This is a genomic window from Luteibacter yeojuensis (assembly GCF_011742875.1).
Lineage (GTDB): Bacteria > Pseudomonadota > Gammaproteobacteria > Xanthomonadales > Rhodanobacteraceae > Luteibacter > Luteibacter yeojuensis.
On the sequence record NZ_JAAQTL010000003.1, the window covers coordinates 169576 to 226351 of the forward strand.

Below are 56776 nucleotides of genomic sequence, written 5' to 3' on the forward strand. Positions count from 1 at the left end.
ACGCGGTCATCGGCATCTACGACTGGGAGCGTCGCATCCGGCAGACGTTGTCGTTCGACCTCGAGATGGCCTTCGACAACCGTCGCCCCGCGGCCAGCGACGACATCGCCGACACGCTCAACTACAAGTCGATCTCCAGGCGCCTCCAGGCCTACGTCGAAGGCTCCAGCTTCGGTCTTGTCGAAACGCTCGCCGAACGCTGCGCGGATATCGTGCGCGAGGAATTCGGCGTGGCCTGGGTGCGACTGAAGCTGTCCAAGCCCGGCGCGGTACGCGGCGCGAAGGCGGTCGGCGTGCGCATCGAACGAGGCACGCGCCCGGCATGATCGAACCGCAGCACATCCAGACCTTCCTCGACGAACTCATTCCCTCGCCCGTGTGGCGGCGGGTGGTGCTGGTGGCCGGACTGGTCGTCCTGGCCTGGCTCGTGGATCTGCTCGGTCGCCTCTTCCTGCACCGCGTCGTGCGCGCCGCCACGCGGCACACGCACTGGCGCTGGGACGACGCGCTCTACGAATTCGGGAGTTTCCGCTGGCTGGCACGGATGCTGCCGGGCATCGTCGTGTACTACGGCATCGAATTGCTGCTGCCCGTGAGCGATGGCGTGGGTGCCTTCGTGCGCAACCTCGCCGTGTGCTGGATCATCGTCTGCGTCATCTCGGCCATGGGCCGTGCGCTGCTCGCCTTCGAATCGCTCTACAGCGCGACACCGGCCGGCAAACGCTCCATCAAGGGCATCGTGCAGCTCTTGCAGCTGGCGTTGTGGATCGTGGCGCTGGTGCTGGTGATCACCAAGCTCACCCACCAGAGCCTCGGCCTGCTGCTTTCCGGCATCGGCGCCATGTCGGCGGTCCTGCTGCTGGTATTCAAGGACACGATCCTCGGTTTCGTCGCGGGCATCCAGCTCAGCACCAACGACATGCTGCACGTGGGCGACTGGATCACGATGCCTTCCGCCGGTGTCGACGGCGACGTCATCGACATCACGCTGCATACGGTCAAGGTGCGCAATTTCGACCGCACGATCGTCACCGTGCCGACCTGGAAGCTGATCTCCGAATCGTTCCAGAACTGGCGCGGCATGGCCGAGTCCGGCGGGCGCCGCATCAAGCGCGAGCTGTTCGTGGACGCGGCGTGCGTGCGTTTCCTCGAAGACGAGGAGATCGAACGGTTCGGCCGCGTGCACTTGCTGAAGGCGTACCTCGAACGCAAGCGCGAGGACATCCGGCGCTGGAACGAGGCGCTGGGCGAACCCGGCAAGCTGCCGGTGAACCGGCGCCGGCAGACCAATATCGGCGCGTTCCGCGCTTACGCCGAGGCCTACCTCGCGGCGCATCCCGACGTGCACGAGCGGATGACCCGCATGGTGCGCATGCGCGATCCCGGGGCGCAGGGCATTCCGCTGGAAGTCTATTGCTTCACGAACACGGTGGTCTGGCTCGATTACGAGCGCATCCAGGCCGACATCTTCGATCACCTCATCGCCATCCTCCCCGAGTTCGGTCTGCGTCCGTTCCAGCAGCCGTCGGGCGGCGACGTGCGCGACGTTCTCGCCGGTGTCCGCCCCGCCGTGCCGGAGGGTGCCTGAGGTGGGACGTGCCTACCTGAGTCTCGGTTCCAACATCGACGCCGAGCGTTGGCTCGGCCTCGCCGTCGCCGAACTGCGCGCCCGCTTCGGGGCGCTGGACGTATCGCCCGTGTATCGCAGCGCGGCCGTGGGGTTCGACGGTCCGGATTTCCTCAACCTGGCCGTCGGCCTCGACAGCGACCTGGCGCCCGAAGCGCTCAACGACTGGCTGCATGCGCTGGAGGACCGCCACGGTCGTATCCGCGGCGGCGAGCGCTACGCCAGCCGGACGCTGGATATCGACATCGTCCTCTATGACGACCTCGTGCTGAGCGGCGAGGGCAACCTGCAGATACCGCGCGGCGAACTGCGCCACGCGTTCGTGCTGAAGCCGATGGCCGATATCGCTCCCGGGGTGCGTCATCCGGTCAGCGGAACGACCATGGCGGAACTGTGGTCGGCGTTTCCTGCCGAAACGGAGCCGCTGGGACTGGCCGAGCTGCGGGAGCCGCCATAGCGGCGAGAAGCCCACGAGGCGCTGACCCCACTGAGGCAGGCTCCCTCCCCGCTGTGCGGCTCCTACAGGGCGAGCGGCAGGGAACTGGCGGGGCTCCCGGCAAGATGCTACAACGCCTTCCACATCGGACCACGGGGACACAAGGAAATGGGTAAGTTCGCTCGTAGTTGGGCGCTGATGAAGGCCAGCGCCACCATCCTTCGCCAGGACAAGGAGCTGATGCTCTTTCCGTTGCTGGCCGGCCTGGCATCGCTGGTGGTGGTGGCCACCTTCGCATGGCCGGTATACACGCTGTTCGCCCATCACCACGCGGACTTCGAGGGCCAGCGCCAGCACGTCTCGCCGCTCTTCATGCTGGTGAGCTTCCTGTTCTATTTCGTGCAGTACGGTGTGGTGATCTTCTTCAACGTCGCGCTCGCGTCGGCCGCGCTCATCCGTCTCGACGGCGGCAACCCGACCCTCGGCGACGGCATCCGCACCGCCATGGGCAAGCTGCCGAACATCATCGGTTACGCCCTCATCGCCGCCACGGTGGGCATGATCCTGCGCGCGCTGCAGGAGCGCCTCGGTTTCGTCGGCCGCATCGTGGCCGGCCTGCTCGGCCTCGGCTGGACGGTGGCCACCTTCCTCGTCGTGCCGGTGCTCGCCGCCCAGGACGTGGGTCCGGTCGACGCGGTGAAACGCAGCACCTCGCTGCTGAAGCAGACCTGGGGCGAAAACCTGATCGGCAACGCCGGCATCGGCGTGGCGGGCGGCATCCTCACCTTCTGCCTCATCTTCGTCAGCGGCGTCCTGTTCTTCGCGGCGGCGGCCACGAAGTCGATCGCCCTGATGGTCGCCGTGGGCGTGGTCGCGGTGATCGCGCTCATCGCCCTCAGCCTGTTCCAGACGGCGATGCATGGCGTGTACTCCGCCGCGCTTTACCGTTACGCGGACCAGGGCGATCCGGGCCAGGGCTTCGACCGCGCGCTGCTCGAATCGGCGTTCCGCCAGAAGAACTGATTTACCTGTCTTCGCAGGAACGACGGTTCGTCAGATTGTCAGGGCGCGGCCGCCATCCACGCGTATGACCTGCCCGGTCGTGTAATGCGCATCGAGAAGCAGCCAGCGCACCGCTTCCGCGACATCCTCTGGCTCGCCCTTGCGGGCCAGAGGCGTTTTTGCGATCAGCACTTCGGCGGCTTCTTCCGGCTTTCCCGACGATGGCCAGAGGATGGCGCCGGGAGCGACGGCGTTGACGCGCACTTCGGGCGCCAACTCCTTCGCGAGGGACAAGGTCAGCATCTCGAGCGCGGCTTTCGCCATCGAATACACGGTATGCCCCGCCAGCGGACGTTCCGCGTAGATGTCGACGATGCTGACGATCGCGCCCCGCGCTTCGCGCAGCGCGGGCGCGGCGGCCTGGGCGAGGAAGAAGGGCGCGCGGGCATTGGCCGCGAACAGGTCGTCCCAGTGGGCCGCGGTGGTTTCGCCGATCGGGGTCGGATAGAAGGCCGAGGCGTTGTTGACCAGGCCGTCGAGCCGGCCGAACCGGTTCGTCACCGACTCGACGAGCGGGTGCAGGGCGGCATCGTCCTCGAGCGCGGCGGCAAACGTGGCGACGCTGCCGTCCCGCACGGCGTTGAGTTCCCGCGCGAGCGCATCGGCTTCGGCGCTGGAATGGCGGTAGTGGACGGCGACGGAGCAACCCGCGGCGTGCAGCCGCCGCGCGATGGCTGCACCCACGCGGCGTGCGCCGCCGGTGACGAGGACGACCGGGGAGGGATTCACGACTGGCTCCTTTTCGCGACGCGCACGAGCTTGCCGTAAACGGTGGCCCGCGTCACGTCGCGGGCTTGCGTCTTGCGGCGGTTTTCTTCGCCGCCGGAGCACGCGTGACCGGCTTCTTCGCGGTCTTGCGGGTCGCGGCTTTCTTGGTCATGGCCTTTTTCGCCGCCTTGCGGGCGGAAGCCTTCGGCATCGGCTCGCCGGCATCGGCGCCACCCTTGCCGTTGGCGGCCCGGGACATCCTGGATGCACCGCGCTTTCCCGTCGCCGGAGGCGCGTCGCCGTCGTCGATGTGCACGTCGCCGCTGAAGAGGTCGATGGCGGTCTTCGCCACCTGGCCGGTGTCGTAGTAGGCATAGGCCCCCACGCCCAGCGCACCGACGACCGGCAGCCAGCGCGAGATGCCCTTGCCGACGGCGCGCTTCGACACGCCGACGCCGATCCGGCCGGCGAGGCGTTGCAGGACGCTCGTGGCGGCGGTACGGAACACCAGGCGGTCGCCCACGCGGATGGCCACGTCGCGGAAGGCCTGCGCGGCGGTGTGGCGGAACAGGCACCACAGCATCTGCTCGCGGCCCAGTTTGGCCGTCTTCCCATACGCGGAGGCGATGTCGCTGACCAGCTGGCCCTGGATGCGCCAGATGGCGACCAGTTCGGGCAGCACCGTGAGCCAGCCGAGCGGCCCCGGCGGAAGCGCCAGCGAACCCGCGGTGATCGCGGCCTTGTTCGCGGCGGCGCTGGCCAGGCGGCGGCATTCCTCCGCGGCGCCGCCTTTGCTGGCGCGAGGGATGTCGCTGTCCGGGATGCGGCTGACGAACTCGAGGATCGCCTTCGCCACGGGACTGTCGCCACGGTCGACGGCGACGGGAACGATCTCCTTCGACGTCGGGGCCGGTTCGCGTTTTGTCATCGTCTTCAACTCCGGGTGCGGATGCGCGGGCCATCGTCGCCGCCGGGGCGTGATTCGTCCATGAAGCGCCGGGCGGCCGCCGCGAAAGCGGCATGAAAGCTACGGACCTCACACTTGTTGATACGTTATAACATTTTACGAAGTGAGCCCATGACTCCTGTTCGTCTCGCCTCCTGCATCGCATTGGCCCTCGCGGCCGCCACCGCCCACGCCGGCGACGTCTCCCCGCAAAAAGCCACGAACCTGGGGGCCGTCGACGTCACCGCGAAGCTGGACGAGGCGCGCAACAGCCTTTCGCCGGATACGGGCAGCAGCCAGTACGTGATGGACCGGCAGACCATCCAGGCCCTGCCGCTGGGCGACTCCACGCCGCTGAACCAGGTGATCCTGCAGGCGCCGGGCGTGGTGCAGGATTCTTACGGACAGCTCCATGTGCGCGGCGACCACGCCAACTTGCAGTACCGGATCGACGGCGTGCTCATCCCCGAAAGCATCGGCGGTTTCGGCCAGACGCTGGATGCGCGGATGATCCAGAACGTGAAGCTGCTCACGGGCGCGCTGCCGGCCCAGTACGGCGAGCGCACGGCCGCGATCGTCGACATCGCCACCCGCACGCCGTCGAAGGACGGCCTGGGCGGCAGCGTAGGCATCACCGGCGGGCAGTTCGGCACGGTGAATCCGAACGCGACGCTGTTCGGGCGCAGCGGCGCCTGGAGCTGGTTCCTCACCGCGAACTATCTCGAGAACGATGTCGGTATCGAGAATCCCACGGCCAGCCGCAAACCGATCCACGACCACACGAACCAGGTCAAGGCGTTCGGCGACGTGTCCTACCTGATCGACGACGACACGCGCCTCAGCTTCCTGTTCGGCGCCACGAACAACCGCTTCGAGATTCCAGACAATCCCGGGCAGTCGCCGGAGTTCGGCTACCTGGATGTCACGAACTTCGACTCGGCGCGACTGGACGAACGTCAGCGCGAGAAGACGCGCTTCGGCATCCTCAGCCTGCAGGGCAAGCTCGGCGGCACCGCCTACCAGGTGTCGGCGGGACAGCGCTACAGCGGTCTCGATTTCACACCGGACGATATCGGCGACCTCATGTTCAATGGCGTGGCCTCCAACGTGCGCCGGGCCAATCGCGCGAGCACGTTGCAGGCGGATTTCTCGACGCCGCTGGGCGACAGCCACACCTTGCGCTACGGCCTGTACACCTCGTTCGAACGGGCGACGGCGACCAACGACGCGCTGGTCTTCCCCGCGGACGCCGAAGGCAGGCAGACCTCGACCGTGCCGCTCGACATCGTGGACGCCAGCCGCCTCATCGCCCGCACTTACGCGCTCTATCTCCAGGACGAATGGAGTATCGGCGAGAAATGGACGGTGAACTACGGCGCGCGTGCCGATCGTTACGATGCCTTCCGCCCGGAAAGCCAGCTGAGCCCGCGGGTGGGCGTGGTCTACCAGCCTGACGACGGCACCACGATCCACGCGGGCTACTCGCGCTATTTCACGCCGCCGGCATCGGAAATGATCAGCCCGACCTCGATCGCCAAGTTCCAAGGCACCACCAATGCCTTGCCGAACGACGGCAACGACACGCCGCTGGCCGAGCGCTCCAGCTATTACGACATCGGCATCTCGCAGAAGCTCGGTAACGCATGGACGGTGGGGCTCGACAGCTACTATCGCCACGTGTCGCGCATCCAGGACGAAGGCCAGTTCGGCACGGCGCTGGTCTATTCCACCTTCAACTACGACCAGGGCAAGGTGAAAGGCGACGAATTCACGTTGAACTACGACGGTGGCGCACTGACCGCCTATTTCAACTTCGCGTACAACCGTTCGGTGGGCAAGCGCATCATCACCGGCCAGTACAACTTCGATCCGGACGACCTGGCCTATATCCACGACCACTTCATCCACCTGGATCACGACCAGAAATACACCTCGTCGGGCGGCATCAGCTACGCCATCGACGATGCGACGCGCGTCGGCGCGGATTATCTGTTCGGCTCCGGCCTGCGCCGGGACGGCCTGGTACCCAATGGCGACACGATGCCCGGCTACTTCCAGTTGAACCTCAGCGTGTCGCACGACTTCCACCTGATGCCGGAAGGCGCCACCCACGCGCAGCTGGCACTGGTGAACGCGCTCGACCGCACCTACGAGATCCGCGACGGCTCGGGCATCGGCGTGGGTGCACCCCAGTTCGGACCCCGCCGGGGTGTGTTCCTGTCCCTCCAGCAGGATTTCTGACCGCCCACCCAGACAGGCGTACGGGGAAGAAGCGGCTTGACCCCGCGGGCGGCGCTATCCGTTATCCTGCGTGTTCGATCCCGACCACGCACGGCATGAACGCGAAACTCCCCGAACCCGCCGCCGAAGAGCGCGCTCACTCCGATCATCTCGCCGGACTGCTGCGCGAGGAGATCGCCGCGCACGGGCCGATACCGTTCTCCCGCTTCATGGAACGCTGCCTTTATACCCCCGGCCTCGGCTACTACAGCGCGGGGAAGGCCAAGTTCGGTGCCGAGGGAGATTTCGTCACGGCGCCCGAACTGGGTACGCTGTTCGCCCGTTGCGTGGCGCGTGCCTTCGAGCCGGTGCTGGCGTCGCTGGGGCCGGATGCGGATTTCCTCGAACTCGGCGGCGGCACCGGTGCCTTTGCCGAAGCCGCGCTGCTGGCGCTGGATGCCGCGGGCAGGGCACCGCGCCGCTTCATGATCCTGGAGCCGAGCGCCGATTTGCGCGAGCGTCAGCGCGAACGCCTGCGCGCGGCCTTGCCTGCGGAACTGTTCGCGCGCATGGTGTGGCTCGACGGCCCGCTGGAAACCGAATGGGATGGCGTGCTGTTCGCCAACGAGGTGATCGACGCGCTGCCGACCACGCGCTTCACGACGCGCGACGGTGAAGTCTACGAGGAATACGTGATCCTCGATGGCGAGGGACGCTTCGCGCGCAGCGATCGTCCCGCCGATACCCTGGTGGGCGGCGCCGTGCGCCATGTCGAACGCGACCTGGGCCGGGACTTCGAGGCGGGTTACCGCAGCGAGATCCTGCCGCAGCTGCCGTACTGGATGCAGGCCGTGGCCGGCACCTTGCGCCGCGGCGCGATGATCTTCGCCGACTACGGCTACACGCGCGGCGAGTTCTACCTGCCGGAACGCACCGACGGCACGCTGCGCGCCTTCTACCGGCATCGTACGCACGGGGACGCTCTCCGTCTCCCCGGTCTGCAGGACCTCACCGCCTCGGTGGACTTCACCGCGCTGGCGGAAGCGGGTAACAGCGCGGGCTTCGGCGTGGCCGCGTACATGCCGCAGGCGCAGTTCCTGCTCGCCACCGGCATGCAGGAATTCTTCGAGAAGGACTACCTCGAACGCGAGGACGAAGCGGCACGCTATCGCCTTGCGCAGGAAGTGAAGAAGCTGACCCTTCCCGAGCAGATGGGCGAGCGCTTCCAGGTCATGATGTTCGCCAAGGGCATCGACCCGGCGGCACTGCCGGCGGACGTCATGGCGGCCGACCAGGGCTCGCGCCTGTAAAGCACGTCCCTGTAGGGACAACCGTCTTGTGCGAGCCTGCTCTTCTTTCTGTAGGAGGCGCTATAGCGGCGAGAAGCCAACGGAGCGACGAAGCCGTGAGACAGCTTATCCCCGCCGCTATGGCGGCTCCTACAGCGCCGCGCGCGGCACGCCGGCGATGGCGTTCACCTGCGCCTTCTTCATGGCCTCGCCGATCGCCGGCCCCGTCAGACCCTTCGCCACGAACGGCTGCGACGTGATCGACGCGGCGGCCTCGCGGCATGCCCGCAGGAAATCCGCCTGCGGATAAGCCGCGTCCTCGCCGCCCAGGCGCCCGCGCTTGTCGGCCATGCACGCGAGCAGGAAGGTTTCCAGCCGCGCGGGACGGCGCAGCGAGCCTAGGCCTTCGAGCAGGCGGAAGATGGTCGCGGGTTTCAGCTCGAGCGCCATATGGGCGTTGAGATGGTGTTTGCACACCATCTCCGCCATGAACGCGTATTCCGCCGGCACCTTCAATCGCGCCGAGATGGCCCGCACCGGTTCGATGCCGCGTTGCTCGTGCATGATGTGCCGGGGCAGCACGTCGGCCGGTGTCAGCGCCTTGCCGAGGTCGTGGGTGAGCGCGCACCAACCGACCAGCGCGTCGCCGGGAGCGAGCCTGGCGGCGGCATCGAGGACCAGCTCCATGTGGATGCCGGTGTCGACCTCGGGGTGGAATTCCGGGCGCTGCGGCACGCCGTAGAGCGCGTCGACCTCGGGGAACAGGACGCGCAGCGCGCCGCTCTCGCGCAGCACGCGGAGAAAGGCCGACGGCATCGGTTCCGAAAGTGCCTTGCGCGTTTCCGCCCATACCCGCTCGGGTACGAGGTGATCGACCTCGCCGTCGTCCACCATGCGTCGCATGAGCGTCATCGTTTCGTCCGCCACGGTGAAGCCGAGCGGCGCGTAGCGCGCGGCGAAGCGGGCGACGCGAAGCAGCCGCACGGGATCTTCGGCGAAGGCGGCGGACACATGCCGCAGCGTGCGCGTGCCGATATCGCTCACGCCGCCGAAAGGATCGACGAGCGTTCCGTCCTCCCGCTCCGCGATGGCGTTGATGGTGAGGTCGCGCCGCTCGAGGTCCTGCTCCACGGTGACCGAGGGGTCGGCGTGGAACGCGAAGCCGTGGTAGCCGCGGCCCGTCTTGCGCTCGGTACGCGCGAGTGCGTATTCCTCCTTGGTCTGCCCGTGCAGGAAGACCGGGAAGTCCTTGCCCACCGGGCGGTAGCCTGCGGCGAGCATGTCTTCGGGTGTGGCGCCCACCACCACCCAGTCGCGGTCGGTCACGGGGCGGCCGAGCAGCTTGTCGCGGACGGCGCCGCCGACGAGGTAGATGTCCATGCGTCGGTTCAGGGGCGCCGCCGCGAGCGCGCTTCGTCGAGGCGCCGCTGGCGCACGGAAGGGCCGAGGAGGCGGGGTAGCCAGGCGGAGAGACGCTGTGGATGGATGCCAAGCTGGGCGAGGCCGTCGACCTCGCCCACCGAGTCCGTCAGCAACGAGCGGAAGTTGTCCGGGGTGAACGGCTTGCCCGGTGCGAACTGCGCGACCAGGGCCTGCAGGCGGCCGAGTGCGTCGGGCATGGGCAGCACGGCGCGGTGGCGCCCGCGCGCATCGCGGATGGCCCGCACGATGTCGATCAACGTCCAGGTCTCCGGTCCATACAGTTCGTAGGTGCGCAGCACGGACGACGGATCGGCGACGGCACGCGCGATCGCCTCCGCGACATCGCCGACGTAGACCGGCGCCATCTTCGCCCGCGGGCGCGGGAGCGGCACGATGGGCGCGATGCCCAGCAGGCCGTCGAACCGCGAGACGAGGCCGTCGCCGGGGCCGAAGATCGTGCTCGCTTCATAGATGGTCCAGTCCAGCGTAGAGGCTTTCACCAAGGCTTCCGCCTCGCCGCGCGAGCGCAGGTAGGCGGACGTTCCCTGACCGGCCTTCAGCGAACTCATGAGGTGCAGGCGATGCACACCGGTGTCGCGGCAGGCCTCCACGACGAGGCGCACGAGGTCGACGTGCACGCGCTGGAAGGTATGCCGGCCGCTTTCGTTGAGGATGCCCACGAGGTGGACGACGGCGTCTGCGCCCGCGATGTGCCGGCGCAGCGTCGGGGGGTCGTACACGTCGGCGCTGACGACGGTGACGTTACGGCCGACGGTACTCTGCCGATGCGCTTCGCGGTTGCGCGAAAGCAGCAGCAGGCGGTGCCCGTCGGCGGCCAGCCGGGGCACGAGGGTTCCCCCGAGGAATCCGGTGCCGCCGAGGATGACGATGCGCATGGCGTTCATGTGAGCAGCGTAGGCCGCTTCCGCGCTGCCGCCAAGCGGGTCACTGCCTGGGTTCCTGTGCGGCCGGTGCGGACGACGCCTCGGCCGGCTCGGGCTCCATGACGGCAGGCGGCGTGGGCGGCGCTGGCTTCGCCACCGCAGGCGCCGGACAGGTCACCGGCTTGCGCACCGCGCCGTTGCCCGGCAAGGCGTAGGTGCTGCCGAAAGGGGTCATGCGACTGGCGATGGAGAGCGCGTTGCCCGTGAGGCGCCAGTCGTAGATGACGGCGAAAGCCATCACGCGGGCGACGTATTCGCGGGTTTCCTTGTAAGGGATGCTGGCGACGAAGAGGTCGGGCTCCAGCGTGCCGCGCGCTTCCACCCACTGGTCGACCCTGTTCGGCCCGGCGTTGTAGGCTGCGCTGGCGAGCCAGGGGGCGCCGTTGTAACGGGCGGCCATCTGCGCGAGGTAGCGCGTACCGAGGACGATGTTGGTCGCCGGCTCGTAAAGGCTTCCGCCGCCGGCCCACGCCAGGCCATTGCGTTTCGCCACCAGTGCCGCCGTGCCCGGCAGGAGCTGCATGAGCCCGCGCGCGTCGGCGGCCGACCGCGCATCGCTCATCCACGCGCTCTCCGCACGGATGATCGCGTAGGCCCACGGTGCCTCGATGCCGGCCTGGCTCGACTGTTCGACGACGCCATCCTGGCGCGCGAGCGGAAAGCGCTGCTCGTAGAGGCGCAGCGCGTCGCCGGACGACAGTCCGAACACGGCGCGGTCGTACCAGCCCTTGCGGAAGGCGAGATCGGCGGCGAGGCGCTTCGTATCCGCGTCCCGACCGGCGAGCGCCGCCGTCCATTCGCGCCGCGCGAGCTTCTGCAGGCCCACGGCGTACAGTTCGAAGGCGCGGTCCAGGCCGGGGTCCGAAAGCAGCGCCGCTTCCCGGGCTTCGTCGGTCGCCATGGTCGAGGGGCAGATGGCGTAGGCGGCGTCGATCCGGTCGGCTGCGAGGAAGCCGAAGTACGTGGCCTCCTGGGCGACCGCGCGATAAAGAGCCTGTGCCTCGGCCTGCCGCCCCAGTTTCGCGAGGACGAGCGCATGGAAGTAACGCCATTCGCCGTCGTCCTTCTGCGATTCGCCGAGCGCTTCGATCGCCGTCAGGGCCGCCTTCCAGTCCTGCCGGGCGAGCGCCACGCGCACGCGCCATTCGCGGGTGGCGTCGGTCTGCGCCCCGGGCGGAAGGGCGGCGAGGCGCTCCAGGGCCGACTCGTCGAAGTCGGTGGCGTGGAACAGCGCCAGCGCATTTTCCACGGCGTCGCGCTGCTGTTCGGTAAGGGTGAAGCGCGAGCGCAGCGACTGCCATGCGGCGTCGGCGGCAGTGGATTGCCTGCGCGCCATGCGTTGCAGCGCCAGGGTCAGCGCCTGCCGGTGGCGGGGCGTGTCCGGCCAGTCGGAGGCGTCGCGCAGGGCGCCTGCGGGGTCGTTCAATGCCTGTCCGATGCGCTGTGCGGCGGGGGCGTCCGTCGGCGGCAGCCACGGCGCCAGCGATGCGACGGTGCCGCCCCTGCCGGCGCTGGCGGCCACGTCGATGCGCGACCACAGGCGATCGGCCGTGAGCAGCCCCTGGTCGTGCGCGGCGGCGATGACGGGATCGCAGGCGTTGGGCAGGCTCGGCTTCTTCCACAAGGCCGCCATGTCGCTCTCGAAAACCAGCGGTTCGTTGCGCGCGAGCTTCGCCTGCAATGCGAAACAGCTCAAATTGTCGCCCAACCCCGGCTGGTACATGGCGCTGAACGTCGTCCAGTCCTTGCGCCGGGCGAGCTCGCCGAGGAAATCGCGACGCAGGTCGGCGGCGGGAATCAGCCCAGGGTAACGCGCGAGGTAGGCGTCCGCGCGCGCGCGGTCGAGGGTGCGCAGGTCGTGTTCCAGCGCCGCCGCTTCCAGGTAGGGAAAGAGCACGTAGCTCTCCAGCCCCTTCGCCTCCGCGCGCCACGTGTCGCCGCCCTGCTGCTGCGCCGTGGCGTAGGCCTGGCGGAAGCGGGCGCGCTCGGCATCCGTTCCCGCGGCTGTCGCGGCCGTGGCCGCAACGAGGCCGCAGATGGCGAGGGCGAGGGTGGCGAGGGCGCGTCGAGCCATCATCGGTCTTCCTTACGTGAGACGTATCCGGCAATTGTAGGGAATACCGTGCGCAGGCCGGATGAATGGCCCGCACGACGGCATTCGCCCTTGTGCGCGGGGCCCGCTAAGCTTGCAGCGCTCACTTTACGCACCCGACTGGAACGGCATGACGCCCCACACCTCCTATGCGCGGCTTGCGCGCCCGCTCGCATGGATCGTCCTCGTCCTCGCCGCTGCCTTCGGCGCGGCGTACTGGTGGCTGCTGGGCCGTCCGGTGGACCTGCCGGATTCGCCCACGGCGAAGATCGCCTGCGTCTCCTACGCACCCTTTCGCTTCGACGGTGAAACCCCGTTCGACCCGCATGCATTCGTGTCGCCGGAGCGGATCGACGCCGACCTCAAGGACCTTTCCACCCGCTTCGATTGCGTGCGCACGTACTCGATGAGCCAGGGCCTTGGCGCCGTGCCGGAGATCGCCGGCCGTTACGGCATGAAGGTGCTGATGGGCGTCTGGTTGGGCCGCGACCTGGCCGCCAACGAGCGCGAGATGGAACAGGCCCTCTCGGCCGCGAAGCGCGATGCGCGCAACCTGCGCGGCATCGTCGTCGGCAACGAGGTGCTCCTGCGCCGCGAACTGAGCGAGAAGGCCCTCGCCGGCTACATCGAACGCATGAACGCGGCGACCGACGTCCCGGTCACCTATGCCGATGTGTGGGAGTTCTGGCAGCAGCACCCGGCCCTGGCCAAGGTCACGGACTACGTCACGATCCATATCCTGCCTTACTGGGAAGACGAACCCGTGGCGCCGCAGAAGGCGATCCGTCACGTCGCCGACGTCTACCAGCGCATGAAAGCCGAATTTCCCGGCAAGCAGGTGATGATCGGCGAGACGGGCTGGCCCAGCGAAGGGCGCACGCGCCGCGACGCGAGCGCCAGCCTGGTGAACGAAGCGCGCTACCTGCGCGAATTCCTCAACTACGCCGCCACCGTCGACATGCCGTACAACGTGATCGAGGCATTCGACCAGCCCTGGAAGCGCGACCTCGAAGGCACGGTCGGCGGATTCTGGGGCATCTTCGACGTGCAGGGCCGGCCCAAGTTCGCGATGAGCGGACCAGTGGTCGAAGAGCCTCGCTGGACGTGGGCCATCGGGGCCGGCGGTATCGGCGCGGTGCTCTTCCTCGCGGGCGGCATCCTCCGGCGCCGCTGGCATGGCGTCGGGGGCGCGGTCTCGCTGGCGCTGTCCGGCTTCGCCACGGGCACCGCACTCGCGGCGCATGCGCGCCTGCTGGTCTTCGCCTGCCGCGATGCGCTCGAGTGGACCGTCGGTATCGCGGCAGGCGCCGTGGCCGCCGTGACGGCATTCACGCTGGCCCGCGCGATCGCCGCGCGTCTCGCGGCGCCGATGAATTCCGCCGACATCGCGCCGCCGCCAGCCCAGCGGCAGTTCTGGGGCATCGCCTGGACCGACGCATTTACGCCGCAGCGCTTCCTCTGGATGTTCGTCCTCGCGCTGTACGGCATCCTCATGGTCTTCAACGGACGCTACCGCGATTTCCCGATCGGGCTGTTCGCCGTGCCGTCCATCGGCTTCCTCATGCTCGCCATGCTGCGCACGCGCGAACGCCCATCGATGCCGCTCCTGGAGGAGCGCCTGCTGGCGATCTGGCTCGTGATGCTGGGCGCCGCGGTGGTGGCGCAGGAACTCGGCGCCAACGCGGTCGCATGGGGCTGGCTGGCGCTCAACCTCGCCCTGGCCCTGCCGGTGCTGCTGGCGTGGCGCAAGGCGGCGACATAGCTTTCCCACCATACTGCACGCGCACGAGGCGAAGCGTGCCGATCAGGACGGCCAGTGCGCCGCCTTCGTAGCAATACAGCTGCAGCGCGATCGCGCCGAGGCACACGGCGAGCGCGGCGGCAAAGGTATGCCGCCAGAACACCGCAAGCAACGCTGCCAGCACAGCCGCGTAGCCGTAAGCGTTATGGAGGAAGCCCTGCACGACGGCCTCGCGCACGCCGCACCACCATGGGCCGCCTTGAGCCTCGCACGCATGCGCCATCGGCGGCGGTTCGATGAAGGCATAACGCGTGAGCGCGGCCACGGCGGCGACGGCGACGATGACGGCCCAGGGCAGGGCGGTGCGGACGACGGATTTCATATCGGTATACCTATTCCATGGTGGCCGCGCCGGCGGCCTGCGCGAGCGACAGCGGGAGGCGGATCTCCGCTGCCAGGGGCAGATGATCGGAGAAGGCGCGGGGCAAGGTCCACGTCCTGTCGAGCTTGATGTCGGTGGACGTGAGGATGTGGTCCAGCGCGCGTCGCGGTTTCCAGCTCGGGAAGGTCGGTGTCGCCACCGTGGGCGGCTCCAGGGACGTCCTGTCGAAGAGGTGGCGCATCTCCGCGCTGGCAGGCTCGGTGTTGAGGTCGCCCATCAGCACGGCGTGCGGATACGGCGCGAGCAGTTCGGCGATGAAGGCAAGCTGGCCCATGCGCGCGGCGGCGCCCAGGGACAGGTGGGCGATCACGACCACCAGTGCCTCCGTGCCTTCGCCGAAACGGACGAACAGCGCGCCGCGGCCCTTGATCCGGCCGGGCAACGGATAGTCGATGACTTCGCTGGGTTCGATACGGCTCAGCAGGCCGTTGGCAGAGTGCGCCACCCGCGCCATCGGCCGGTTGGGCTGGTGGCTCCAGAACGGCATGCCCGCGGCCTCGGCGATGTAGCGGGTCTGGTTGAGGAAACCGGAGCGCAGGCTTCCGGCATCCGCTTCCTGCAGGCCGACCACGTCGAACTCGTGGAGCAGTTCGGCCAGGGAGTCGAGGTTCGCGAGTTTCGACCGGCCGGGCAGCACCGCGTTGACGCTGCGGGTCAGGTAATCGCTGTAACGCTGGACGCTCGCGCCGGCGAGGATGTTGCAGCTCAGGAGGCGCAGCGTGCGCTCCGGAGCGGTCGAAGTGATCGGCGTGGCGCGGGTCATGAGTGCTGCATCGGTCTCGGCTGGCCTCTGAGGGCCAGAGGATGCCCCCCGTCACGTGAACGGAGGGCATCGATGGGCTTACTTGTGGCCGCCCTTCAGTTCGCGGTCCACGAGGTATTTCGTGACATCGTTGAGCTGGTCGAAGTCCTTGATGTCCTTGCTGCGGTACTTGCCGTCGACCACCACGGTGGGCGTGCCTTCGACGCCCCAGGCCTGGATCAGCTTCGTATCGCTTTCGATCTGCTTCTTGACCTCGGGGCCCCGTGCCGTCGCCATGAACTTCGCGCTGTCGATGCCGTAGTGCTGTTTGTACCAGGCGGCCATTTCCTCGAGCGCGTTGAGCGGCATGTGCTGGTTCCATTTGGCGTCGAACAGCTCGCCGGTGGACTTGTCAGGCGCGCCGAGCTCCTTCGCCGCGTAATAGGCCTGGGCGAACGGCAGCCATGCGTCGTTGAATGCCGCCGGCACGCGGTGGAACGCGACGCCCTTCGGCAGTTCCTTCTGCAAGGCCTCGACCTTGGGCTCGTAATGCGCGCAGTGGATGCAGCCGAACGAGAAGACCTCGACCACCTCGACCTTGCCCTTGCCGTCGAGGCGCTTCGGCGTGGCGATGGAGGCGTACTCGGCGCCGTCGGTAAAGCTGGGCGCGGCGCCTTCGGCGGGGCGGGCGCTGCATGCGGCGGTCAGCGCGAGGCCGACGAAGAGGAGCGAAAGGCGCTTGAACATGGAGGTCTCCGGACTAGGGGCGAATCGCGGTCACTTGCCCGCGGCTTCCTTGGTGACGAGCCACTGGGTGAGCTCCACCGCCTGCGGGTAGCCGCCGGCGGTGATCGGGGTGAGACGGTACTTGCCGTTCACGACGATCGTGGGCGTGCTATCGACCTCGTAGGCGCGGATCAGTTCATCGGCGCGCTTCATCTTGGTGTTGATGGTGAAAGAGTTGGCCGTCGCCACGAATTCTTCCGGCTTCACGCCGAATTTCGCGTAGAACTTGGCGACATCGTCGATGGTCGGCCAGGCGGAAGGCGCCTTCGGCTTGCCCGCCTTCTGGTCCATGATGCCCAGTTCGCCGCTCTTGAACACCGCGTCGAACATCGCGTCGTGGCTCTTCCCGTCCACGCCGAAGGCCTGGGCCGTGAGGTAGGCGCGCTGCAGCAGCGGCCAGTTCTCGTCGGGGCGGAACGAGGCCGGTGTGTAGGTCATGACCGTGCCCCTGGGCAGGTCCTTCGCCAGCTGGTCGACGATGCCGTGGAACTGGAAGCATGCCGGGCAGCCGTACGAGAACACCTCGGTGACCTCGATCTTGCCCGGGGTGCTCGTCGGCTGGGCCGGATCGATACGGAAGTAATGCTTGCCTTCCACCCACTTGCCCTCGTCGACGAACGGCTTCGGCGGCGGGCGGTTGTCGGCGGCATCGGCGGCGGCCGGGGCAGGCGGCGTGGCGTCGGTGGCCGGCGTGGTCGTGGCCGCGGTCGAAGCGGCGGCGGGCGCGGGGGCCGTCGTCGCCGGCGCGGCCGGCGTGGTGGCCGGAGCGGTGCTGGCGGCCGCGGCCGGGGCGCTGGCGGCGGTGTCGTTGTTGCCGCCGCTGCAGGCGGCGAGGCCGATCAGGGCCACGCAGAGGAGGGGAAGGCGCATACGCATGGGGATCCTTTTCTTACCTTCTTAAACAGGAACGGGCCCAAAGGCCCGTTCGGAGTACCCCTAACTTTAACGCGTCAGGGCGTCGCCGGCGTGGCAGCGGCCGGTTCGTTCGTATGCAGGCCCTCGAGATAGCTGGCCACCGCGGCGATGTCCTTCTCGTCGAGCTTCTGCGCGATGCCGGCCATGATCCTGGCGTGGGCGTCGTCGCTCTGCGCGCCGTTGTCGTGCCATGCCTTCAGGCGGGCCTCGACGTATTTGGCGTGCTGGCTGCCGATCTGGGGGTAATGCGCGCCCGGGTTGCCGCGGCCGTCCGGCCCGTGGCAGGCCATGCAGGCGGGGATGCCGCGGTCGACATCGCCCTGGCGATAGATCGTCTGGCCCTGCTCGACGAGCGCCTGGTCGGCAACGCCCGGGAGCGAGGCCTTGGTGGCGAAATAAGCGCCGATGTCGTGCATGTCCTGCTCGGAGAGCGGCTGCGCGAAACCCACCATGATGGGATTCATGCGCTTGCCCGACTTGAATGCGGCGAGCTGAGCGGCGATGTACTGCTCGCTCTGCCCGGCGAGGCGCGGGTACTGGGCGTCGGTGGAATTGCCATCCATGCCGTGGCAGGCGCCGCACACGGCGGCCTTGCCCTGTCCGGTGGTGGCGTCGCCGGGCTTCAGCGCCGCGGTGGCTTCGGCACCGGCGGGCGCGGCGGCCTGCGGCATACCCGGCGTGGCCGGATCGGTCGCGGGATTCGCGCCGGGTTTCGCGGCGGCGGTGGCGGCCGTAGCGGGCGCGGAGGCCGGCTTGGCGGGGGCGGCGGTCTGGGCCGCGGCTGCATTCATGACGAGCAACGCGGTGATGGCAGCGGCGGCGTGCCGAAACTTCATAAGTCTCTCCAAAGGGGAACCTTCCGGACCGTGGGCGCGCTCCCTGCCGCGCCTCAACCAAAAGATTATGGCGGGCGCGGGAGAGCCCGGTCAAACCACGCGGCGCGCGCGGCGCGACCCGATCGCCTACACTTCCGGATCTTCGATTTCCTCGCCCCCGTATCCATGTCTTCCAATCCCCTCAACGGCGCGCGCTTCGTCCTGGCCGCCCATGAAATCACCCAGCTCCCCTACGACCAGGGTGCGGAGGTGGCTTTCGCCGGGCGGTCCAACGCAGGCAAGTCCAGCGCGTTGAACGCGCTCACCGGGCACAACGGCCTGGCGCGCACCTCCAAGACGCCCGGGCGCACGCAGCTGATGGTGGTCTTCGACCTGCCGCCGTTGAAGGGGGAGGGGGCGACGCCCATCGACACCCGCCTGGTCGACCTGCCCGGTTACGGGTACGCCAAGGTGCCCGAGGCGATGCGGCAGCACTGGCGCGGCGAGATCGACGCTTATCTCAAGATGCGCCGCAGCCTGCGCGGCATCGTGCTCATCGTGGACATCCGCCACGAACTGAAGGACTTCGATCGCACGATGCTGGAATTCTGCGCGGCCACGGAGCTGCCCTGCCATGTGCTGATGACCAAGGCGGACAAGGTTTCGCGGGGCCAGGCCTCGGCGGCGCTCGAAGCGCTTCGCAAGGATTTTCGAAAGAACGGCGTGCCCGGCACGGCGCAGATCTTTTCCTCCACGGCGAAAACCGGTGTGGAAGAGGCGCGCGCCCGGATCCTGGAACTGCTGGCGACACCGCGGCCGCACGAATTGTAACGGGCGAGAGCCTTACGCCAGGGTCGCCATGAACACGCGGCACAACGCTTCCATGCCCTCGCGGTCCTCGTCGTCGAAACGCGCCACGGACGGGCTGTCCACGTCCCATACGCCGAACAGGCTCCCGTCGGCCTTCACCAGCGGCACCACGATTTCGGAATTGGACGCTGAGTCGCAGGCGATGTGGCCGGCGAACTCGTGCACGTCGCGCACCACCTGGGTCTCGCGTCTCTGCGCCGCCGTGCCGCACACGCCGCGGCCGAGGGCGATGCGGATGCAGGCCGGCTTGCCCTGGAACGGGCCCACGACGAGCTCGGTGCCGTCGAAAAGGTAGAAACCGGCCCAGTTGAGGTCCGGCACGGCGTCGTAGACGAGCGCGGCGAAGTTGGCGGCGTTCGCGACGACGTTCGTCTCGCCGTGCATGAGGCCCTCGGCCTGCCGGACCAGTTCGGCGTAGAGGGTGGCCTTGTCGTCGGTGGCGATGGCCTTGGCTTCGAACATGGCGGTTCCGATGCGATTCTTGGACAGAAGGCGTGTATGGTGCCACGTCCCCGCTTCCGCAAGGCCGCGACACCATGGCGAAACATCTCTTCGTGGCCGGTACCGATACCGGTATCGGCAAGACGCACGGCGCGCAGGCGCTGGTCCACGCGTTCCGCCAGGCGGGTGAGCGCGTGGCGGGCATGAAGCCCATCGCCAGCGGGTCGGCGCGCAGCCGCGGCGGCATGCGCAACCAGGACGCACTCGACCTGCAGGCGGCCAGTTCGCCCTCGCCGGCCTACGAACAGGTCAACCCGATCGCCCTGGAGGAGGCCGTGGCGCCGCATCTCGCCGCGGCCCGTTCCGGCGTGGCCATCGCCTGGCCGCCGCTCGACGCCGCGTTCGAGGCGCTTGCCCGCGACTATGGGCGTGTGGTGGTGGAAGGCGTCGGCGGCTGGATGGTGCCGCTCGGAGAGGGCATGTCGATGGAGGACATGCCCCGGCGCTGGGATCTCGACGTCGTGCTTGTCGTCGGCATCCGCCTCGGCTGCATCAGCCACGCGCGCCTCACCGCGCGGGCGATCGAGGCCGACGGTTGCCGCTTCGCCGGATGGATCGCGAACATCCTCGAGCCGACCATGCCGCTGCTCGAGGAAAACATCGCCACGCTTCGCGGCTGCCTGCCGGCGCCCTGCCTTGGCGTGCTGCCGCACCGCGTGGCGCCGGCCTCCGCGGCCGTGTTGCTCGATCTCGCGCCGCTTGCCTGACGGCGCGTTCACCCGCACTGATTTAACTAGGACCCATGACGACCTACTACTTATCCGTTAAGGACCTGAGCAGGGCGAGGGGGCCGGACAAGGAGCTGTCCTTCGAGGGACTGGATCCCGTGAGCCTCGCCTCGGCCATCGCCGATGCCATGCGCGGCGACGGTCTCTTCCAGCGCTGGCGCGCGAAACAGCCCGAGCCCGACGAGGTGGATCCGTCGCTTGGCGTCGTGGACGAGGCGGCCGCGGCAGAGGGCGAGCTTTCGACGAATCGTACGGACGTGCGGCTGACCACCTCGCTGCCCATGCGTATCGTGAAGCACCGGCTGAATCTCCTGATCGGCTCCAGCTGGCAACTCCGCGACACCCGCTGAACGGGCACGCCTGACCTGTGGCGGTTGTTCCCGGTGGCCCCGCACGGCTAGAGTCGGTGCCTTTCACCGCCAGGGGACAACCCGTGCCGAAGCTCCGCATGCTCGCGATTGCGACATCGATCGCCCTCACCGCCGCCTGCTCATCGTCCAACGACGCCGACAAGGCCGCTCCGGCCGCCGCCGGGAGCGCTCCCACCACGTCTTCCACCGCCGCCACGGCACAGGCACCCCACGTGAATCCGTTACTCACCCAAAGCACGCTGCCGTTCCAGGCGCCGCCCTTCGACAAGATCGTGGACGCCGATTTCCAGCCGGCGCTGGAAGAGGGCATGAAGCAGCAGATCGCCGAGATCGAGGCGATCGCCAATGCACCCGATGAGCCGACCTTCGAGAACACGATCGTCGCGATGGAGAAGTCGGGCGTGCTGCTGAAGCGTGCGGAGGCGGTGTTCAGCGCGCTCACCGGCGCCAACACGAACGACACGCTGCAAAAGGTCGAGGAAGAGGAATCGCCGAAGCTCGCCGCGCATAGCGACGCGATCTATCTCAACGACAAGCTCTTCAAGCGTGTCGAGACGCTGTACGACAAGCGCGATTCGCTGAACCTCGATCCGGAATCCGCGCGTCTGCTCGAAGTCACCTATAAAGACTTCGTCCACGAAGGTGCCAAGCTCTCCCAGGCCGACAAGGACAAGCTGAAGGCGATCAACAAGGAAGAGTCGACGCTGAGCACCAGGTTCACCAACCAGCTGCTCGCCGCGACCAAGGCCGGCGCGCTGGTGGTCGACGACCCGAAGGCGCTCGACGGCATGTCGGAAGGCGACATCGAGGCCGCCGCGCTGGCCGCGAAGGACCGCAAGCTCGACGGCAAGTACGTCGTCACCCTGCAGAACACCACCCAGCAGCCGGCCCTGCAGGCGCTGAACGACCGCGCCACGCGCGAGAAGCTGTTCAAGGCCTCGTGGGAGCGCGCCGAGCACGGCGACGCGAACGACACCCGCGACATCGTCGCCCGCATCGCCCAGCTGCGCGCCGACCGCGCGAAACTGCTCGGCTTCCCGAACTACGCCGCCTGGAAGCTCGACGACCAGATGGCCAAGACGCCGGATGCCGCGGAGAAGTTCATGGAGCGTCTCGTTCCCGCGGCCGTCGCGCGTGCCAAGGCCGAGTCGGCCGACATCCAGAAGGCGATCGACGCCGAGCACGGCGGCTTCCAGGTCCAGGCCTGGGATTGGGACCACTACGCCGAGAAGGTGCGCAAGGCGAAGTACGACCTCGACGAGGCGCAGATCAAGCCGTACTTCGAACTGGACAACGTGCTGCAGAACGGCGTGTTCTACGCCGCCAACCAGCTCTACGGGATCACCTTCAAGGAGCGCAAGGACATCCCGACGTGGCAGCCGGACATGCGTGTGTTCGAGGTGTTCGACAAGGACGGAACCTCGATGGCGCTGTTCTATTGCGACTACTTCAAGCGCGACAACAAGGGCGGCGGCGCGTGGATGAGCAACCTCGTCGACCAGTCGAAGCTCTTCGGCACGAAGCCGGTGGTGTACAACGTCACCAACTTCACCAAGCCGGCGGCGGGCCAGCCCGCGTTGCTCTCGTTCGACGACGTGACCACGATGTTCCATGAGTTCGGCCACGCGCTGCACGGCATGTTCGCGGACTCCCGGTATCCGTCGCTCTCGGGTGCCAACACCGCACGCGACTTCGTCGAGTTCCCGTCGCAGTTCAACGAGCAGTGGGCCACCGATCCCAAGGTGTTCGCGAACTACGCGAAGCACTACCAGACCGGCGCGCCGATGCCGGCCGAGCTGGTCGCGAAGATCAAGAAGGCCAAGAGCTTCAACCAGGGCTACGCCATGAGCGAGCTGATCTCGGCCGCGTTGCTGGACATGCGCTGGCACATGCTCCCGGCAGGCGGTCCGAAGCAGGATGTCGACGCCTTCGAAGCCAATGCGCTGAAGCAGGCCGGTTTCACCCTGCCGCAGGTGCCGCCGCGCTACCGCTCCAGCTACTTCCAGCACATCTGGGGTAACGGCTACGCCGCCGGTTATTACGCCTACCTGTGGACGCAGATGCTCGATTCCGACGCGTTCGAATGGTTCAAGGAGCACGGCGGGCTGACCCGCGAGAACGGCCAGATCTTCCGCGACAAGATCCTCTCGCGCGGCAACACCGAGGAGCTCGGCAAGCTGTACCGCGACTTCCGCGGCAAGGATCCGAGCATCGAGCCGATGCTGAAGGACCGCGGCCTCAAGTAAGCCTGGCGAAGGGCCCCGCGAGGGGCCCTTCCCACCTCACTCGAACGGGGGATCCGGGCGGGGCACGTGCGGGTTGCACAGGTCCCTCCGGGTCTGCGCATAGCCGACGTAGGGACGGTCGGGCTCGAGGTCCCATTCCCTCTGCGAGTGGGGCACGTTGAAGAGGTGGCAATCCAGCTGGTTGATCATGCCGCGCGTGTTGCGCCAGTTGATATTGCCGCTGAATCGCTCGATGACTTCCATGACCAGGCTGTCGCGCTTGAGCAAGCCCGCGTCCCGGCCGCAGCGAGTCGGCGTGATCGACAGGCGCGGCCCGAATTCGTCCAGGCTCCATACGCCCGATTCGATGAATTTCTCGCCCGTGACGTCGTTGCAAGGTTTCGCCGATATGGCGCCTGGCGCGTGGGCCGGTTCCGATACGGCCATGGGAGGAGGCTCGCGCAGCCGGTAAGCCATCCAGCCGGCGCCGCCGACGATGCACAGTACCGCGATTCCAGCGAGAGCGAATGCCGACGATTTCATGGCGCCTCTCCTTGGTGTGAGAGTGGAACTCCGTTGCCTCAGGGTGCCAGTTCGAGATGGCTGAGCTTGAGGTTGCCGCCACGCCATACGATGCCCTGGACCTCTTCCAGCGGCGGCGCGCGGTAGTCGATGGTGTGGCGGAGGCGGCTCCCTTCCTGCGTGCGCAGGGGCCTGGGCCTGTGCAATGTGAATGCCTGTATTTCGGCCAGGGTCGTGTGCCTCAGCAGCCCGATGTGCGCGTCGGAGGTCCTGCTGTCGACTTCGACGTGGAACGACACGTACTGGTACGCATGGCGGAACAGGATCTGGCAGGCATTGCGCAGCCGCGGCTTGCCTTCGTTCACCGCCGTGAGCGCAAAGCCCTCGTCGGTGTCGACGATCAGGAGCGGTTCTTCGCCGGTGATCACCAGGACCTCGCCCAGATCGTGCGTGCTGTTCGCGGCGAGCGTGCGCGACGCCGAATGGTCGAAATGTTCCGAGTGCGGCGCCGTTGCCGTGGCGCCCTTGCCCACGGAAAGCGCGGAAAGAATGTCCTTGTGAGGTGGCGATGGCAACGTCATGTCGTCTCCCTCCCTCACTCCGGATTGCAGCCGGCTTGCTCCGTGGCCTCGTCGCCGACCCACGGGCGATAAGGTTCCAGGTTCCACTGCGGCTTGTTGCTGGCAATGCGCAGGTGGCAGGTCAGCTGGTTGATCATGCCCCTGACGTTCTTCCAACGGTCGCCCGGGCTGGGAGCCGCGCCAAGCTGTTCCGGATCGCCGTAGGTCTTCACGATCTCGTAGAACATGTACGGCGTATCGGCAGGGCCGATATCGCGCCCGCATGCCGTGGGCACGAGCCGAAGGCTTTGATGGCCCCGCTCGTCGACGAACCAGCCGGACAGGGCCCTGTCGATGTACTGCGAGCACGCTCCATCGAGTGGCCGCGACGCCACGTCCGGACGTTGGAAGGGAGCATGCCTCGCGAGACAGAAGCCGGCGGCCGCGCCGGCAGCAAGCAAGAGCAGGGAAATCGAGATCTGTCGCATCCTTGCGCGCACGGCGGTTCTCCTTGTAGCCCGCCCGCCGAAACAAGCGGCGGGCGGGCGGATGAAGTGTCCTTCCATGGATCGGCTTCAGCAGACTGCGCCCTTCGCAGGCTGCGTCTCCAGCATAAGCGAGGCCGCGGCGTCCGCCAGGAATATGGAAAAGCCCCTTCCCGTTGAATGAAAGGGGCTTGGCGCAAGGTTGCCGGAAAAGCGTCGTACTTGCCGGTTGTATCTATCGATGGGCCGTGTGCCGGCGATAACGCATGTACAGGCGCTTCAACAGGTAAAGCACGTGGCCGGCGAAGCCTTTGTCCTGCGCCTGGAGGAGACGGCTGTTCTCTTCATAGAGCATCTTCATCTGTCCGTCGCGCGCGCCGATGAGGTCGTGCAGGGTCGAGACGTCGGCGGCCGTCAGCGTGTGGCCGGCGGCGAAGTGCGCCGGGAGTTGCCGGTTTACGTAATGCGTGGTGTGCCGCCCTGCCGTTTCCTCCGCCGCGCGGTCCTTCGTATAGAAGTACAAGGCGATGGACTTCCGCGAGAGGCCGGGGCGATCCGGGGGAAGACAAATCTGCCGGAACCCGTGCCAGCTATGCTCGGTCGTTTCGAAGATGACGCAGCGGTTGAAGAGCGGCACGATGCTTTTCGCCGGCTCCGGGTCGGCATATGGGTCGCGATAGAGATCGAGCAGTCCGCCCCAGCGCTCTTCCCACTCGTGGTTGAGGTACACGATGAGGTTCAGGCGGCGATGCCAGCGCTCGCTGGGGTGGTAGTTGAAATCGATGTGCGCGCTGAGCGGCTGCCCGTCGCGGTTCTCGTGGGTGCCGCCGCCGAGGTAGAACGGATCGTAGAGCAGGCCTTCGATGCCGGTGATGCGCCCGATGTAGTCGAGGAAGGCAGGTTTCTGGATGACTTCGTCGAGCCGTCGGTAGGCGGGGCCGAGCCGCGCCATGGCATCGACCGTGGACTTGCCTCCGGCGTGGCCGTCGTCGCCGATGAAATTGCCGCGCTCGAAGGCGGGGAATTCCTGGAGCAGCTGGTCGACGTAGGCGCGGTCGAAGAAATCGTCGATGACGACGTGGCGGAACGGCTGCGCATCGGCGAAAGCACGCGCGTGGTCATCTTCGTTCTCGCGGACCACGGGATTGACGATGGTTTCGTGACTCACTTTGAAAGTTCCGGTCCTGGATTCCCTCTGCATTGTAGAGCTTGGAAAAGGCTCTTCGCGGAATTCGTTGCAGGCTCGGCTTCGCCATCGCGCCGGTGCTTGGGCGCTTGGGCGTGGCGGCGGGAGCCCTCGGCCGTCCCCCTCGGCGCTACGCTGCGGTGTCGCTTGGGAAAGGAGAGCCGCTGCGCGGCCAGTGTCTGATGGCTTGCGCCCCGGCGCGCACGGACGGTCGGCGGGGTTTTCCGACTCGACATCCCTGTCTCGGCGGAAAAGGCCGGCCATCCTGGCCGGCCCCCTTCGGGCCTTATCCGCCGACCGTCCTCACCTCCGCTACCCGCGCCGAGGGGGACGGCCGAGGGCTCCCGCCGCCACGGTCAAGCGCCCAAGCGCTCAGCGCTCAAGCACCGTCGCGATGGCGAAGCCGAGCCACAAAGGGACTCCAACAAAAAAGGCCACGCCCTCGCGGGCGTGGCCTTTGCTGTCCAGCGGTGAGTACCTACTCGCCGATCGTCAGCAGCGAAGCGTTGCCGCCCGCGGCCGTGGTGTTGATCGTGAGCGTGCGCTCGCCGGCGAAGCGGAGCAGGTAGTGCGGGCCGCCGGCCTTCGGGCCGGTGCCCGAGAGGCCTTCGCCGCCGAACGGCTGCACGCCGACCACCGCGCCGATCTGGTTGCGGTTGACGTAGCAGTTGCCGACGCGCGCGCGGCTCTGGATGAACTCGATGGTGTCGTCGATGCGGCTGTGCACACCCAGCGTGAGGCCGAAGCCCGTGCCGTTGATCTGGTCGACCACCTTTTCCAGGTCCGAGCCCTTCCAGCGGATCACGTGCAGCACCGGGCCGAAGATCTCGCGGGTGAGTGTTTCCAGCGAGGGGATCTCGTAAGCGCGCGGTGCGAAGAACGTGCCGTTGGCGGTGCTCTCCGGCAGCGGCACTTCGGCGATCTTCTTCGCTTCGCGGTCCATGCGTTCGGCATGGTCCACCAGGATCTTGCGTGCGTCTTCGTCGATCACCGGGCCCACGTCGGTGGAGAGCAGGCCGGGATCGCCCACCTTCAGCTCGGCCATGGCGCCGGCGAGCATGTCGATGACCTTGTCGGCGATGTCTTCCTGGACGAACAGCACGCGCGCGGCGGAGCAGCGCTGGCCAGCGGACTGGAAGGCGGAGGCGATCACGTCCTTCACGATCTGCTCGGGCAGGGCGGAGGAGTCGGCGATCATCGCGTTCTGGCCGCCGGTCTCGGCGACCAGGGCGGCGATCGGCGCGTTGCGTGCGGCGAGGGCGCGGTTGATCGCCCAGGCGGTCTCGGTGGAGCCGGTGAAGGCCACGCCGGACACGCGCGGGTCGCGGGTGAGGGCCGCGCCGACCGTCGCGCCGTCGCCCGGCAGGTATTGCAGCACGTCGGTCGGGATGCCGGCCGCGTGCAGCAGCTTCACGGCTTCGTAGCCGATCAGCGAGGTCTGTTCGGCGGGCTTCGCGATCACGGCGTTGCCGGCCGCGAGCGCAGCGGCTACCTGGCCGAGGAAGATCGCCAGCGGGAAGTTCCAGGGGCTGATGCAGACGAAAACGCCGCGGCCGTTGAGGAACAGCTGGTTGCTTTCGCCGGTCGGGCCCGGGAGCTGCTCGGGCTGGCCGAACAGGCGGCGGGCCATCGTCGCGTAGTAACGCAGGAAGTCGGCGGCCTCGCGGATCTCGGCAATGGCGTCGGGCAGGCTCTTGCCCGCCTCGCGCACGCACAGCGCGATGAATTCGGCGCGGTTGTGTTCCAACTGCTCGGCGGCGTGCTCGAGGATCGCGGCGCGGCTGGCCGCCGGAAGGCGATCCCAGCCCGGCTGCGCCTTCACGGCGGCGGCCAGCGCCTTGTCGACCATGCCGGCGTCGGCGTTCTCCACCGTGCCGACGATGCGGCGGCGGTCGGAGGGATCGGTGACCTCGACCTTCGCGCCGCCGGCGGCGCCGCCGGCGACCAGCGGAACCGCATTCCACGGGCCGCTGTGACGGTTCACGGCGTCGGCGAGTTCGTTCAGTTCGTTGTCGTTAGCGAAGTTCATGCCCATGGAGTTCTTCCGGAGTTCGCCGTAGAGATTGACCGGCAGGGGGATGCGGGGATGGGGGATCGAGGCGAACGAGCGCACGATCTCGCACGGATCGGCGACCAGGTCGCGCACCGGGACGCTCTCGTCGACCACGCGGTTGACGAAGCTGGTGTTCGCGCCGTTCTCGAGCAGGCGGCGCACCAGGTAGGGCAGCAGGTCTTCATGGCTGCCCACCGGTGCGTAGACGCGGCAGGGCACGTTGAGCTTGTCCTTGCCGATCACCTCCGCGTAGAGGTCGGCGCCCATGCCGTGCAGGCGCTGGTTCTCGTACGGGCGACCCTGTGCGATGTGGTGGATCGCGGCGATGGTGTGCGCGTTGTGCGTGGCGAACTGCGGATAGACGGCATCCTGGCCCGCGGCGAACAGGCGGCGCGCGCAGGCGAGGTAGGAGACGTCGGTGTTCGGCTTGCGCGTGTAGACCGGATAGCCGGGCAGGCCGCCTTCCTGGGCGCGCTTGACCTCGGCGTCCCAGTAGGCGCCCTTCACCAGGCGCACGAACCAGCGGCGGCCGGTGGCGCGGGCCTTCTCGGTCACCCAGTCGATGACGAAGGGTGCGCGCTTCTGGTACGCCTGGATGACGATGCCGAGGCCGTTCCAGCCTTCCAGCGAGGGATGCTCGAAGACGTCGCCGATGATGTCGAGCGACAGCTCGAGGCGGTCCGCCTCCTCGGCGTCCACCGAGAGCGCGATGCCGTTCTTGAACGCGAGCTGCGAGAGCTCGAGCAGCTTCGCGCCGAGTTCCGCGCGGGCGCGGGCGCGGTTGCCCACCTCGTAGCGCGGGTGCAGCGCGGAGAGCTTCACCGAGATCGACGGGGCTTCCAGGTTGTTCGGGAACGGCCCGCGCGCGCCGAGGGCGTTGATGGCGTCGCGATAGTCCTGCTGGTAGCGCTCGGCCGTGGCCTGGGTGAGCGCGGACTCGCCGAGCATGTCGTAGGAGTAGCGATAGACCGCGTGCTCCTTCTCGTTGGAGCGGTCCAGCGCCTCCTTGATGGTGCGGCCCATGACGAACTGGTGGCCCATGATCCGCATGGCCTGGCGCACGGCCAGGCGCACCACCGGCTCGCCCGCGCGGCCGACGAGGCGGCGCAGGGCGGACGTGAAGTCGTGGCGGGTTTCCTCGGCCAGGTTCACCAGGTGGCCGGTGAGCATGAGGCCCCAGGTGGAGGCATTGACGAACAGCGACTCGCTCTGGCCCAGGTGCTTCTTCCAGTCGGCCTCGCCCAGCTTGTCGCGGATGAGCTTGTCCGCCGTGGCCTTGTCGGGAATGCGCAGCAGGGCCTCGGCAACGCACATCAGCAGCACGCCTTCCTCGGAGGAAAGGTCGTACTGGCGCATGAAGGATTCCACCGCGCTCTGGTCCTTGGCCCGCGCGCGGACGCGCGTGACCAGCCCGGCGGCGACGTCGATGACGTGCTCGCGTTCGGTGGGGGGCAGGGTGGCCTGGGCCAGCAGGTCGTTGACGGCCTCGGTTTCGTCGCGCAGCCAGGCGGCCGTGATACGCGCGCGCGCCGGTTCGGCGCCGGTCGGGAGTTCGGGACGGAGGATGGTCGGGTTCACTTGGGCGTGTGGGGGCGAGGAAGACCGCCCATTGTAGGGGAGCACGGCCCTTCGTGTGTTATTGCGACGCCGCGCGGGCCTGGCCTCCGCCCCGCTGCGACAACGCGCCGCTTCCAACCTTGCCGCTTCCTGACTAGCGCCCTATCATCCCAATGTTCCAGGCACGCTTAGGCTCCCATGATCGTGCTTCGACCGACCGTCGCTGGTCACCCGCGCGTGTTGTGGCTACGGCCCAACCGTGCGCTGGACAAGCGCGGTCTGCGTCGACTGATCATCGGTCTTGCGGCGATGGCCCTGGCGACGGCGTCACTCGGTGCGTGGCAGGGGAATGTGTTCGCCCCCTTCTTCGCGCTGATCGAGGCCTTCGTCGTGGGGTTCGCGCTTGGCGCGGCCTGGCGGGCTGGCGACAGGGGTGAGCGCATCGCGATCGGGCCGGATACGCTGGAGGTACGCGCCGTGCCGGGTCACCGGAGGGTCCGCTTCCAGACGTATTGGGTGCGGGTCGGACTGGCGCAGGGGGACGGACGACAGCGTCTGTTGCTCAAGTCGCACGGCAACGAGCTCGAAATCGGCGCCTTCCTTGGGGAAGAGGAAAGGACCGAGGTGTCAAGGAAACTCATGGTGCTGCTGTCCGAAGTCTCAGGCCAGACGCGCAGGTAGGTTCAACAAAGGTGCAAGACATGACATCTGGCGGCATCGGACGATCTGTATCGGCGTGGGCGGCGGGCGCCTTCGCGCTGTTCGGAGGGGCGGCGTGGGCCAACCCGGAACCGAACCAGCTGAACATGACGAAGGGCGCGGCCGAATGGTCCCCCTACGCCATGCACATGGTGGCCCTGTGGGTCTGCGTGGTGATCGGCATCGTCGTCTTCGGCGCCATGTTCGTGGCCATGTTCCGCTTCCGTAAGTCGCGCGGCGCCGTGGCCGAGAAGTGGTCGCACAGCACGAAGCTCGAGGTGGTCTGGACGGTCATCCCCGTCATCATCCTCATCTTCCTCGCCCACCTCGCCACGGGCGGCCTCACCAGTTTCGCCGACACCACGAACTCCGAGATGACCATCAAGGTCACCGGCTACCAGTGGAAGTGGCGCTACGACTACGTCGATTACAAGGGCAAGAGCGTCGACAAGGTCGGCTTCATGTCGAAGCTGGAGGAAACCTCCAATCGCACCCGCCAGCTGAAGTCGAACCTCGACCCGGCGAAGATCCAGGTCGACGGTTATCAGACCTACCTGCTGGACGTGGACAAGCCGCTGGTCGTGCCGACCGACACCAAGATCCGCTTCGTGATCGTCGGCGGCGACGTCATCCACTCCTGGTGGGTGCCGGCGCTGGGCTGGAAGATGGACGCGATCCCGGGCATCGCCAACTCGGCCTGGACGAAGATCAAGGAGCCCGGCGTGTACCGCGGCCAGTGCGCCGAACTCTGCGGCCAGGACCACGGCTTCATGCCGATCGTGGTCAAGGCCGTGCCCAAGGCCGAATTCGAACAGTGGCTGGCCGGCCAGGAAGACGAGGCCAAGTTGCAGAAGGCCGCGCAGACCGCCCAGGTCGCTCCCGCCCCGGCCCCCCAGGGTTAACCCTTCGAACGTTTAGGTAGAGGTAAGGCCATGGCGCACGCAGCCACCCACGACCACCACGATCACCACGGGGCCCCGAAGGGGTTCTTCCAGCGCTGGGTGATGTCCACGAACCACAAGGACATCGGCACGCTGTACCTGATCTTCTCGCTGACGATGTTCTTCATCGGCGGCGCCTTCGCGATGGTCATCCGCGCGGAGTTGTTCAAACCGGGCATGCAGCTCGTGCAGCCGTATTTCTTCAATGAAATGACGACCATGCACGCGCTGGTGATGATCTTCGGCGCGATCATGCCCTCCTTCGTGGGTCTCGCGAACTGGATGATCCCGCTCATGGTCGGCGCGCCGGACATGGCGCTCCCGCGCATGAACAACCTGTCGTTCTGGATCCTCCCGTTCGCCTTCTTCATGCTGCTGTCCACCCTGTTCATGCCGGGCGGCGGCCCCGCCGGCGGCTGGACGATGTACCCGCCGCTGTCGCTGCAGGGCGAGTCGGTGGCCTATGTGATCTTCGCGATCCACCTGATGGGCATCAGCTCGATCATGGGCGCGATCAACATCATCGCCACCATCCTCAACATGCGCGCGCCGGGCATGGACCTGCTGAAGATGCCGGTCTTCGTGTGGAGCTGGCTGATCACGGCCTTCCTGCTGATCGCGGTCATGCCGGTACTCGCCGGCGCGGTCACCATGCTGCTGACCGACAAGTACTTCGGCACCAACTTCTTCAACGCCGCCGGCGGCGGCGACCCGGTGCTGTTCCAGCACATCTTCTGGTTCTTCGGGCATCCCGAGGTCTACATCATGATCCTGCCGGCATTCGGGATCATCTCGGAGATCATCCCCACCTTCGCCCGCAAGCCGATCTTCGGCTACCGCGCGATGGTGTTCGCCATCGCCTCCATCGCCTTCCTCTCGTTCATCGTCTGGGCCCACCACATGTTCGCCGTGGGCCTGCCGATGGGCGCCGAGATCTTCTTCATGTACGCCACGATGCTGATCGCGGTGCCCACGGGCGTGAAGGTGTTCAACTGGGTGTCCACGATGTGGGGCGGCTCGATGACCTTCGAGACCCCGATGCTGTTCTCGATCGCCTTCGTGATCCTGTTCACCATCGGCGGCTTCTCGGGCCTCATGCTCGCCCTGGCCCCGGCCGACTTCCAGTACCACGACACGTATTTCGTCGTGGCGCACTTCCACTACGTGCTGGTGACCGGCGCGGCGTTCTCGATCATGGCCGCCACGTACTACTGGCTGCCGAAGTGGTCGGGCAACATGTACAGCGAGACCTGGGGCAAGATCCACTTCTGGTCGAGCGTCATCTCGGTCAACGTGCTGTTCTTCCCGCAGCACTTCCTCGGCCTTGCCGGCATGCCCCGCCGCATCCCGGATTACAACGTGGCCTTCGCCAACTTCAACATGATCAGCTCCATCGGCGGCTTCTGGTTCGGCGCCTCGCAGCTGATCTTCCTGGGCGTGATCGTGCATTGCGTGTACTTCTCGAAGAAGAAGGCCGCGGATCGCTCGTGGGAAGGCGCCAAGGGCCTGGAGTGGACCGTGCCTTCGCCGGCGCCGTTCCACACCTTCGACGTGCCGCCGGTCATCCATGACGACGAGCTCGCCCACGGCAACACGGAACACTGACCGATGCAGGGCACGACCGACGTCGAATTCGAGGCGCGCCGCAAGCGCGCCCGCCGTACCGCCCTCTACGCGGGTGTCTTCGCGGTGGCCGTGTTCGTGCTCTCGATCGTGCAGATGCTGAAGGTCTGACCGGTTAAAACAGATATCCACGGGAAACCACCATGGGTCACCAGCAACAAGACATCTACTTCGTACCGAGCAAGAGCTACTGGCCGATCGTGGCCGCGATCTCGATGTTCGTCACCGTATACGGCGCCGCGCACTGGCTGAACGCGCAGCCGGGCGAGGGCGGCATCGGCAAGCCGCTCTTCTGGGTCGGCATCGCCATGATCCTCGGCATGTTCTTCGGCTGGTTCCGCTCGGTGATCAACGAGTCGCTGGCCGGCAACTACAACGGCCAGGTGGACCGCTCGTTCCGCATGGGCATGATGTGGTTCATCTTCTCCGAGGTGATGTTCTTCGGTGCCTTCTTCGGTGCGCTGTTCTACTCGCGCATCTTCTCGGTGCCCTGGCTGGGTGGCGAGGGCCACGGCGTGCTCACCCACCAGTTCATCTGGGAAAACTACAACGCGGCCTGGGGCGCGGCCGGCGGCGGCGGTCCCGAGGCGATCGGCGGCCCCTTCCGGACCATCGCCGCGTGGGGCCTCCCGCTGCTCAACACGCTGATCCTGCTTTCGTCGGGCGTCACGATCACCATCGCGCACCACGCGCTGAAGGCCGGCCACCGCAAGGCGCTGCTGATCGGTCTGGGCGCCACGGTGCTGCTGGGCTGCCTGTTCCTCTGGTTCCAGGCGCACGAATACGCGGAAGCGTACGAGCACTTCAACCTCACCCTGGGCAGCGGCGTGTACGGCGCCACGTTCTTCATGCTCACGGGCTTCCACGGCATGCACGTGACCCTGGGCACGATCATGCTGGCGATCATCTGGGTCCGCTGCGCGAAGGGCCACTTTTCGAAGGACGACCACTTCGGCTTCGAGGCCGTGGCGTGGTACTGGCACTTCGTCGACGTGGTCTGGCTGGCGCTGTTCCTGTTCGTCTACGTGCTCTGATCCGAAAGAACCCGCCGCAAGGCGGGTTCTTTTTTTCCCGATCCGGCGCGCGCGGGCCAGCGTCGCGGCCTGACCCCTTCAAATCGATCTCATGCTAGGTTTGGGGCTTCCTGTAGGGGAGTTTCCGCATGAAGATGTTCCGCCTGGCCGCTGCGTTCGCATTGCTCGCGTGCGCCGCCACCATGCCGTCGCACGCCGCCGACGCACCCGTCGTCAGCGGCAACGCGCGATTCACGGTGCTCACGCCGCGGGTCATCCGCATGGAATATGCGCCGGACGGGAAGTTCGAGGATGCGCCGTCGCTGGTCTTCGCCACGCGCGGCAGCGCGCCGGACGCGAAGTCCACGGTCACCCGCGAGAAGGGCTGGCTGGTCATCCGCACCGATCTGCTGACGCTGCGCTACAAGGAGGGCTCGGGCGCGTTCACGGCCGGCAACCTCGGCATCGCGTCGAAGAAGACCAGGCCCGCCATCGACTGGCATCCAGGCCTCGAGGAAACCGGCAACCTCGGCGGCACCGCGCGCACGCTCGACCAGGTGGACGGCGATCGCCACGCCTCGGACAACTCGCTGCTCGACCTGGGCGACGGCATCCTCTCGCGTGGCGGCTGGCACCTCGTGGACGATACCGGCAGCTTCGTGTTCGGCAACGAAAAACTGCCCTGGGTGCACCGCCGCGCATGCAAGGACTGCACCGACCAGACCTTCTTCGGCTACGGTCACGATTACACGGCGGCGCTCGGCGATTTCGCCGAGGTGGCCGGCCGCGAGCCGTTGCCCCCGCGCTATGCCTTCGGTTACTGGTGGTCCCGTTACTGGAACTACAGCGACGACGAACTGCGCGACCTCGTCGGGCACTTCCAGCGCTACGGCATCCCGCTCGACGTGCTCGTCATCGATATGGACTGGCACCGCACCGACGGCCTTTCCTGGGTGCACCCGAAGACGGACGTGAACGGCCAGACCATGGGTTGGACCGGCTATACGTGGAACCGCAGCCTGTTCCCCGAGCCTGGGCGCCTGTTGCACTGGCTCGGCGAGCAGGGCCTCAAGACCACGCTGAACCTGCATCCGGCGTCCGGCATCCTGCCGCACGAGGACGCGTACAAGGACTTCATGGCCGCGCTGAAGGCCGATCCGGCGAAGCCGCTGCCTTTTGAAGCGGCCGATCCGGTGTACATGGCGGCGTACTTCAAGACCGTGCTCGATCCGCTGAACGCGATGGGCGTCACCTTCTGGTGGCTCGACTGGCAGCAGTTCAAGGAATCGAAGGCCATGCCCGGCCTGTCGAACACCTGGTGGCTCAACCACGTGTTCTATACCCACATGCAGGAAGAGGGCGGCAAGCGCGCACTGATCTACCACCGCTGGGGCGGACTCGGCAACCATCGTTACCAGGTGGGCTTTTCGGGCGATTCGATCATCTCCTGGGCTTCACTGGCCTTCCAGCCGCGCTTCACCGCCACCGCGTCGAACGTGCTGTACGGCTACTGGAGCCACGATCTGGGCGGCCATACGTTCCGCGACGAAAGCGATCCGGCCACGCGCCGCATCGACCCTGAGCTGTACATCCGCTGGATGCAGTTCGGCGCATGGAGCCCCATCATGCGCACGCACACCACGAAGAATCCGAACCTCACGAAGGAACCGTGGCGTTTTGCGCCGGCGGAGTTCGATGCGCTGCGCGCCACCGTGCTCACGCGTTACACCTTCCTGCCCTACACGTACACCATGGGCCGCAAGGCATACGACACCGGTGTTTCGCTGGTGCGCCCCATGTATTACGCGTGGCCGGACGCCGGGGAAGCGTACAAGGCCGATGGCGAATACATGTTCGGCGACGACCTGCTGGTGTCGCCGGTGACGGCGGCGGGCGATGCGAACGGTTTCGCCGCGCACGCCACCTGGCTGCCCGCGGGCCACTGGTTCGATACCGCCGACGGCGCCGTCGTGAAGGGTGGCCGCACCGTCGAGGGCCGTTACCGTCTCGACGAGGTGCCGGTCTTCGCGCGCGCGGGCGCCATCGTGCCGACCAACACCGACCCGACCTTGAGCGTGTCCCACGATCGTGGAGCCCGCACGCTCCGTGTCTACCCGGGCGGCAACGGCAAGGCGGAGCTGTACGAGGACGCGGGCGACGACGAGACTTACCGCGGCAACGCGTTCGCACGCACGGCGCTTTCGACGGAATGGTCGAAGCGCATGCTACGCCTGCGGATCGCGCCGCGTACCGGCAGCTATCCCGGCATGCCCACGTCGCGCCGCTGGTCGGTGGACGTGGTGGCCTCGGCGATGCCGGCGAGCGTCGCGGTGGATGGCGTCGCGCTCGCGCGTTCCGACGAGGCGAAACCTGGCACCTGGCGCCTCACCGGCAAGGACCTCACGCTGCACGTCACGCTGCCGGAGCACGGTTACGACAAGGCCCAGGTCGTCGAGGTGACCTGGCCGGCGAACGCACCCGACGTGAATGGCCTGGTGGGCGAGATGCGCGACGTACGAGCCGCGGTGGCCTGGCTGAAGGCGCACTGGCAGGACGTGAACGGCGTGCCCGACGACGTCTCGCTCGCCGCGCAGGCCGACCTGCTTATCGACTACCGTCCGGAGCGCTTCGCCGAGGAAGTGGCGGCGTTCCGCAGGCGCTATGCCGCGCTGGACAAGACGCTGGCGCAGGGCGGCGTACCCGCCGACATGCGCGCGGCCTTCAAGGCGAGGCTGGGCCACTGATCCGGTAACGCGCTGTGGAAGGAATTCCACGGCGCGTACCTGTGCCCGGGGCGGGTGCCTAAATGCCGTGCGGTTCGCGGCTGCAAAACAAGATGATTTCCGAAACATCTGAAGGTGTGGGCGAACTACATCCGCCTCAGGCGATCGATGAAATCCGCACGTAGCGCGGACTACACGGCATGTTGGCAACAGACCATTGCCGACTCGATCCACTTACTTGAGCATTCCTGGCGATATCGCAAGGAGTGTTCTTCATGGATCCATGGAAGACGGCCGTCGCCGTCGCTGCAACACCGATCGCCCTCGCCGCGGCCGCCTACGGTTCGGGTCGTCTCGTCTATGAACTGTTGGGCATCGACGGTCACGCCGTGCAATGGAACACCGCATGGCAATACCTGAAGGCGATCGACCAGCCGAATTTCCAGCCTTATGCCTGGCGCATCAAGCTGGCACTCGGCATCGGTTGCGCGGTGCCGTTCCTCGGCTGGTTTGCGGGGATGGTTGCCCTGTTTCGGAAGGGTTCGTCCGCTTCCTCCACCCACGGCGATGCATGCTTCGCTTCACTGCCTGAATTGAGGAGGGCAGGCCTGCTGACCCGCAAACCGGAAAGCATCCTTATCGGGACATTCAAAGGCCGCAAGCTATGGCTCGGCGGCGCCCAGCACGTCATCACCATCAGCCCTACCCGTTCGGGCAAGACCACCAGCCTCGCCATTCCAGTGCTCCTGACGTATGGGCACTCCATCGTCGTGCTCGACCTAAAGGGCGAGCTGTACAAGGCCACAAGCGGACAGCGCAAGGTCATGGGTCAGGACGTCCTGGTCTGGGCGCCGTATGACGAAGATGGCAAGACCCATCGCTTCAACCCGATGACCTTGCTGGCCGGCGTGAACCCGGCCCGGCGGATCGGCGAACTGCAGACCATCGCCGCCATCCTTTACCCGGACCAGCCAGGGGCCGACCCGTTCTGGACCACCCAGAGCCGTGCGGCGTTCACCGCCTTTGCCTCGTACATGTTCGAAGCCTGGGACAGGAAGCATCCGGGAAGCAGTGGCGCCGCGGCGTCCCTGGTCAATACATCACCGTATTTCCCAAGCTTCGAACGTATCCTGCGCTTCTCCAGCGGTACCGACGGGCAGACCACACGAGGGATGTTGGGCACCCTCCTGAAGGACACGACGCCGGGCCACCTCAGCCCGCAGACCCGCACGGTGTTCGCCAACCTCGCGGGCCTTGCCGAGGACACCTTCTCCTCGGTTATCGCCGGCATGCAGGCGCCCCTGCAGCAGTTCCTGAGCCCGATCCTGGCCGCGGCGACCAACGCGACGGACTTCGACATCCGCAGCCTGCGGAAGAAACCGACCACCCTCTACGTCAACATTCCGACGAACAAGCTGGACGAGAGCAGCAAGCTGCTGAACATCTTCTTCAGCACGGTGATCGGCAACAACCTGGACAAGCAGCTGGGCGAGGAACCCGACCTCAAGTACCAGATGCTCATGCTCATGGACGAATTCACCGCCATGGGCCGGGTGGATGTCTGGGCCAAGCGCATCTCCATCGCCGCCAGCTACGGCGTGCGTGACCTTTGCATCATCCAGAGCCGCGCCCAGCTGAGCGGCACCTACGGCGAGAACGACGCCCAGAACTTCATCACCAACCACGGTGCGCAGATCGTGTTCGCGCCACGCGAACAGGCCGATGCGAACGCGTACAGCGAGATGCTGGGCTACCGCACGGTGCGGAAGCAGCAACGCAGCACCAGCCACGGCGGTGGGGGCAGGCAGGTCTCGACCAGCCATGTCGAGGAGCGCCGGGCGCTGCTGCTCCCGCAGGAGATCAAGGAACTGCCCGCCGACGACGAACTGATCTTCTTCGAAGGATGCAAGCCCATACGGGCGCGGAAGAACTGGTTCTTCAAGGACAAGGCATTCAAGGAACTCGTCGGCTTGCCGCCTGTCCCGGTTCCCACCGCGGTTGTTGCAGTCGAAAGGGAGCAGGGGTCGCCACGAATATCACCGCCCCGCGTTGGGCAAAGCCTCGGCGCATTGCGAAGGGAATCTGTCGCGGCTTGACGCGATGGAAGTTCACCGCGTTCAACGGAGACGTCCATGTCCACGGAAGGCGAAGATTTCGGCGAGGAAGGCGCACGCCCCTCCTCGCTCATCCCCGTACACAAGCTGTCCACGCGCGATCCGCTGCACGACATGCAGCTGCTGCGCGACGTGGCGATCATCAACGAGCAGGTACGGCGTGAGTTGGGACCCCCGCCACGCGTCGTGCCTCAGCAGAAGCCCGAGAAGGAATCGGAAGACATGAAACCTCGCGACCTTGCCATGGCGGCGCTCCTGGGCACGAGTCTTGTGGGAGTACCTGCATGTTCACCAACCACACCGGTGTCGAAAAGCGGCGTCGACACCATGGCCAATTCTGATCGCCAATCATTCAACTGGCCGTTGAGGTTTACAGAGCACAAGTTTACGGCTGTCTGTTACAGCACCCTGGCATGCAATGTATGGTATGCCGGCGTGCGGTCCGGTGATCGTGAACCGTCGTCACCTTCTTCAGAGTATGGCCCGAATTACCTCGACCACATTCTGGGTGGCCATACCGGCATCGCCAACTTTCCCGAGCCGGCGGAGTTGGCATGGAGATCCATGGATGGCGTCGAACATGAGGCTCGGATCGACATTGGCGAGATCTTTCGCGATCGGGTAATCCGGCACCGCGTCCCCAGGGAAGAGGTATCGGAGCAGCCGAACCGCACTCCCGGTGAGAACCCGCAGATCATGTTGGAAATCAATGACCGGACAGTCCGCGTCTATATGCGCGCGTTCATATCGACCAGGCATCTCCAGAAGCCGGGTAATCCATATAGCGGCTTCCGCAATGACTTGATACTCGCCAAAAGCTATCACTACTAGACACACGGAGTGTGATCCATGGGACAACTTCTTTCTGGGGGAACCACCCGTCCGGCGAGCTCCAGCGATCTGGAAGCCTACGAGCGGATGCGCGAGCAGCAGTCGAAACAGGCCGTGCCTGTGCTGCATCATCGCGACGAGTCGCACGAATACCTGTTCGTGGCCCTGTTCGATGGCACCGGGCAGAGCGCTTACAATCATCGGCAGGATCTGACCAACATCGGGCATTTGAAGGAGCAAGCCGAAAAACTGAGACGCCAGTCAGATCGCCGGATCGGCGTTGGTTATGCCGAAGGTATCGGCACACAGAAAAATCCGCTTACCCGCGCCATCGACGGTGCTTTTCCGTACACGTGGGACGACAAGATTCGCAAGGTCTACCGTGATCTCGCGGAACAGACGAGTCAATGGATAAGTGAAGACCCGCAGGCGCAGATTCGGTTGATCGGCGTTGGCTATAGCCGCGGTGCCGTGCTGGTTCCAGGGTTGGCCCGGCTTGTCGATGAATTTGGCGTCGCCGATCCCGAGGGTTTGGAATTCGGCCATGACGCCCACGGAAATATCACCGTGGAGTCGACTCGGATCCTCGTTCCTCCGGGCGAAGTCGCCCAGGCCGTCGGTCTGTTCGACCCGGTCGGCACCAACCTGCCGAAGAACTACGACGCGCGCCTGCCCAAGTCCGTGCTGTCCGGCTTCTCGCAAATCGCCCGCGACGAACAGCGCGAGCTGTTTCCGCACCTGACCATTCTCGATCCGGACTGGTCCGACGACGGGCGCTTTCTCAGCGCCACCTTGCCCGGCGGCCATTCGAACATCGGCGGTGGCAATGACGAGGCGGGGCTCGAGACGCTGGCCTTCAACGGCATGGCCGACTACCTCAACGCTCTGAGCGATCGGCCGCTTTTCAACCATCGAGTTCCGCCGGAAGATCCCGCGCAATTCACCATCTTCCAGGCCAGCGGTGCGACGGCCGCCTTCGGGCTGCGCATGGACAAGGACGGCCGGCGCGACCTCCGCGACGAGCTGGCGAACTGCACCATCGTCGATATCTGCCGCGATGCCGAGCCGGTGGATGTGTCATTGGCAAACCGGTTCGACTGGCAGCACGTCACCCCGCAGCTTACCCACGCTCTGCCGCGCCTTCCGGAAGCCGCCGAGGTCACTCGAACCGCCGAAGCACCGGCGATCCCCGTTCCCGCACCGCCCCTGCCATGGCCCGTCGCACCGGTCATCCGGCTGGACGACGCCAGCCACCCCGACCACGCCCTGTACCTGACCGCGCAGGCGCAGGTGCACGACCTCGATCGACAATCCAACAGGACGCCCGACCAGCGCAGCGACAACCTCAGCGCTGCCCTCGTCGTCGCCGCTCGCGCGGACGGCCTTCGCCGCATCGACCGTATCGAACTGAGCGAAGATGCTTCCACGCTGACCGCCATCGAAGCCGCTTTCGGTCGACCGGAGAAGCGCAGCGAGGTGCCGGTGGTGGCTTCGCTGAACACGACGATGGCCCGCAGCGCCGACCAGTGGTCGACCGCCATGCACGACTTCGAGCAACACCCGACGCCCTTGCGCGAGGTGGCACAGGAGGCATCCATCGACTCCCCTCGGATACGGAACCCTTCCGATCGCCTTCCCACCTCATCGATCCTCGGCCGGAACGATCCGCGCCACGCCGACCATCCGCAGCACGAGCTCTACAAGGAACTGGCCCGCTGCGTTCCCGATGCCTCGGAAGACCGCCTGCTGGAATTCACCGCCGCCTGCCATACGCACCGGATCAAAGCCGAGACCCTTCACGAGATTCGCCTGGACGACGATCGGATGACCATCGAATTCATCGGCTCGGGATTCCTGGACACGCCGGCCAGGATCGACCTGGATAAGGCGCCGCCTATTCCCGAACAAGCCATCGAGCAGATCCAGCACTACGACCAGCGACAGGCTCAGATCATGGAAGAGGTGCGCACGCAGCAGGCGCAGATGAGCATGGGCCGCTCGCTTTGAGGGAAAAGCCGATGTAGCGCTCCGGACTTACCACGCACTGAGGCGCTGGCCCCTGCCTCCAAGGGGCGGCGACAGGAGGACTCATGGCACCAATTGCCGCACTGCGCCTTGGCCCCGGGGCTGCCCGCGCTAGAATTGCCCGACCCCGTGGGGGTGCAGCCAGCCCATGAAGATGCCCAGCGCCACCATGGCGATGAGCAGCAGGGAGAGGCCGATGCGGCGGGTGAGGGCCCAGACCGTACGCTTGCTCTGGCCCTTGTCGGTCATCATGAAGAACAGTGCCTGGCCGAGGTTGAACAACACCACCAGCAGCAGGATCACCAGCGCGTATTTATAGATGGTTTCCACGTGACCGTTCCGCCCCATTGCGACAATCCGAGTATAGCGGCGGCCACGCGGGGTCTTATATGACCTTTCTGCGCCGTCCGACGTGGTTCGCTGTCGCACTGACCGTGGCCGGCATCCTCGTTTTCATCCGCCTGGGCGTCTGGCAACTGGATCGCGCGGCGGAGAAGGACGAGCTCCTGCGACGCTTCGCCGCATCCGCGGCCGCGGGCGTCGAGGAGTTCGGCATGGTGGCGGAGACGCCACCCGTGGACCGCTACCCGCGCCTGGACCTCGCGGGACGCTTCGTCCGGGATCATTACTACCTGCTCGACGACCAGACCCATGCAGGCCAGGTGGGCGTGCATGTCTACGCACCCTTCGCCCCGCGCGGGCGCGACCGCTACCTGTTGGTGGATCTCGGTTTCCTGTCCAAGGACAATGGCGCGAACCCGCGCCTGCCGCCGTTGCCGGCCGGCGAAACCCATGTACATGGCCTCTACGTGCCCCCTCCGGGCGTGGGCATCCGCATGGGCGGCGACAGCCTGCCGGGCCAGCACGCTGCCGTGAAGACCATGGTGTACGTCGATCTCAAGGAAATCGGCGCCGACCTCGGCCGCTCGCTGTATCCTCGCGTGTTGCTGCTGGACGCCGACCCGGCAAGCATCTATACGCGCGACTGGACGCCCGGCTTCATGCCACCGGCGCGGCACCGCGCGTATGCCTTCCAATGGTTCACCTTCGCCCTGGCGGCGGTGGTGATCTTCGTCCTCCTGCATCGCAAGCGACGCTGATGACCGATCCGAACGCCAAGACCCCTCCACCGCGCAGCGGACGCCTGAAGCTCGTGCTCATCATGCTCGTCTTCCTCGCGCCGATCCTCGCCGCCGGCCTGCTCACCCTGTCCGGCTGGCAGCCGGAGGGGAAGGGCAATGGCCAGCCGATCATGCCGCAGCGCAGCCTGGCCAACGTTCGCGTCGACGTGGACGGCAAGCCCTGGGCCTGGCGCGACAGCGAGCCCCGCCTCACGCTGGTGGTCCTCCCGGGACCGGACTGCGGCGCGCGCTGCATCCAGACCCTCGCGCTCATGCGCAATGCGCGCATCGTGCTCAACCGCAACGCGGATCGCCTGCGCCTGCTTTATATCGGCGCGGCACCCACGGGCGCCGATGCGGATCCGGTGATGCGCGACTACGCGACCGGTACCGACCCCAGCGACGCCTTCGCGCCATTCCGGCCCGCCGCGCCGGACAGCGTCGCCGCCGTGCTCGTCGAATCGAACGCCACCGCGCTGGCATGGTATCCGGCCGGCTTCGATCCGAACGGCCTGCGCAAGGACCTGCAGAAGGTGATCCGCTGATGTCGTCGCGAGCCGTGACATTCCTCCGTACCCTGGCCCTGCTGGCCGCGCTGTTCGCTTTCTGCGTGGTGATGTTCGGCGCCTTCGTGCGCCTGTCCAACGCCGGTCTCTCCTGTCCCGACTGGCCCACCTGCTACGGCAAGGTCACCTGGCCGGGCCATGCGCAGGATATTGCGCAGGCGAACCAGGCTTTCCCCGATCGTCCCTACGAGACGCACAAGGCCTGGCGCGAGCAGGTCCATCGCTTCCTGGCCGGCAGCCTGGGCGTGATGGTGCTGGCCATCGCGCTGGTGTCCGCGTGGCGCCGCCGCTTCGCGGTGGCCGCCGTGCTCCTCGCCGCAGTGTTCGCGGCAGTGGGCGTCGTCATGTACATGCGGGGGGAGCACGTCGTTTCGTCGTGCCTGTCGGCGCTGGCGATCGCCTTGCCGCTGGCCGCCGCCGCGAAGCTCGACCGGCCTGGCGCATGGAAGGTAGGCGTGGCGGTGCTCGCCGTGATCGTCTTCCAGGCGATGCTGGGCATGTGGACGGTGACGCTGCTGCTGAAGCCCATCGTGGTAATGGGCCACCTGCTCGGCGGCCTCGCCACCTTCGCGTTGTTGGCGTGGGCCGCGCTGCGCTGGTGGCGCGTGGGTACGCCGGACGATCGTTTCGCCACCCTGCGCCTGCCGGTGGCCATCGGCATCGGCGTGCTGGTGTGCCAGATCGCCCTCGGCGGCTGGACCAGTTCGAACTATGCCGCGCTCGCCTGCGGCACCGATTTCCCGAAGTGCCTGGGCCAGTGGTGGCCGCAGACCGATTTCCGGCAGGCCTTCGTGCTCTGGCGTGGCGTCGGCGTGAACTATGAAGGCGGCGTGCTCGACATGGCGGCGCGCAGTGCCATCCAGATCGCCCACCGCATCGGCGCGCTGGTGACCTTCTGCTACCTCGGCTGGCTGTCGCACCGCCTCGCTCGCGCCGGCCTGCGCAAGGCGGGCGTCGGTGTGGCGGTGGTCCTGGTGGCGCAGGTGCTGCTGGGCATCGGCAACGTGTACCTCGGCCTCCCCCTGCCTGTGGCGACGGCGCACAATGGCGTCGCCGCGCTGCTGCTGTTCACCCTGCTGGCCGCGTTGGCGAGCACGCAGCGCCTGCCTGTCTCGGAGTCCCCGTGAACGTCCTGGGCCAATACCTCGAACTGACCAAGCCGCGTGTCGTCGCGCTGCTGGTCTTCTGTGCCGTCATCGGCATGTTCCTTGCCGTGGACGCGAACGGACAGCGCATGCTGCCGGGCTGGCACGCCGTGGTTTTCGGCACGCTCGGCATCTGGCTGGCCTCGGCCTCGGCGGCGGCGTTCAACCACCTCATCGACCAGCGCATCGACAAGCTGATGGCGCGCACCTCGCATCGTCCGCTCGCCACGGGGCAGCTCACGCCGATGCAGGTGTTCGTGTTCGCGATGTCGCTGGGCATCGTCTCGATGCTGGTGCTGGTGTTCCTGGTGAACATGCTCACCGCGGTGCTCACGTTCTTCTCGCTGATCGGCTACGCGGTGATCTACACCGCCTACCTGAAACGCGCGACCCCGCAGAACATCGTGATCGGCGGTATCGCCGGCGCGGCGCCGCCCATGCTGGGCTGGACTGCCGTCACGGATTCCCTGCACCCGTACGCGCTCCAGCTGCTGCTCATCATCTTCGTGTGGACCCCGCCGCATTTCTGGGCCCTGGCGATCTTCCGCGTCGACGACTACTCGCGCGCGCAGGTGCCGATGTTGCCGGTGACCCATGGCGTGACCTACACGCGCTGGCACATCCTTTTCTACACGATCCTGCTCTTCGTGGTGACCTTGCTGCCGTTTTTCACCGGCATGAGCGGTCTCATCTACCTGTTCGGTGCCGTCGTGCTGGGCGCGGGTTTCCTCTGGTATGCGATCCGCCTGCTGAATCCGCCGGACGAACTGTTCGCGATGAAGACGTTCAACTATTCCATCGTGTACCTGATGGTGCTGTTCGCCTTCCTGCTCGCCGACCACTGGCTGGTCGATCCGGTGATCCAGACCGGGTTTCGATTCGAGCCCGTGGCCTGAAGCGCTGCTGTAGGAGCCGCTATAGCGGCGAGGAAACCTGGCGACACCGTGGCAAGATTTCCCTCGCCGCTATAGCGGCTCCTACAACGCTTCGGATAGCCACGCGGCGACTTTGGCCGGGTGTTCGAGGTGCAGGTGATGCCCGCCGTCCATGTGCGTGACGCGGATGTCCGCCACGCAGTCGATGCGCACCTGTAGGGCTTCAGGTTCGAGATAGGGCGGATGCGGTCGTGCCAATAGCAGCGAGGTCGGTGCAGCGAGTCCCAGCAGCAACGCCATCACCTGCGTTTCGGCGAGCCGGATGGCCGTGGGGCGCGACAGGCGCGGATCGCTGCGCCAGCTGTAACCGCCGTCGACTTCGCGCAGGCCGCGTTCGACGATCGGCCGGGCCAGCGCGGCGTCGAGGCCGCCCACCAGGGCACGCGCGTCAGCGGCATCGTCGATCGTCGGGAAGACGCGCAATGGCCGGTTGCCGCCAGCCTTCGAGGCCATCGCCTCGCGGAAGCGGTCGAGCGTGCGCGATCCGTCGTCGCCAAGCGGGCCCAACCCTTCGACGAGGGCCAGGGCGCGGACGCGCTCGGGGGCGGCGATCGCGACCAGCGTCGCCACGCCAGCACCCAGGGAATGACCGAGCAGATGGAAGCGCGGCAAGGCCAGGGCATCGGCGGCGGCCAGCACGGCCCGCGCATAGTCGACATGCTGGTAGACGGTGCTTTCCGGAAAGTGCTGCGAATGCCCATGACCCGGCAGGTCGAGCGCGATCACATGGAAACGATCGGCCAGCAGCGGCGCGAGCAAGGCGAAGCTTGCCGCGTTGTCGAGCCAGCCGTGCAGCATCATGAGTGGCGGTGCGTCTGGCTCGCCCCAGGCCAGGCCGGACAGTTCCAGGCCCGGGATCGACAGCTTCAGCTCACGCATGCGCGCCGTTTCCCGCGGAGAACTCGGGCCACCCCTGGCCATGCCTCCGTACGAGGGTGGAGAGCGCCCGGACGTGGGACGCCGTGGCGTTGAGGCAGGGAATGTAACTCAGCGTGTCGCCGCCGGCCTCGATGAAAAACTCGGCATTCTGCATGGCGATCTCCTCCAGGGTCTCCAGGCAGTCCACGGCGAATCCCGGACTGACGACGTCGATGCGCTTGATGCCCTGCGCGCCGAAGGCCCTCACCGTCTCGTCGGTATACGGTTGCAGCCAGCGTTCGCGCCCGACCCGCGACTGGAAGCTGATCGGCGCCTCGGCTTCCGAGAGGCCCAACGCCTCGCGCAGCCGTCGCGCAGTTTCCTGCGATTGCTCGAAGTAGGGGTCGCCTTCGCGCACGTAGCGTTCGGGGATGCCGTGGAAGCTCATCAGGAGCTTCTCGCCCCGGCCGTGTGCCTCCCAGTGGGCGCGCACGCTGTCGGCCAGCGCCGCGATGTAATCCGGTTCCGCATGGTAGTCGTTGACCTGACGCAGCTCGGGCGGCCAGCGCAGGCCCTTGATCGTGTCCGCGACGGCGTCGAACACGCTGCCCGTGGAGGTGGCCGAGTATTGCGGATAGAGCGGCAGCACCAGCAGCCGGCGCACGCCCTGGCGCTGGAGGGCCGCGATGCTGCCGGCGATGTCCGGTTGCCCATAGCGCATGGCCAGCGCGACGCGTACCGGCCCGGCGACGTTCGCGGCGAGTTCCTGCTGGAGCGCGGCCGCCAGGGCCTCGCTGTAGACGCGCAGGGGCGAGCCTTCGGGCGTCCAGATGCGCGCATAGGCATGGGCCGAGCGTTTCGGGCGCACCCGCAGGATCACGCCGTAAAGGATCGCCTTCCACAGAAGGCGCGGGTAATCGATGACGCGCCGATCGCTCAGGAACTGGGCGAGATAGGGTCGCACGGCGGCCGCGGTGGGCGCATCAGGTGTACCGAGGTTAACCAGCAGCACACCGGCCTTCGGCGCATTGTCGTGGGTTTGACCGGCTGGGCCGGTATAGTCTGGGTAACCTGGCATCGGCGTCCGGCGCTCGCGGGGGATCGTTGCAGTCTGCCATACGGCGGCGTAGCGAGGCTCGCACGGCATGCCGCAGCCGATGCCCATCCGCGCCAAAAGGAGCCACCGATGTCCCCACGCCTGTTCAGCCTGCTCGTCCTGGGATTCATGACCCTGCTGCCTTCGATGGCGGCACAGGCGGCCGATCCGCCGCGGAAGCAGGCCCGCGAGGCCGTGCGGGTACTCAGGGACATGGTCGAGGACGCTCCGGACAAATCCCTGCCCATCGACATGCTGAAGAACGCCCACGCCATCGCGGTCATCCCGAAGATGGTGAAGGGCGGTTTCGTGTTCTCGGGTACGAAGGGCGAAGGCCTCATCTCGATCAAGCACGACGGTGTCTGGTCGAACCCGAATTTCATCTCCCTCGCCGGTGCCGGGGTGGGATTCCAGGCGGGCATCCAGTCCGCCGATGTCATCCTCGTGTTCATGACGGACAGGGGCGTCAACGAGATCATCAACGGCAAATGGACGATGGGCGCCAATGCCGGGGCCGCCGCCGGCCCGGTGGGCCGCTCGGCCACCGCCGCCACCGACGGCCGGATGAACGCCGAGATCTACACCTACGCCCGGGCCAAGGGCCTGTACGCCGGGATCGCCCTGGACGGCGCCCATTTCAGCATCGACGACGACTCGAACGAGGCTATCTACGGCCCCGGGATCACGGCGCGGCGGATTTTCGAGGGGGGCGTGACGAACGTTCCAAGCGAGGTCGTGGAATTCAGGGATAAACTGGAGGAGTACACTAGCCGCTGACTTCCGTCCCATCGGCCGCCCAGGGCGGCCCCGAGGTTTCCATGAGCATTACCCATATCGTCCTCCTGCTGCTCGTCGTCGTGCTGATCTTCGGTACGAAGAAGCTGCGTAACATCGGCTCGGACCTGGGCGGTGCCATGCGGGACTTCAAGAAGGGCCTGGACGGCGACGAAGAGGCCCGCCAGCAGCGCGAGCGCGAGGAAAAGCTACGCGCCGACCCGCCGCCGTCGACCCAGGTCCCGCCGGCCGCCCACAGCGAGACGAGCGAGCCGCGCGACCGCGCGCCGTGATCCCGGCGGCAGCATGATCGACATCAGCCTCACCAAGCTGCTGCTTCTCGCGGTGGTGGCGCTCATCGTCCTCGGACCCGAGCGCCTGCCCCACGCCGCGCGCACGGCCGGCGCCCTGCTGCGCCGGATGCGCAGCGGCTGGGACAGCGTGCGCGCCGAGGTGGAGAGGGAGATCCAGGCCGAGGAAATCAAGCGCACCTTGCGCGAGACCGCCGAGAACGCCCGAGCCACGCACGACAGCGTGCGCGAGGACATCCGCGCCGCCGGTGCCGGCATCCGCGAGACCGGCGAACAGGTGCGCCACACCTTCACCGAAACCCAGGTCGCTCGCACCGAGCCGCGGGAACCGGACCCGGCGCTCGACATGCTCCCGCTGAAGAACGATTCGCATGACCGCACGTGAGCCCGATCCATCGCCTGACGACGTGGTCGAAGAAGGCCTGTTCTCCCATCTGATCGAGCTGCGCTCTCGGCTGCTGCGCGCCATCGTGGTGCTCCTGGTCGTTCTCCTGGCCCTGGTGCCGGTGGCGAACCACCTGTACGCCGAACTGGCCAAACCGCTGGTGGAGCGCATGCCGCAGGGAGCGCACCTGATCGCCACCGAGGTGGCCAGTCCCTTCGTCACCCCGCTGAAGCTCGCCTTCTTCGTGGCGCTGTTCATCAGCATGCCGATGATCCTCTACCAGCTCTGGGCGTTCGTGAGCCCGGGCCTGTACCGGCACGAGAAACGTCTTGCCAGGCCGCTCCTGGTGGCGTCGCTGCTGCTGTTCTATGCGGGCTGCGCCTTCGCGTATTTCGTCGTGCTGCCGGCGGCGTTCAAGTTCCTCAACGCCGTGACGCCCGAAGGCGTGGCGATGATGACCGACATCACGCATTACCTCGATTTCGTGATGCTGATGTTCTTCGCCTTCGGCCTCTGCTTCGAGGTGCCGGTGGCCGTCGTGATCCTCGCGGCGATCGGCGTCGTCGACGCCGACAAGCTCAGGAAGGGGCGCGGGTACGCCATCGTGGGCGCCTTCGCCATTGCCGCCTTCATCACGCCGCCCGACCTGCTCTCCATGATCATGCTCGCGGTGCCCATGTGCCTGCTCTACGAGCTTGGCCTGCTGGCGGTGCGTTTCCTGCTGAAACCCATGCCATCGGAGTGATCGCATGGGCGCCTCGATCGGCTGGCTCGCAGTCAAAGGCAAGCGCGGCGAAGAGGTGCTCGACGCGCTCGAGCTGGTGCGCAACGAGCAGACGGCGAGCCATCCGCACCGGGGTTTTTCCCTCGCTTTGCCGAACGGCTGGTTTGCCGTGCTCACGCGCTTCGCGGCGCCGCTGATCGCCGATGACGCCATGCGGCGTCTTTCCCGCGGCTGCGTGGTGGTCACCTGCGAATACGACGACCACGTGATGGTCAGTTCGGCTACCTGCTACGTCAACGGCCTGCGCAACTGGCGAGCCGAGCACGACGGGCAGAAGGACGATACGCGCGATCTCTCGACCAGCGGCAGCCTGCCGGCCGCCTTCGACGCGATCCATGCGCGGATCGAAGCGATACAGGACGCGGCGGACGCCGAGGGCGACGATGTCGACCATTACTATTCGCTGCCGATAGAACTCGCGCAGAGCGTCACCACCTTCCATGCCGACCTGCCTGCGTCGGCCTTCGGCGCGGCCGCCTACGAAGGCTGGACCCTGGTCGAGGCCACGACCGCCGTCCCGGCCGATCCCGATCTGCCGCGCAAAGTGCGCAAGGCGGTAGCCAAGGCCTCCCGCCCCTGGTGGAAGTTCTGGTGATGCCGTCATGCCTGCGAAGGCAGGCATCCAGCGCCTTTCGGCATGATCGTGCGTAGAGTCCCTGGGTCCCCCTGCCTTCGCAGGGACGACAACGGGGGTTAACGCGACCGGTTCAGCGCCATGCCTTTGAGCACGTTGAGCGACTGCGATAGCGCGTAATCCTCGATGGCCAGCTTGCCGTCGTCGTCCGCCGCATGCTTGTCCTCGGTGGCCGCCTTCTCGTTGACGAGGTGGTTCGGCAGGTCCGCTTCCGAGCCGATGAGTTGCGGCGGCGTGTCCGCCTTGTTCACCGACAGGTCGGCGAGGGCGATGTCCGGCTTGATGCCTTCGGCCTGGATGGACGTGCCGTTGGGCGTGTAATAGCGCGCGGTGGTGATCTTCACCGCGTGGTCCTGGTCGAGCGGCAGCACGGTCTGCACCACGCCCTTGCCGAACGTGCGGCGGCCCATGATGAGCGCGCGGTGGTTGTCCTTCAGCGCGCCGGAGACGATCTCGGCCGCCGAGGCGGTGCCGTTATCGGCGAGGATGACGATCGGCGCGCCCTGGAGCATGTCGCCCGGATGCGCGTCGAAGTGCAGGTTCGCGTCCGGCAGCCGGCCCTTCGTAGTGACGATGGTCCCACCATCGAGGAAGGTATCGGCGACGCCCACGGCGGTGGTCAGCAGGCCGCCGGGATTCGAGCGCAGGTCGAGCACCGCGCCGCGCGGCGCGCCGTTCTTCTTGATGTAGTTGCCCAGCTTCTTGTCCAGGTCCGTGGCGGTGTCCTCCTGGAACTGGCTGAGACGGATGTAGACGAAGCCGGGTTCGAGCTGGCGCAGCTTTACGCTGGTGACGTTGATGCGCTCGCGCACCAGCGACAGGTCGATGGGCTTGTCCGACTTCTCGTGGAGGATCGTGAGCGTGATCCTGCTGCCGGGATCGCCGCGCAGCTTCTTGAAGGCCTCGTCGATATTCTGGTTGTCGACGACCATGCCGTCGACCTTGAGGATGGTGTCCCCGGGCTTGATGCCCGCGCGCGACGCCGGCGTGTCATCGATGGGCGAGACGATCTTCAGCATGCCGTCCACCTGCAGCACCTCGATGCCGAGGCCGCCGTACTGGCCGGTGGTGTCCTCGTCCAGTTCGTCGAGGCCCTCCTTGTCCAGGTATTCGCTGTGCGGGTCGAGGTTCTGCAGCATGCCGCCGATGGCGGCGTTCATGATGGTCTTGTTGTCGAGCTTCTCGACGTAGGCCTGCTGCACGATGTGGTAGACCCGCGTGAAATTGCGGATGTCGTCGAGGCTCACCTCGTCCGCGTCCTTCATGACGGCGGCGGCCGTGGTCGAGGAGGCGGCGGGTGCGTCGGGCTGCTTGAGCTTGTGCTGGGCCTGGGCCGAGGGAATCGCCAGTGCGCCCAGGGCGAACAGGAGGGCGAGGCGAAGAGGGTGCTGGCGCATACCTTGGGTCCTTAGTGCCGTTTGCCGAGCCAGCCGCGCGCATCGATGGGCTTGCCGCCCTGGCGCAGCTCGAAATAGGCGCCGTTCTCGCCGGCGGGCGCCGCGGCGGTGCCGACGGCTTCGCCGGCTTCCACCATGTCGCCCACGCCGTGCAACAGCGTCTCGTTGTTACCGTACATGCTCATGAAGCCGTTGCCGTGGTTCACGATGATCATCATGCCGTAGCCCCGGAGGAAGCTTGCGAATACCACGCGTCCGCGCGCCACCGCCTTCACCTCGCTGCCCCGCGGCGCCACGATGATGACGCCGTTGCCATAGGCGTGCACCGGGCCGTTGGTGGGCCAGGGCAGGTTGCCGCGAAGGTTGGACAGCGGAGCGGACGGGGGCGAGCCTTTCGTCGCGGGTGCCGGCTCGGCCGCCTTCGCCGCCTCGTCGATCACTTTTTGCAGGCGGGCGACGAGGGCGTTCATGTCCTGCTCGTTCTGTTTCAGGGCGGCCATGCGCTGGGCCTGGTCCTTGTACTTCGCGTCGGCCTCGGCGGCGAGCTTCTGCTGCGCGCCCCGCTGCCGTTCCAGTTCCGCGGCGCGCTTCTCGCGTTCCGCGCGGGTCGCCTCGAGCTTCTGCTGTTCGGCCGTGATGGCGGTTTCGACATCCTGCAGGCGGGAAAGATCCGCGAGCAGGCCGCGGATCCGTTCCACCCGGTTCTCCTGGAAGTAGCGGGAGTAGGCGAGGGCGCGGGAAATCCGGTTCACGTCCTCGTCGCCCAGCAGGAGCTGCAGGTCCGAGCCGCGGCCGAGGGTATAGGTGGCGCGGAGGAGGTCGCCCAGCGCACCCTTCTGCTTGTCCAGCCCGGCCTGCATCTCCGTCCGCTGGGCGTTCAGCTGCTCGAGGTCGTGGCGGCGCTGCGCCAGGTCGGCCTCGATCTCGCGGACGGCCTTTGCCGCGGTCGACACCTGCTCGGCCTGCTTCGCCAGGGCGGCGTTGGCGCTGTCCCGGGCATTGGCCGTTTCCCGCTGCTCGCGGGTCAGGGACTCGATGTCCTTGCGGACCCCCTCCAGCTTCTGCCGCGCATCCTTCTGTTCCGCCTGGGCCTTGTCGTCCTGCGCGGCCCGGGCCGGCGGGAGGGTGGCGACGCTGGCGACGGCGAGGGCAAGGGCGAGGGGAAGACGGGGTATTGGGCGCATGGCTGGATTATTACCCATCCGGCCGGTGCCCCTGTAGGAGCCGCTATAGCGGCGAGGGGAATCTGCCTCGCCGCTTCATCGCTTCGTGGGCTTCTCGCCGCTATAGCAGCTCCGACAGGGGTGACGATCCGGCTCGGGCGCGTTGGTATGGCTTCGAAGCGCCGCGCCATCCCCTTTTTCGCAACTGGTCTTTTCCTAGGCCTCCTAAGAATTCCGTTTGCATTTCGTTTGGACGTCCAAATGTTTTGACGCAACGCGTCAATTGTGCCAAGAATGGGATCGTTTCCCAGCGAAACCTATGCCAAGAGGAGGCGGATGGTGAAGCAAGGCAATCCGCGCCTCTACGACGAGGCGTTCGAACACGACAGCTGCGGCTTCGGTCTCGTCGCGCAGATAGACGGCCATGCCAGTGCGGCACTGGTCGACACGGCGTTCGCCGCGCTCGCGAAACTTTCGCACCGCGGCGGCGTGAACGCCGATGGCATCAGCGGCGACGGCTGCGGCGTGCTCCTGCGCCGCCCCGTGGAATGGTTGCGCGCCCTGGCGAGCGAGGCGGGTATCGCCCTCGCCACGCATTTCGCCAGCGGTCTCGTCTTCCTCGATCCGGACGGCGACGACGCAGCGGCGCGTGTACTGGAAGACGAACTGGCCAAGGTGAACCTGTCGGTGGCGGGTTGGCGCGACGTGCACGTCGACGCCTCCGCGTGCGGCCCGCTCGCATCCTCGTCGATGCCGCGCGTGCGCCAGGTCTTCGTCGACGCGCCGGGCGATCTCGCGCCGGACGCGTTCGAGGCCGCCTTGTTCCGCGCGCGCCGCCGCGCGGAACTCGCGCTCGCGCACGACAGGCATTTCTACGTGGTGTCGCTGTCCGGCGAAGTGGCCGGCTACAAGGCGATGGCCGCGCCCGGCCGCCTGCGCGACGTGTACCCCGATCTGAAGCATCCGGCCCTCGTCGCCGACGCGGTGGTCTTCCACCAGCGCTTCTCCACGAACACCTCGCCGCAGTGGCGCCTGGCCCAACCGTTCCGCTTCCTCGCGCACAATGGCGAGATCAATACCATCCGCGCCAATCGCCGCTGGATGCAGGCGCGTACATCGGTGCTCCGATCCGATCGCGTCGACCTTTCCGATATCGGCCCGCTGGTGCGGCAGAGCGGTTCGGATTCCGAAAGCCTCGACAACGCGCTGGAAGTGCTGCTCACCGGCGGCATGGACCTGCTCGCCGCCATGCGCGTGCTGGTGCCGCCCGCGTATGCCGCGCGCGAGGACATCGACGAGGACCTTGCCGCCTTCTACGAGTATTACGCGCTGCACAGCGAGCCATGGGACGGTCCCGCCGGCCTCGTGATGTGCGACGGCCGGTATGCGGCCTGCACGCTGGACAGGAACGGCCTGCGCCCCGCGCGCTGGTCGCTGTCCGACGACAACCACCTCATCGTGGCTTCCGAAACCGGCCTCTGGGACGTGCCCTCGTCGCGCATCGTCGCCAAGGGGCGTCTTGCTCCGGGCGAGATGATCGCGGTGGATTTCCGCGAGCACCGCCTGCTGCGCAACGCCGACATCGATGCGATCAACCGTGCCCGTGCGCCGTTCCGCGACTGGCTGCGCAACGGGGTGACCTACCTCGAATCCGACCTCATCGATCCCAGCCTGGCCGCGGAGCCCCTGCCCGCGGAGGAGTTGCGCCGGTACCAGAAGCTCTACGGCCTCTCGCGCGAGGAATGCGAGTCGGTGCTGAAGGTGCTCGCCGAGACGGAAGCCGAGGCGACCGGATCGATGGGCGACGACACGCCGATGGCGGTATTGTCGCGGCAGATCCGCCCCTTGTTCGACCGCTTCCGCCAGGGCTTCGCCCAGGTGACGAACCCGCCCATCGATCCCCTGCGCGAGCGTCTGGTGATGTCGCTGGTGACGCAGATCGGGCAGGAGCGCAACATTTTCGATCTCGGACCCGAGAACGCGAAGCAGATCCTGCTGAACTCGCCGATCCTGTCGCAGCGGAAACTGCGCCAGATCCTCGCCAATCCCGCGTACGCCGACACGCCGCGCTTCGACCTCATGTTCGGCGGCGACGAGACGCTGGAGCAGGCGCTTCGGCGCATCTGCGACGACGTCGAGGCAGCGGTGCGGCGCGGCGTCCAGATCGTGTTCCTCAGCGACCGCTATCCGCGCCGCGACCTGCTGCCCATCCACGCCCTGCTCGCCACCGGCGCGGTGCATGCGCGCCTGGTCGATACCGGCCTGCGCTGCCAGTGCAACATCATGGTCGAGACGGCCACGCCACGCGACCCGCATCACTTCGCCTGCCTGCTGGGCTTCGGTGCCACGGCGATCTATCCGTGGCTCGCTTACCAGAGCCTGTTCGACATGGGCCGCAGCGGCCACATACGCAAGGGTGAAGGCGCACCTCGCGAGATCGGCCGCAACTACCGTCGCGGCATCCGCAAGGGTCTCCTGAAGATCCTGTCGAAGATGGGAATCTCCACGGTCGCCGGCTATCGCGGCGCGCAGCTGTTCGAGATCGTGGGTCTCGCATCCGAGGTGGTGTCGCTGTGCTTCCCGGGGACGCCTTCGCGCATCGGCGGTTCCGGCTTCGCCGACCTCGAGCGGGAACAGCGCCTGCTCGCCGCCGAAGCCTGGGACGAGGCGCAGGCACTGCGTGCCGGCGGCCTCTATAAGTACGTGCACGGCGGCGAGTTCCACATGTACAACCCGGACGTCATCGCCAGCCTGCAGGTGGCGGTCCGCACTGGCGAGTGGACGGATTACGAGAGGTACGCACACTATGTGGACACGCGTCCGCCGTCGGCGCTGCGCGACCTGCTCGTCCCGCGCGAGGCCACGCCGGTGCCGCTCGACGAGGTGGAGCCGGTCGAGGACATCCTGAAGCGCTTCGATTCCGCGGGCATGTCGCTTGGCGCGCTGTCGCCCGAGGCGCACGAGGCATTGGCCATCGCGATGAACCGCCTCGGCGCGCGCAGCAATTCGGGCGAAGGCGGCGAAGATCCCTCCCGCTACGGCACCGACCGCGCATCGAAGATCAAGCAGGTCGCTTCGGGCCGCTTCGGCGTCACCCCGGCCTACCTGGTCAATGCCGAGGTGCTGCAGATCAAGATCGCGCAGGGCGCCAAACCCGGCGAGGGCGGTCAGCTGCCGGGTCACAAGGTGGATGCCACCATTGCCCGGCTGCGCTACGCGAAGCCGGGCATCGGCCTTATCTCGCCGCCGCCGCACCACGACATCTATTCCATCGAGGACCTCGCCCAGCTCATCCACGACCTGAAGGAGGTCAATCCGCAGGCGCTGGTGTCGGTGAAGCTCGTCTCCCATGCGGGGGTCGGCACGGTCGCCGCAGGCGTGGTGAAGGCGGGCGCGGACCTCATCACGGTATCCGGGCACGACGGCGGCACCGGCGCGAGTCCGCTCACGTCGATCAAGTACGCGGGCACGCCGTGGGAGCTGGGTCTCGCCGAGACGCAGCAGACGTTGCGCCTCAACGACCTGCGCGGCCGCGTGCGCCTGCAGACCGATGGCGGCCTCAAGACCGGCCTCGACGTCGTCAAGGCGGCGATGCTCGGCGCGGAGAGCTTCGGTTTCGGCACCGGGCCGATGGTGGCGCTGGGGTGCAAGTACCTGCGCATCTGCCACCTCAACAACTGCGCGACCGGTGTCGCCACGCAGCATCCGGTATTGCGGCAGAAGCATTTCCTCGGCCTGCCCGACATGGTGATGAACTACTTCCGCTTCGTCGCCGAAGACGTGCGCCGGCACCTCGCGCGACTGGGCGTGCGCTCGCTCGCCGAACTGATCGGCCAGAGCGACAGGCTCGAGCAGCGCGATGGCGTGACCCCGGTACAGGAGCGCCTGGACCTTTCGCCGTTGATCGGCGACGACGGCCTCGGCGCCAAAGTGGATTTCGCCTGCACGCTGGGACGGAATCCGATGCGCGACCCCGCCGCGCTCGCGAGCCGCATCGCCGCCGACACGCGGATCGCGGTGACCGAAGGATCGGGCGGCACCTTCCGTTATCCCATCGTCAATACCGATCGCGCCATCGGTGCGCGTCTCTCCGGCGACGTGGCACGCCAGTGGGGCGATGCCGGTATGGCCGAACGGCCGATCAACCTGCACCTGGCCGGAGCGGCGGGGCAGAGCCTCGGCGCATGGAATGCGGCCGGCGTGCATATCGACCTCGTCGGCGAAGCCAACGATGGCGTGGGCAAGGGCATGGCCGGTGGCCGCCTCGTCATTCGTCCGCCCGCCGACTCGCCCTTCGCGAGCCGGGACGCGTCGATCATCGGCAACACCTGCCTGTATGGCGCCACGGGGGGCGAACTCTTCGCGGCGGGGCAGGCGGGCGAACGCTTCGCCG

Annotated in this window: 51 protein-coding genes (2 of these 51 running past the window's edge); 30 read left to right on the plus strand and 21 right to left on the minus strand. The window is 67.0% G+C overall.

Annotation, left to right across the window (positions count from 1 at the left end; all coding sequences use genetic code 11):
- The 4 genes from folB to HBF32_RS18335 form a co-directional block, all read left to right on the plus strand.
- On the plus strand, positions 1-326 hold the 3' portion of the coding sequence (gene folB, locus HBF32_RS18320) for a dihydroneopterin aldolase (RefSeq protein WP_166701239.1). It extends 34 nt beyond the left edge of the window; 326 of the gene's 360 nt are visible here — the last part of the coding sequence; the start codon falls outside the window, past its left edge; the stop codon is at positions 324-326.
- Complete coding sequence (locus HBF32_RS18325; protein ID WP_166701240.1) at positions 323-1588, plus strand: mechanosensitive ion channel family protein; 1266 nt, start codon at positions 323-325, stop codon at positions 1586-1588. The genes folB and HBF32_RS18325 overlap by 4 nt, the downstream gene beginning before the upstream one ends.
- Before the next feature lies 1 nt (position 1589).
- Positions 1590-2084: a 2-amino-4-hydroxy-6-hydroxymethyldihydropteridine diphosphokinase gene (gene folK, locus HBF32_RS18330; protein ID WP_166701241.1), complete on the plus strand. Its 495-nt coding sequence runs from the start codon at positions 1590-1592 to the stop codon at positions 2082-2084.
- A 147-nt stretch (positions 2085-2231) separates the two neighbouring features.
- Positions 2232-3086, plus strand: coding sequence for a DUF6159 family protein (locus HBF32_RS18335; RefSeq protein WP_166701242.1), 855 nt, complete (start codon positions 2232-2234; stop codon positions 3084-3086).
- Between the two features lie 30 nt (positions 3087-3116).
- On the opposite strand, the gene HBF32_RS18340 is transcribed toward HBF32_RS18335, so the two are convergent.
- Positions 3117-3854 (minus strand): pteridine reductase, encoded by a 738-nt coding sequence (locus HBF32_RS18340; protein ID WP_166701243.1) that lies wholly within the window; start codon positions 3852-3854, stop codon positions 3117-3119.
- A gap of 52 nt (positions 3855-3906) precedes the next feature.
- Positions 3907-4761, minus strand: a complete 855-nt coding sequence (locus HBF32_RS18345) for an EcsC family protein (protein ID WP_240148072.1) — start codon at positions 4759-4761, stop codon at positions 3907-3909.
- Between the two features lie 150 nt (positions 4762-4911).
- Here HBF32_RS18345 and HBF32_RS18350 point away from each other — a divergent pair, with 150 nt between their 5' ends.
- On the plus strand, positions 4912-7020 hold the full coding sequence (locus tag HBF32_RS18350; protein ID WP_166701244.1) for a TonB-dependent receptor: 2109 nt from the start codon (positions 4912-4914) through the stop codon (positions 7018-7020).
- A 95-nt stretch (positions 7021-7115) separates the two neighbouring features.
- Positions 7116-8309 (plus strand): class I SAM-dependent methyltransferase, encoded by a 1194-nt coding sequence (locus HBF32_RS18355; protein ID WP_166701245.1) that lies wholly within the window; start codon positions 7116-7118, stop codon positions 8307-8309.
- A gap of 129 nt (positions 8310-8438) precedes the next feature.
- On the opposite strand, the gene HBF32_RS18360 is transcribed toward HBF32_RS18355, so the two are convergent.
- The 3 genes from HBF32_RS18360 to HBF32_RS18370 are packed head-to-tail and all read right to left on the minus strand — an operon-like array spanning position 8439 to position 12731.
- Entirely contained in the window at positions 8439-9668 is a 1230-nt protein-coding gene (locus HBF32_RS18360; protein WP_166701246.1) for a multifunctional CCA addition/repair protein, read from the minus strand.
- Between the two features lie 8 nt (positions 9669-9676).
- Complete coding sequence (locus HBF32_RS18365; RefSeq protein ID WP_166701247.1) at positions 9677-10615, minus strand: complex I NDUFA9 subunit family protein; 939 nt, start codon at positions 10613-10615, stop codon at positions 9677-9679.
- A 40-nt stretch (positions 10616-10655) separates the two neighbouring features.
- Complete coding sequence (locus HBF32_RS18370; RefSeq protein ID WP_166701248.1) at positions 10656-12731, minus strand: transglycosylase SLT domain-containing protein; 2076 nt, start codon at positions 12729-12731, stop codon at positions 10656-10658.
- Between the two features lie 145 nt (positions 12732-12876).
- On the opposite strand from HBF32_RS18370, the gene HBF32_RS18375 reads away from it, so the two are divergent.
- Positions 12877-14508: a glycoside hydrolase family 17 protein gene (locus tag HBF32_RS18375; RefSeq protein WP_166701249.1), complete on the plus strand. Its 1632-nt coding sequence runs from the start codon at positions 12877-12879 to the stop codon at positions 14506-14508.
- On the opposite strand, the gene HBF32_RS18380 is transcribed toward HBF32_RS18375, so the two are convergent.
- From HBF32_RS18380 to HBF32_RS18400, 5 genes are all read right to left on the minus strand, one after another.
- Complete coding sequence (locus HBF32_RS18380) at positions 14453-14869, minus strand: hypothetical protein (RefSeq protein ID WP_166701250.1); 417 nt, start codon at positions 14867-14869, stop codon at positions 14453-14455. The two genes, HBF32_RS18375 and HBF32_RS18380, sit on opposite strands and share 56 nt — an antisense overlap.
- 10 nt (positions 14870-14879) lie before the next feature.
- Positions 14880-15692: an endonuclease/exonuclease/phosphatase family protein gene (locus tag HBF32_RS18385; RefSeq protein WP_166701251.1), complete on the minus strand. Its 813-nt coding sequence runs from the start codon at positions 15690-15692 to the stop codon at positions 14880-14882.
- 78 nt (positions 15693-15770) lie between these two features.
- Positions 15771-16418, minus strand: coding sequence for a thiol:disulfide interchange protein DsbA/DsbL (locus HBF32_RS18390; protein ID WP_166701252.1), 648 nt, complete (start codon positions 16416-16418; stop codon positions 15771-15773).
- A 30-nt stretch (positions 16419-16448) separates the two neighbouring features.
- Complete coding sequence (locus HBF32_RS18395) at positions 16449-17327, minus strand: thiol:disulfide interchange protein DsbA/DsbL (RefSeq protein ID WP_240148060.1); 879 nt, start codon at positions 17325-17327, stop codon at positions 16449-16451.
- 80 nt (positions 17328-17407) lie between these two features.
- Positions 17408-18163, minus strand: a complete 756-nt coding sequence (locus HBF32_RS18400; RefSeq protein WP_425482256.1) for a c-type cytochrome — start codon at positions 18161-18163, stop codon at positions 17408-17410.
- 210 nt (positions 18164-18373) lie between these two features.
- Between HBF32_RS18400 and yihA the strand changes: the two genes are divergently transcribed.
- Positions 18374-19018, plus strand: a complete 645-nt coding sequence (gene yihA, locus HBF32_RS18405; protein WP_166701255.1) for a ribosome biogenesis GTP-binding protein YihA/YsxC — start codon at positions 18374-18376, stop codon at positions 19016-19018.
- A 12-nt stretch (positions 19019-19030) separates the two neighbouring features.
- Here yihA and HBF32_RS18410 read toward each other — a convergent pair whose 3' ends face one another.
- Entirely contained in the window at positions 19031-19519 is a 489-nt protein-coding gene (locus tag HBF32_RS18410) for a GAF domain-containing protein (RefSeq protein ID WP_166701256.1), read from the minus strand.
- Between the two features lie 74 nt (positions 19520-19593).
- Here HBF32_RS18410 and bioD point away from each other — a divergent pair, with 74 nt between their 5' ends.
- The 3 genes from bioD (at position 19594) to dcp (ending at position 22903) form a co-directional block, all read left to right on the plus strand.
- Positions 19594-20265 carry a dethiobiotin synthase gene (gene bioD, locus HBF32_RS18415; RefSeq protein WP_166701257.1) on the plus strand — a complete coding sequence of 224 codons (672 nt, stop codon included), beginning with the start codon at positions 19594-19596 and terminating at the stop codon, positions 20263-20265.
- Between the two features lie 35 nt (positions 20266-20300).
- Complete coding sequence (locus tag HBF32_RS18420) at positions 20301-20636, plus strand: hypothetical protein (RefSeq protein WP_166701258.1); 336 nt, start codon at positions 20301-20303, stop codon at positions 20634-20636.
- Positions 20637-20719: 83 nt separating this feature from the next.
- Positions 20720-22903: a peptidyl-dipeptidase Dcp gene (gene dcp, locus HBF32_RS18425; RefSeq protein ID WP_338039832.1), complete on the plus strand. Its 2184-nt coding sequence runs from the start codon at positions 20720-20722 to the stop codon at positions 22901-22903.
- A 36-nt stretch (positions 22904-22939) separates the two neighbouring features.
- Here dcp and HBF32_RS18430 read toward each other — a convergent pair whose 3' ends face one another.
- The 5 genes from HBF32_RS18430 to putA all read right to left on the minus strand — a co-directional run bounded on the left by HBF32_RS18430 (position 22940) and on the right by putA (position 29266).
- Positions 22940-23425 (minus strand): DUF2599 domain-containing protein, encoded by a 486-nt coding sequence (locus tag HBF32_RS18430; protein WP_166701259.1) that lies wholly within the window; start codon positions 23423-23425, stop codon positions 22940-22942.
- A 38-nt stretch (positions 23426-23463) separates the two neighbouring features.
- Positions 23464-23985 (minus strand): hypothetical protein, encoded by a 522-nt coding sequence (locus tag HBF32_RS18435; RefSeq protein WP_166701260.1) that lies wholly within the window; start codon positions 23983-23985, stop codon positions 23464-23466.
- A gap of 14 nt (positions 23986-23999) precedes the next feature.
- Positions 24000-24464: a DUF2599 domain-containing protein gene (locus HBF32_RS18440; protein ID WP_166701261.1), complete on the minus strand. Its 465-nt coding sequence runs from the start codon at positions 24462-24464 to the stop codon at positions 24000-24002.
- 220 nt (positions 24465-24684) lie between these two features.
- Complete coding sequence (locus tag HBF32_RS18445; RefSeq protein WP_338039833.1) at positions 24685-25617, minus strand: 2OG-Fe(II) oxygenase; 933 nt, start codon at positions 25615-25617, stop codon at positions 24685-24687.
- 496 nt (positions 25618-26113) lie between these two features.
- Positions 26114-29266 (minus strand): bifunctional proline dehydrogenase/L-glutamate gamma-semialdehyde dehydrogenase PutA, encoded by a 3153-nt coding sequence (gene putA / locus HBF32_RS18450; protein WP_166701263.1) that lies wholly within the window; start codon positions 29264-29266, stop codon positions 26114-26116.
- A gap of 177 nt (positions 29267-29443) precedes the next feature.
- On the opposite strand from putA, the gene HBF32_RS18455 reads away from it, so the two are divergent.
- From HBF32_RS18455 to HBF32_RS18490, 9 genes are all read left to right on the plus strand, one after another.
- Positions 29444-29926 carry a DUF2244 domain-containing protein gene (locus HBF32_RS18455; protein ID WP_240148061.1) on the plus strand — a complete coding sequence of 161 codons (483 nt, stop codon included), beginning with the start codon at positions 29444-29446 and terminating at the stop codon, positions 29924-29926.
- A 20-nt stretch (positions 29927-29946) separates the two neighbouring features.
- Entirely contained in the window at positions 29947-30846 is a 900-nt protein-coding gene (gene coxB / locus HBF32_RS18460) for a cytochrome c oxidase subunit II (protein WP_166701264.1), read from the plus strand.
- Positions 30847-30876: 30 nt separating this feature from the next.
- Positions 30877-32490: a cytochrome c oxidase subunit I gene (gene ctaD, locus HBF32_RS18465; protein ID WP_166701265.1), complete on the plus strand. Its 1614-nt coding sequence runs from the start codon at positions 30877-30879 to the stop codon at positions 32488-32490.
- A 3-nt stretch (positions 32491-32493) separates the two neighbouring features.
- Positions 32494-32619, plus strand: a complete 126-nt coding sequence (locus HBF32_RS19560) for a hypothetical protein (RefSeq protein ID WP_275690464.1) — start codon at positions 32494-32496, stop codon at positions 32617-32619.
- Positions 32620-32651: 32 nt separating this feature from the next.
- Positions 32652-33542: a cytochrome c oxidase subunit 3 gene (locus HBF32_RS18470; RefSeq protein ID WP_166701266.1), complete on the plus strand. Its 891-nt coding sequence runs from the start codon at positions 32652-32654 to the stop codon at positions 33540-33542.
- Between the two features lie 128 nt (positions 33543-33670).
- Complete coding sequence (locus HBF32_RS18475; protein WP_166701267.1) at positions 33671-36265, plus strand: glycoside hydrolase family 31 protein; 2595 nt, start codon at positions 33671-33673, stop codon at positions 36263-36265.
- Between the two features lie 254 nt (positions 36266-36519).
- Positions 36520-38340 carry a type IV secretory system conjugative DNA transfer family protein gene (locus HBF32_RS18480; RefSeq protein ID WP_166701268.1) on the plus strand — a complete coding sequence of 607 codons (1821 nt, stop codon included), beginning with the start codon at positions 36520-36522 and terminating at the stop codon, positions 38338-38340.
- Between the two features lie 36 nt (positions 38341-38376).
- Positions 38377-39189, plus strand: coding sequence for a hypothetical protein (locus HBF32_RS18485; protein ID WP_166701115.1), 813 nt, complete (start codon positions 38377-38379; stop codon positions 39187-39189).
- 18 nt (positions 39190-39207) lie between these two features.
- Positions 39208-41196 carry a T6SS phospholipase effector Tle1-like catalytic domain-containing protein gene (locus tag HBF32_RS18490; RefSeq protein WP_166701269.1) on the plus strand — a complete coding sequence of 663 codons (1989 nt, stop codon included), beginning with the start codon at positions 39208-39210 and terminating at the stop codon, positions 41194-41196.
- Between the two features lie 129 nt (positions 41197-41325).
- Here HBF32_RS18490 and HBF32_RS18495 read toward each other — a convergent pair whose 3' ends face one another.
- Entirely contained in the window at positions 41326-41562 is a 237-nt protein-coding gene (locus tag HBF32_RS18495; protein WP_072322441.1) for a twin transmembrane helix small protein, read from the minus strand.
- Between the two features lie 41 nt (positions 41563-41603).
- Between HBF32_RS18495 and HBF32_RS18500 the strand changes: the two genes are divergently transcribed.
- Genes HBF32_RS18500 through cyoE form a run of 4 tightly spaced genes read left to right on the plus strand, consistent with a single transcriptional unit; the run spans position 41604 to position 44942 of the window.
- Complete coding sequence (locus HBF32_RS18500; protein ID WP_166701270.1) at positions 41604-42314, plus strand: SURF1 family protein; 711 nt, start codon at positions 41604-41606, stop codon at positions 42312-42314.
- Positions 42314-42880, plus strand: a complete 567-nt coding sequence (locus HBF32_RS18505) for a hypothetical protein (protein ID WP_166701271.1) — start codon at positions 42314-42316, stop codon at positions 42878-42880. Before HBF32_RS18500 ends, HBF32_RS18505 begins: the two co-directional genes overlap by 1 nt.
- The gene (locus tag HBF32_RS18510) at positions 42880-44028 is read left to right on the plus strand and encodes a COX15/CtaA family protein (RefSeq protein WP_166701272.1); all 1149 of its coding nucleotides are present in this window, start codon (positions 42880-42882) and stop codon (positions 44026-44028) included. The genes HBF32_RS18505 and HBF32_RS18510 overlap by 1 nt, the downstream gene beginning before the upstream one ends.
- Positions 44025-44942 (plus strand): heme o synthase, encoded by a 918-nt coding sequence (gene cyoE, locus HBF32_RS18515; RefSeq protein ID WP_166701273.1) that lies wholly within the window; start codon positions 44025-44027, stop codon positions 44940-44942. The genes HBF32_RS18510 and cyoE overlap by 4 nt, the downstream gene beginning before the upstream one ends.
- Before the next feature lie 81 nt (positions 44943-45023).
- Here the strand turns inward: cyoE and HBF32_RS18520 are convergent, their stop codons facing one another.
- Both HBF32_RS18520 and hemH read right to left on the minus strand, forming a co-directional pair.
- Positions 45024-45860 carry an alpha/beta fold hydrolase gene (locus HBF32_RS18520; RefSeq protein ID WP_166701274.1) on the minus strand — a complete coding sequence of 279 codons (837 nt, stop codon included), beginning with the start codon at positions 45858-45860 and terminating at the stop codon, positions 45024-45026.
- A complete protein-coding gene (gene hemH / locus HBF32_RS18525) occupies positions 45853-46917 on the minus strand; it encodes a ferrochelatase (RefSeq protein WP_166701275.1) in 1065 nt (354 codons plus the stop codon). The genes HBF32_RS18520 and hemH overlap by 8 nt, the downstream gene beginning before the upstream one ends.
- A 108-nt stretch (positions 46918-47025) precedes the next feature.
- On the opposite strand from hemH, the gene HBF32_RS18530 reads away from it, so the two are divergent.
- From HBF32_RS18530 to HBF32_RS18550, 5 genes are read left to right on the plus strand one after another with little or no spacing between them, the layout of a single operon-like run.
- Entirely contained in the window at positions 47026-47712 is a 687-nt protein-coding gene (locus HBF32_RS18530; RefSeq protein WP_166701276.1) for a lipid-binding SYLF domain-containing protein, read from the plus strand.
- 41 nt (positions 47713-47753) lie between these two features.
- A complete protein-coding gene (tatA, locus tag HBF32_RS18535) occupies positions 47754-48002 on the plus strand; it encodes a twin-arginine translocase TatA/TatE family subunit (RefSeq protein WP_166701277.1) in 249 nt (82 codons plus the stop codon).
- Positions 48003-48015: 13 nt separating this feature from the next.
- Positions 48016-48405: a Sec-independent protein translocase protein TatB gene (gene tatB, locus HBF32_RS18540; protein ID WP_166701278.1), complete on the plus strand. Its 390-nt coding sequence runs from the start codon at positions 48016-48018 to the stop codon at positions 48403-48405.
- Entirely contained in the window at positions 48392-49150 is a 759-nt protein-coding gene (tatC, locus tag HBF32_RS18545) for a twin-arginine translocase subunit TatC (RefSeq protein ID WP_166701279.1), read from the plus strand. Before tatB ends, tatC begins: the two co-directional genes overlap by 14 nt.
- Before the next feature lie 4 nt (positions 49151-49154).
- On the plus strand, positions 49155-49784 hold the full coding sequence (locus HBF32_RS18550) for a hypothetical protein (protein WP_166701280.1): 630 nt from the start codon (positions 49155-49157) through the stop codon (positions 49782-49784).
- Between the two features lie 98 nt (positions 49785-49882).
- Here the strand turns inward: HBF32_RS18550 and HBF32_RS18555 are convergent, their stop codons facing one another.
- Both HBF32_RS18555 and HBF32_RS18560 read right to left on the minus strand, forming a co-directional pair.
- Positions 49883-51220: a S41 family peptidase gene (locus HBF32_RS18555; RefSeq protein WP_166701281.1), complete on the minus strand. Its 1338-nt coding sequence runs from the start codon at positions 51218-51220 to the stop codon at positions 49883-49885.
- Positions 51221-51231: 11 nt separating this feature from the next.
- Positions 51232-52404, minus strand: a complete 1173-nt coding sequence (locus HBF32_RS18560) for a murein hydrolase activator EnvC family protein (protein WP_166701282.1) — start codon at positions 52402-52404, stop codon at positions 51232-51234.
- Between the two features lie 315 nt (positions 52405-52719).
- Between HBF32_RS18560 and gltB the strand changes: the two genes are divergently transcribed.
- Positions 52720-56776 carry the 5' portion of a glutamate synthase large subunit gene (gene gltB / locus HBF32_RS18565; RefSeq protein ID WP_166701283.1) on the plus strand. Its footprint extends 395 nt past the window's final position, so 4057 of the gene's 4452 nt are visible here — the first part of the coding sequence; its start codon is at positions 52720-52722; the stop codon falls past the right edge of the window.

Bases quoted from the DNA above. Each gene is read 5' to 3' on its own strand.
- HBF32_RS18350 (WP_166701244.1), top strand. From the start codon at position 4,912: ATGACTCCTGTTCGTCTCGCCTCCTGCATCGCATTGGCCCTCGCGGCC.
- tatA (WP_166701277.1), top strand. From the start codon at position 47,754: ATGAGCATTACCCATATCGTCCTCCTGCTGCTCGTCGTCGTGCTGATC.
- HBF32_RS18505 (WP_166701271.1), top strand. From the start codon at position 42,314: ATGACCGATCCGAACGCCAAGACCCCTCCACCGCGCAGCGGACGCCTG.
- HBF32_RS18385 (WP_166701251.1), bottom strand. From the start codon at position 15,692: ATGACCCGCGCCACGCCGATCACTTCGACCGCTCCGGAGCGCACGCTG.
- bioD (WP_166701257.1), top strand. From the start codon at position 19,594: ATGGCGAAACATCTCTTCGTGGCCGGTACCGATACCGGTATCGGCAAG.
- HBF32_RS18475 (WP_166701267.1), top strand. From the start codon at position 33,671: ATGAAGATGTTCCGCCTGGCCGCTGCGTTCGCATTGCTCGCGTGCGCC.
- HBF32_RS18400 (WP_425482256.1), bottom strand. From the start codon at position 18,163: ATGAATGCAGCCGCGGCCCAGACCGCCGCCCCCGCCAAGCCGGCCTCC.
- HBF32_RS18495 (WP_072322441.1), bottom strand. From the start codon at position 41,562: ATGGGGCGGAACGGTCACGTGGAAACCATCTATAAATACGCGCTGGTG.
- HBF32_RS18365 (WP_166701247.1), bottom strand. From the start codon at position 10,615: ATGAACGCCATGCGCATCGTCATCCTCGGCGGCACCGGATTCCTCGGG.
- HBF32_RS18560 (WP_166701282.1), bottom strand. From the start codon at position 52,404: ATGCGCCCAATACCCCGTCTTCCCCTCGCCCTTGCCCTCGCCGTCGCC.
- HBF32_RS18375 (WP_166701249.1), top strand. From the start codon at position 12,877: ATGACGCCCCACACCTCCTATGCGCGGCTTGCGCGCCCGCTCGCATGG.
- HBF32_RS18435 (WP_166701260.1), bottom strand. From the start codon at position 23,985: ATGACGTTGCCATCGCCACCTCACAAGGACATTCTTTCCGCGCTTTCC.
- HBF32_RS18555 (WP_166701281.1), bottom strand. From the start codon at position 51,220: ATGCGCCAGCACCCTCTTCGCCTCGCCCTCCTGTTCGCCCTGGGCGCA.
- yihA (WP_166701255.1), top strand. From the start codon at position 18,374: ATGTCTTCCAATCCCCTCAACGGCGCGCGCTTCGTCCTGGCCGCCCAT.
- HBF32_RS18520 (WP_166701274.1), bottom strand. From the start codon at position 45,860: ATGCGTGAGCTGAAGCTGTCGATCCCGGGCCTGGAACTGTCCGGCCTG.
- HBF32_RS18510 (WP_166701272.1), top strand. From the start codon at position 42,880: ATGTCGTCGCGAGCCGTGACATTCCTCCGTACCCTGGCCCTGCTGGCC.
- HBF32_RS18470 (WP_166701266.1), top strand. From the start codon at position 32,652: ATGGGTCACCAGCAACAAGACATCTACTTCGTACCGAGCAAGAGCTAC.
- HBF32_RS18455 (WP_240148061.1), top strand. From the start codon at position 29,444: ATGATCGTGCTTCGACCGACCGTCGCTGGTCACCCGCGCGTGTTGTGG.
- HBF32_RS18380 (WP_166701250.1), bottom strand. From the start codon at position 14,869: ATGAAATCCGTCGTCCGCACCGCCCTGCCCTGGGCCGTCATCGTCGCC.
- HBF32_RS18360 (WP_166701246.1), bottom strand. From the start codon at position 9,668: ATGGACATCTACCTCGTCGGCGGCGCCGTCCGCGACAAGCTGCTCGGC.
- HBF32_RS18395 (WP_240148060.1), bottom strand. From the start codon at position 17,327: ATGCGCCTTCCCCTCCTCTGCGTGGCCCTGATCGGCCTCGCCGCCTGC.
- tatB (WP_166701278.1), top strand. From the start codon at position 48,016: ATGATCGACATCAGCCTCACCAAGCTGCTGCTTCTCGCGGTGGTGGCG.
- HBF32_RS18370 (WP_166701248.1), bottom strand. From the start codon at position 12,731: ATGATGGCTCGACGCGCCCTCGCCACCCTCGCCCTCGCCATCTGCGGC.
- HBF32_RS19560 (WP_275690464.1), top strand. From the start codon at position 32,494: ATGCAGGGCACGACCGACGTCGAATTCGAGGCGCGCCGCAAGCGCGCC.
- HBF32_RS18530 (WP_166701276.1), top strand. From the start codon at position 47,026: ATGTCCCCACGCCTGTTCAGCCTGCTCGTCCTGGGATTCATGACCCTG.
- HBF32_RS18480 (WP_166701268.1), top strand. From the start codon at position 36,520: ATGGATCCATGGAAGACGGCCGTCGCCGTCGCTGCAACACCGATCGCC.
- HBF32_RS18485 (WP_166701115.1), top strand. From the start codon at position 38,377: ATGTCCACGGAAGGCGAAGATTTCGGCGAGGAAGGCGCACGCCCCTCC.
- HBF32_RS18430 (WP_166701259.1), bottom strand. From the start codon at position 23,425: ATGAAATCGTCGGCATTCGCTCTCGCTGGAATCGCGGTACTGTGCATC.
- ctaD (WP_166701265.1), top strand. From the start codon at position 30,877: ATGGCGCACGCAGCCACCCACGACCACCACGATCACCACGGGGCCCCG.
- hemH (WP_166701275.1), bottom strand. From the start codon at position 46,917: ATGCCAGGTTACCCAGACTATACCGGCCCAGCCGGTCAAACCCACGAC.
- HBF32_RS18345 (WP_240148072.1), bottom strand. From the start codon at position 4,761: ATGACAAAACGCGAACCGGCCCCGACGTCGAAGGAGATCGTTCCCGTC.
- HBF32_RS18390 (WP_166701252.1), bottom strand. From the start codon at position 16,418: ATGTTCAAGCGCCTTTCGCTCCTCTTCGTCGGCCTCGCGCTGACCGCC.
- HBF32_RS18410 (WP_166701256.1), bottom strand. From the start codon at position 19,519: ATGTTCGAAGCCAAGGCCATCGCCACCGACGACAAGGCCACCCTCTAC.
- HBF32_RS18335 (WP_166701242.1), top strand. From the start codon at position 2,232: ATGGGTAAGTTCGCTCGTAGTTGGGCGCTGATGAAGGCCAGCGCCACC.
- HBF32_RS18325 (WP_166701240.1), top strand. From the start codon at position 323: ATGATCGAACCGCAGCACATCCAGACCTTCCTCGACGAACTCATTCCC.
- HBF32_RS18550 (WP_166701280.1), top strand. From the start codon at position 49,155: ATGGGCGCCTCGATCGGCTGGCTCGCAGTCAAAGGCAAGCGCGGCGAA.
- HBF32_RS18355 (WP_166701245.1), top strand. From the start codon at position 7,116: ATGAACGCGAAACTCCCCGAACCCGCCGCCGAAGAGCGCGCTCACTCC.
- HBF32_RS18500 (WP_166701270.1), top strand. From the start codon at position 41,604: ATGACCTTTCTGCGCCGTCCGACGTGGTTCGCTGTCGCACTGACCGTG.
- coxB (WP_166701264.1), top strand. From the start codon at position 29,947: ATGACATCTGGCGGCATCGGACGATCTGTATCGGCGTGGGCGGCGGGC.
- tatC (WP_166701279.1), top strand. From the start codon at position 48,392: ATGACCGCACGTGAGCCCGATCCATCGCCTGACGACGTGGTCGAAGAA.
- HBF32_RS18490 (WP_166701269.1), top strand. From the start codon at position 39,208: ATGGGACAACTTCTTTCTGGGGGAACCACCCGTCCGGCGAGCTCCAGC.
- HBF32_RS18420 (WP_166701258.1), top strand. From the start codon at position 20,301: ATGACGACCTACTACTTATCCGTTAAGGACCTGAGCAGGGCGAGGGGG.